General features: G+C 70.8%; 56 protein-coding genes and 1 pseudogene (2 of these 57 running past the window's edge). 24 read left to right on the forward strand and 33 right to left on the reverse strand.

Annotated features, from left to right (window positions below; all coding sequences use genetic code 11):
- The 4 genes in view from BLV39_RS28970 to arfA are tightly spaced (at most 33 nt apart) and all read left to right on the forward strand, a layout consistent with a single transcriptional unit that may run on beyond the window.
- Positions 1 to 541 carry the 3' end of an extracellular solute-binding protein gene (locus tag BLV39_RS28970; RefSeq protein WP_090799762.1) on the forward strand. It extends 797 nt beyond the left edge of the window, so the window shows 541 of its 1,338 coding nt (coding positions 798-1,338); the start codon falls outside the window, past its left edge; it ends in the stop codon at positions 539 to 541.
- Between the two features lie 33 nt (positions 542 to 574).
- Entirely contained in the window at positions 575 to 1,525 is a 951-nt protein-coding gene (locus BLV39_RS28975; RefSeq protein WP_090799764.1) for a carbohydrate ABC transporter permease, read from the forward strand.
- A gap of 1 nt (position 1,526) precedes the next feature.
- The gene (locus BLV39_RS28980; RefSeq protein ID WP_090799766.1) at positions 1,527 to 2,390 is read left to right on the forward strand and encodes a carbohydrate ABC transporter permease; all 864 of its coding nucleotides are present in this window, start codon (positions 1,527 to 1,529) and stop codon (positions 2,388 to 2,390) included.
- Between the two features lie 13 nt (positions 2,391 to 2,403).
- Entirely contained in the window at positions 2,404 to 3,906 is a 1,503-nt protein-coding gene (gene arfA, locus BLV39_RS28985) for an arabinosylfuranosidase ArfA (RefSeq protein ID WP_090799775.1), read from the forward strand.
- Here arfA and BLV39_RS28990 read toward each other — a convergent pair.
- From BLV39_RS28990 to BLV39_RS29035, 11 genes are all read right to left on the reverse strand, one after another.
- Positions 3,903 to 4,865: a LysR family transcriptional regulator gene (locus BLV39_RS28990; RefSeq protein ID WP_176985125.1), complete on the reverse strand. Its 963-nt coding sequence runs from the start codon at positions 4,863 to 4,865 to the stop codon at positions 3,903 to 3,905. The genes arfA and BLV39_RS28990 overlap by 4 nt on opposite strands.
- A 138-nt stretch (positions 4,866 to 5,003) precedes the next feature.
- Positions 5,004 to 6,011 (reverse strand): LacI family DNA-binding transcriptional regulator, encoded by a 1,008-nt coding sequence (locus BLV39_RS28995; protein WP_239083421.1) that lies wholly within the window; start codon positions 6,009 to 6,011, stop codon positions 5,004 to 5,006.
- 37 nt (positions 6,012 to 6,048) lie between these two features.
- Entirely contained in the window at positions 6,049 to 6,855 is an 807-nt protein-coding gene (locus BLV39_RS29000) for an SDR family NAD(P)-dependent oxidoreductase (RefSeq protein WP_090799780.1), read from the reverse strand.
- A gap of 19 nt (positions 6,856 to 6,874) precedes the next feature.
- Positions 6,875 to 7,021 (reverse strand): hypothetical protein, encoded by a 147-nt coding sequence (locus BLV39_RS43185; protein ID WP_176985126.1) that lies wholly within the window; start codon positions 7,019 to 7,021, stop codon positions 6,875 to 6,877.
- Between the two features lie 3 nt (positions 7,022 to 7,024).
- The gene (locus BLV39_RS29005) at positions 7,025 to 7,453 is read right to left on the reverse strand and encodes a YbaB/EbfC family nucleoid-associated protein (protein ID WP_090799782.1); all 429 of its coding nucleotides are present in this window, start codon (positions 7,451 to 7,453) and stop codon (positions 7,025 to 7,027) included.
- A gap of 13 nt (positions 7,454 to 7,466) precedes the next feature.
- On the reverse strand, positions 7,467 to 8,141 hold the full coding sequence (locus BLV39_RS43190) for a hypothetical protein (protein WP_090799784.1): 675 nt from the start codon (positions 8,139 to 8,141) through the stop codon (positions 7,467 to 7,469).
- An 18-nt stretch (positions 8,142 to 8,159) separates the two neighbouring features.
- Positions 8,160 to 8,465 carry a hypothetical protein gene (locus tag BLV39_RS29015; protein ID WP_090799785.1) on the reverse strand — a complete coding sequence of 102 codons (306 nt, stop codon included), beginning with the start codon at positions 8,463 to 8,465 and terminating at the stop codon, positions 8,160 to 8,162.
- 96 nt (positions 8,466 to 8,561) lie between these two features.
- Positions 8,562 to 9,050, reverse strand: coding sequence for a hypothetical protein (locus BLV39_RS29020; protein WP_090799787.1), 489 nt, complete (start codon positions 9,048 to 9,050; stop codon positions 8,562 to 8,564).
- A 99-nt stretch (positions 9,051 to 9,149) separates the two neighbouring features.
- Positions 9,150 to 9,632 (reverse strand): hypothetical protein, encoded by a 483-nt coding sequence (locus BLV39_RS29025; RefSeq protein ID WP_090799789.1) that lies wholly within the window; start codon positions 9,630 to 9,632, stop codon positions 9,150 to 9,152.
- Positions 9,633 to 9,635: 3 nt separating this feature from the next.
- The gene (locus BLV39_RS29030) at positions 9,636 to 10,331 is read right to left on the reverse strand and encodes a hypothetical protein (protein WP_090799790.1); all 696 of its coding nucleotides are present in this window, start codon (positions 10,329 to 10,331) and stop codon (positions 9,636 to 9,638) included.
- Between the two features lie 303 nt (positions 10,332 to 10,634).
- Positions 10,635 to 11,525 carry an alcohol dehydrogenase catalytic domain-containing protein gene (locus BLV39_RS29035; RefSeq protein ID WP_090799792.1) on the reverse strand — a complete coding sequence of 297 codons (891 nt, stop codon included), beginning with the start codon at positions 11,523 to 11,525 and terminating at the stop codon, positions 10,635 to 10,637.
- A gap of 137 nt (positions 11,526 to 11,662) precedes the next feature.
- On the opposite strand from BLV39_RS29035, the gene BLV39_RS29040 reads away from it, so the two are divergent.
- Positions 11,663 to 12,184: a TetR/AcrR family transcriptional regulator gene (locus tag BLV39_RS29040; RefSeq protein ID WP_176985127.1), complete on the forward strand. Its 522-nt coding sequence runs from the start codon at positions 11,663 to 11,665 to the stop codon at positions 12,182 to 12,184.
- A gap of 303 nt (positions 12,185 to 12,487) precedes the next feature.
- Positions 12,488 to 13,684, forward strand: a complete 1,197-nt coding sequence (locus BLV39_RS29045) for an MFS transporter (protein WP_090799795.1) — start codon at positions 12,488 to 12,490, stop codon at positions 13,682 to 13,684.
- Between the two features lie 13 nt (positions 13,685 to 13,697).
- Here BLV39_RS29045 and BLV39_RS29050 read toward each other — a convergent pair whose 3' ends face one another.
- On the reverse strand, positions 13,698 to 15,347 hold the full coding sequence (locus BLV39_RS29050; RefSeq protein WP_090799799.1) for a RecQ family ATP-dependent DNA helicase: 1,650 nt from the start codon (positions 15,345 to 15,347) through the stop codon (positions 13,698 to 13,700).
- A 15-nt stretch (positions 15,348 to 15,362) separates the two neighbouring features.
- On the reverse strand, positions 15,363 to 16,751 hold the full coding sequence (locus BLV39_RS29055; RefSeq protein WP_090800774.1) for a short-chain fatty acyl-CoA regulator family protein: 1,389 nt from the start codon (positions 16,749 to 16,751) through the stop codon (positions 15,363 to 15,365).
- A 171-nt stretch (positions 16,752 to 16,922) separates the two neighbouring features.
- On the opposite strand from BLV39_RS29055, the gene aceA reads away from it, so the two are divergent.
- From aceA to BLV39_RS29070, 3 genes are all read left to right on the forward strand, one after another.
- Complete coding sequence (gene aceA, locus BLV39_RS29060) at positions 16,923 to 18,188, forward strand: isocitrate lyase (protein ID WP_090799801.1); 1,266 nt, start codon at positions 16,923 to 16,925, stop codon at positions 18,186 to 18,188.
- The gene (gene aceB / locus BLV39_RS29065; RefSeq protein WP_090799803.1) at positions 18,188 to 19,729 is read left to right on the forward strand and encodes a malate synthase A; all 1,542 of its coding nucleotides are present in this window, start codon (positions 18,188 to 18,190) and stop codon (positions 19,727 to 19,729) included. The genes aceA and aceB overlap by 1 nt, the downstream gene beginning before the upstream one ends.
- Positions 19,730 to 19,812: 83 nt before the next feature.
- Positions 19,813 to 20,373 carry a hypothetical protein gene (locus BLV39_RS29070; protein WP_090799805.1) on the forward strand — a complete coding sequence of 187 codons (561 nt, stop codon included), beginning with the start codon at positions 19,813 to 19,815 and terminating at the stop codon, positions 20,371 to 20,373.
- Here the strand turns inward: BLV39_RS29070 and BLV39_RS44380 are convergent.
- Positions 20,354 to 20,716, reverse strand: coding sequence for a hypothetical protein (locus BLV39_RS44380; protein WP_239083420.1), 363 nt, complete (start codon positions 20,714 to 20,716; stop codon positions 20,354 to 20,356). The genes BLV39_RS29070 and BLV39_RS44380 overlap by 20 nt on opposite strands.
- A gap of 40 nt (positions 20,717 to 20,756) precedes the next feature.
- Here BLV39_RS44380 and BLV39_RS29080 point away from each other — a divergent pair, with 40 nt between their 5' ends.
- Entirely contained in the window at positions 20,757 to 21,335 is a 579-nt protein-coding gene (locus tag BLV39_RS29080; RefSeq protein ID WP_239083419.1) for a cadmium resistance transporter, read from the forward strand.
- An 18-nt stretch (positions 21,336 to 21,353) separates the two neighbouring features.
- Here BLV39_RS29080 and BLV39_RS29085 read toward each other — a convergent pair whose 3' ends face one another.
- From BLV39_RS29085 to BLV39_RS29095, 3 genes are all read right to left on the reverse strand, one after another.
- Positions 21,354 to 22,247, reverse strand: coding sequence for an aldo/keto reductase (locus BLV39_RS29085; protein ID WP_090799811.1), 894 nt, complete (start codon positions 22,245 to 22,247; stop codon positions 21,354 to 21,356).
- 79 nt (positions 22,248 to 22,326) lie between these two features.
- Positions 22,327 to 24,042 carry a hypothetical protein gene (locus BLV39_RS29090; RefSeq protein ID WP_090799813.1) on the reverse strand — a complete coding sequence of 572 codons (1,716 nt, stop codon included), beginning with the start codon at positions 24,040 to 24,042 and terminating at the stop codon, positions 22,327 to 22,329.
- 116 nt (positions 24,043 to 24,158) lie between these two features.
- A complete protein-coding gene (locus BLV39_RS29095; protein ID WP_090799815.1) occupies positions 24,159 to 25,070 on the reverse strand; it encodes a LysR family transcriptional regulator in 912 nt (303 codons plus the stop codon).
- Between the two features lie 61 nt (positions 25,071 to 25,131).
- Between BLV39_RS29095 and BLV39_RS29100 the strand changes: the two genes are divergently transcribed.
- A complete protein-coding gene (locus BLV39_RS29100; protein WP_204082578.1) occupies positions 25,132 to 25,437 on the forward strand; it encodes a DoxX family protein in 306 nt (101 codons plus the stop codon).
- 81 nt (positions 25,438 to 25,518) lie between these two features.
- Here the strand turns inward: BLV39_RS29100 and BLV39_RS29105 are convergent, their stop codons facing one another.
- From BLV39_RS29105 to BLV39_RS29115, 3 genes are read right to left on the reverse strand one after another with little or no spacing between them, the layout of a single operon-like run.
- A complete protein-coding gene (locus BLV39_RS29105) occupies positions 25,519 to 26,037 on the reverse strand; it encodes a 2'-5' RNA ligase family protein (RefSeq protein ID WP_090799817.1) in 519 nt (172 codons plus the stop codon).
- Entirely contained in the window at positions 26,038 to 27,648 is a 1,611-nt protein-coding gene (locus tag BLV39_RS29110) for a SpoIIE family protein phosphatase (RefSeq protein WP_143049920.1), read from the reverse strand.
- Positions 27,649 to 27,707: 59 nt separating this feature from the next.
- Positions 27,708 to 31,616, reverse strand: a complete 3,909-nt coding sequence (locus BLV39_RS29115; RefSeq protein ID WP_090799822.1) for a ThuA domain-containing protein — start codon at positions 31,614 to 31,616, stop codon at positions 27,708 to 27,710.
- A gap of 244 nt (positions 31,617 to 31,860) precedes the next feature.
- Here BLV39_RS29115 and BLV39_RS29120 point away from each other — a divergent pair, with 244 nt between their 5' ends.
- Positions 31,861 to 33,267, forward strand: coding sequence for a PepSY-associated TM helix domain-containing protein (locus tag BLV39_RS29120; protein ID WP_090799824.1), 1,407 nt, complete (start codon positions 31,861 to 31,863; stop codon positions 33,265 to 33,267).
- Positions 33,268 to 33,303: 36 nt separating this feature from the next.
- Here BLV39_RS29120 and BLV39_RS29125 read toward each other — a convergent pair whose 3' ends face one another.
- The gene (locus BLV39_RS29125; protein ID WP_239083418.1) at positions 33,304 to 33,987 is read right to left on the reverse strand and encodes a YcnI family copper-binding membrane protein; all 684 of its coding nucleotides are present in this window, start codon (positions 33,985 to 33,987) and stop codon (positions 33,304 to 33,306) included.
- 199 nt (positions 33,988 to 34,186) lie between these two features.
- On the opposite strand from BLV39_RS29125, the gene BLV39_RS29130 reads away from it, so the two are divergent.
- Both BLV39_RS29130 and BLV39_RS29135 read left to right on the forward strand, forming a co-directional pair.
- Positions 34,187 to 34,885, forward strand: a complete 699-nt coding sequence (locus BLV39_RS29130; RefSeq protein ID WP_090799826.1) for a hypothetical protein — start codon at positions 34,187 to 34,189, stop codon at positions 34,883 to 34,885.
- On the forward strand, positions 34,882 to 35,646 hold the full coding sequence (locus BLV39_RS29135) for a HoxN/HupN/NixA family nickel/cobalt transporter (RefSeq protein WP_090799828.1): 765 nt from the start codon (positions 34,882 to 34,884) through the stop codon (positions 35,644 to 35,646). Before BLV39_RS29130 ends, BLV39_RS29135 begins: the two co-directional genes overlap by 4 nt.
- Here the strand turns inward: BLV39_RS29135 and BLV39_RS29140 are convergent.
- The 3 genes and pseudogenes from BLV39_RS29140 to BLV39_RS45155 all read right to left on the reverse strand — a co-directional run.
- Positions 35,643 to 36,074, reverse strand: a complete 432-nt coding sequence (locus tag BLV39_RS29140; RefSeq protein WP_090799830.1) for a GNAT family N-acetyltransferase — start codon at positions 36,072 to 36,074, stop codon at positions 35,643 to 35,645. The genes BLV39_RS29135 and BLV39_RS29140 overlap by 4 nt on opposite strands.
- A 166-nt stretch (positions 36,075 to 36,240) precedes the next feature.
- Entirely contained in the window at positions 36,241 to 36,945 is a 705-nt protein-coding gene (locus tag BLV39_RS44390) for a hypothetical protein (protein WP_239083417.1), read from the reverse strand.
- A 139-nt stretch (positions 36,946 to 37,084) separates the two neighbouring features.
- Positions 37,085 to 37,843: pseudogene (locus BLV39_RS45155) on the reverse strand (DEAD/DEAH box helicase family protein); the annotation flags it as partial.
- A 107-nt stretch (positions 37,844 to 37,950) separates the two neighbouring features.
- Between BLV39_RS45155 and BLV39_RS29155 the strand changes: the two are divergent.
- Positions 37,951 to 38,415: a DUF4395 domain-containing protein gene (locus tag BLV39_RS29155; RefSeq protein WP_176985128.1), complete on the forward strand. Its 465-nt coding sequence runs from the start codon at positions 37,951 to 37,953 to the stop codon at positions 38,413 to 38,415.
- A 32-nt stretch (positions 38,416 to 38,447) separates the two neighbouring features.
- Here the strand turns inward: BLV39_RS29155 and BLV39_RS29160 are convergent, their stop codons facing one another.
- Positions 38,448 to 38,831, reverse strand: a complete 384-nt coding sequence (locus tag BLV39_RS29160; RefSeq protein ID WP_090799839.1) for a VOC family protein — start codon at positions 38,829 to 38,831, stop codon at positions 38,448 to 38,450.
- A 159-nt stretch (positions 38,832 to 38,990) separates the two neighbouring features.
- Here BLV39_RS29160 and BLV39_RS43740 point away from each other — a divergent pair, with 159 nt between their 5' ends.
- The gene (locus BLV39_RS43740; RefSeq protein ID WP_204082577.1) at positions 38,991 to 40,961 is read left to right on the forward strand and encodes an ATP-binding protein; all 1,971 of its coding nucleotides are present in this window, start codon (positions 38,991 to 38,993) and stop codon (positions 40,959 to 40,961) included.
- A gap of 18 nt (positions 40,962 to 40,979) precedes the next feature.
- Here the strand turns inward: BLV39_RS43740 and BLV39_RS29170 are convergent, their stop codons facing one another.
- Complete coding sequence (locus BLV39_RS29170; protein ID WP_090799840.1) at positions 40,980 to 41,639, reverse strand: response regulator; 660 nt, start codon at positions 41,637 to 41,639, stop codon at positions 40,980 to 40,982.
- Positions 41,636 to 42,751 carry a sensor histidine kinase gene (locus BLV39_RS43195; RefSeq protein WP_176985129.1) on the reverse strand — a complete coding sequence of 372 codons (1,116 nt, stop codon included), beginning with the start codon at positions 42,749 to 42,751 and terminating at the stop codon, positions 41,636 to 41,638. The genes BLV39_RS29170 and BLV39_RS43195 overlap by 4 nt, the downstream gene beginning before the upstream one ends.
- An 87-nt stretch (positions 42,752 to 42,838) precedes the next feature.
- Here BLV39_RS43195 and BLV39_RS43200 point away from each other — a divergent pair, with 87 nt between their 5' ends.
- Both BLV39_RS43200 and BLV39_RS29185 read left to right on the forward strand, forming a co-directional pair.
- Entirely contained in the window at positions 42,839 to 43,891 is a 1,053-nt protein-coding gene (locus BLV39_RS43200) for a hypothetical protein (protein WP_090799844.1), read from the forward strand.
- Between the two features lie 125 nt (positions 43,892 to 44,016).
- Entirely contained in the window at positions 44,017 to 44,550 is a 534-nt protein-coding gene (locus BLV39_RS29185) for a hypothetical protein (RefSeq protein WP_090799845.1), read from the forward strand.
- Positions 44,551 to 44,622: 72 nt separating this feature from the next.
- Here the strand turns inward: BLV39_RS29185 and BLV39_RS29190 are convergent, their stop codons facing one another.
- On the reverse strand, positions 44,623 to 45,252 hold the full coding sequence (locus tag BLV39_RS29190) for a TetR family transcriptional regulator (protein WP_090799848.1): 630 nt from the start codon (positions 45,250 to 45,252) through the stop codon (positions 44,623 to 44,625).
- A gap of 61 nt (positions 45,253 to 45,313) precedes the next feature.
- Here BLV39_RS29190 and BLV39_RS29195 point away from each other — a divergent pair, with 61 nt between their 5' ends.
- Both BLV39_RS29195 and BLV39_RS29200 read left to right on the forward strand, forming a co-directional pair.
- Entirely contained in the window at positions 45,314 to 46,246 is a 933-nt protein-coding gene (locus BLV39_RS29195) for an oxidoreductase (RefSeq protein WP_090799850.1), read from the forward strand.
- Positions 46,247 to 46,310: 64 nt separating this feature from the next.
- On the forward strand, positions 46,311 to 46,667 hold the full coding sequence (locus BLV39_RS29200; RefSeq protein ID WP_090799851.1) for a DoxX family protein: 357 nt from the start codon (positions 46,311 to 46,313) through the stop codon (positions 46,665 to 46,667).
- A 615-nt stretch (positions 46,668 to 47,282) separates the two neighbouring features.
- Here BLV39_RS29200 and budC read toward each other — a convergent pair.
- From budC to BLV39_RS29225, 4 genes are all read right to left on the reverse strand, one after another.
- The gene (budC, locus tag BLV39_RS29210; RefSeq protein ID WP_204082576.1) at positions 47,283 to 48,065 is read right to left on the reverse strand and encodes a meso-2,3-butanediol dehydrogenase; all 783 of its coding nucleotides are present in this window, start codon (positions 48,063 to 48,065) and stop codon (positions 47,283 to 47,285) included.
- A gap of 288 nt (positions 48,066 to 48,353) precedes the next feature.
- Positions 48,354 to 49,733, reverse strand: a complete 1,380-nt coding sequence (locus tag BLV39_RS29215; protein ID WP_204082575.1) for a chloride channel protein — start codon at positions 49,731 to 49,733, stop codon at positions 48,354 to 48,356.
- 184 nt (positions 49,734 to 49,917) lie between these two features.
- Positions 49,918 to 50,415, reverse strand: a complete 498-nt coding sequence (locus BLV39_RS29220; RefSeq protein ID WP_176985130.1) for a hypothetical protein — start codon at positions 50,413 to 50,415, stop codon at positions 49,918 to 49,920.
- Entirely contained in the window at positions 50,408 to 51,700 is a 1,293-nt protein-coding gene (locus BLV39_RS29225; RefSeq protein ID WP_090799861.1) for a molybdopterin-dependent oxidoreductase, read from the reverse strand. The genes BLV39_RS29220 and BLV39_RS29225 overlap by 8 nt, the downstream gene beginning before the upstream one ends.
- Positions 51,701 to 51,874: 174 nt before the next feature.
- On the opposite strand from BLV39_RS29225, the gene BLV39_RS29230 reads away from it, so the two are divergent.
- Positions 51,875 to 52,954, forward strand: coding sequence for an NAD-dependent epimerase/dehydratase family protein (locus BLV39_RS29230; protein WP_090799863.1), 1,080 nt, complete (start codon positions 51,875 to 51,877; stop codon positions 52,952 to 52,954).
- On the opposite strand, the gene BLV39_RS29235 is transcribed toward BLV39_RS29230, so the two are convergent.
- The gene (locus tag BLV39_RS29235; protein ID WP_373315200.1) at positions 52,926 to 54,269 is read right to left on the reverse strand and encodes a hypothetical protein; all 1,344 of its coding nucleotides are present in this window, start codon (positions 54,267 to 54,269) and stop codon (positions 52,926 to 52,928) included. The genes BLV39_RS29230 and BLV39_RS29235 overlap by 29 nt on opposite strands.
- Before the next feature lie 131 nt (positions 54,270 to 54,400).
- On the opposite strand from BLV39_RS29235, the gene BLV39_RS29240 reads away from it, so the two are divergent.
- The 3 genes in view from BLV39_RS29240 to BLV39_RS29250 are tightly spaced (each overlapping or abutting the next) and all read left to right on the forward strand, a layout consistent with a single transcriptional unit that may run on beyond the window.
- Positions 54,401 to 55,105 carry a glycosyltransferase family 2 protein gene (locus BLV39_RS29240; protein ID WP_090799867.1) on the forward strand — a complete coding sequence of 235 codons (705 nt, stop codon included), beginning with the start codon at positions 54,401 to 54,403 and terminating at the stop codon, positions 55,103 to 55,105.
- Positions 55,102 to 55,767, forward strand: coding sequence for a TIGR04282 family arsenosugar biosynthesis glycosyltransferase (locus tag BLV39_RS29245; RefSeq protein WP_090799869.1), 666 nt, complete (start codon positions 55,102 to 55,104; stop codon positions 55,765 to 55,767). The genes BLV39_RS29240 and BLV39_RS29245 overlap by 4 nt, the downstream gene beginning before the upstream one ends.
- Positions 55,764 to 56,093: the 5' portion of a class I SAM-dependent methyltransferase gene (locus BLV39_RS29250; RefSeq protein WP_090799870.1), read on the forward strand. 327 nt of this gene lie beyond the right edge of the window; only the first 330 of its 657 coding nucleotides appear in the window; it begins with the start codon at positions 55,764 to 55,766; its stop codon lies off the right edge, out of view. The genes BLV39_RS29245 and BLV39_RS29250 overlap by 4 nt, the downstream gene beginning before the upstream one ends.

Raw genomic sequence — 56,093 nt, forward strand, 5'->3', positions numbered from 1 at the left:
CCCGAACCCGATCGACTACCAGGGCTCGATCGCGATGATGGCCAACGGCGACATCGGCTTCTTCTTCCAGGGCGAGTGGGAGATCACCACGTTCCAGACGGCGAAGCTGCCGTTCAGCATGACGCTGTTCCCCAACGTCTTCGGCGGCGGCACCTACGCCGTGCAGGGCGACTCGCACACCTTCGTGCTGCCCCGCCAGCCGCACCGCGACCAGGCCCGGCTCGACCGCTCGCTGACTTTCGTGCGGTCCATGTTGGACCAGAGCAAGACGTGGACGGAGGGCGGCCACGTGCCGCTGTGGCGGCCGTTCGCGGACAGCCCCGAGTACGCGCAGATGAGCCCGCAGTCCAACTACGCGTCGGCGGCGGACGGCACCGCCTACGACGCGGAGGGCTGGTACTCGGGTTCCGGTTCCAACTTCGAGATCATCACCGGCTCCGCCATCGGCGACGTCCTGGCCGGCGCCTCGACACCACAGCAGGCCATCGCCCAGATGCGCGGAAGCCTCGAGCAGCTCGCCGGCACCGCGTCACCGTTGTAGACCGCACGGCCCCGTGCGTACCGGGAGGCACCCGTGTCCACGCAGACACCTGTTCAGACCGACAGCGACGCCGGCCGCGGCATCGCACCGACCGCACCACGCCCCAGCGCGGCTCGGGGGCAGGGCCGGCCCGCGGCGGCGTTCCTCACCCCGTTCGTCGTCCTCTATCTGTTGTTCATCATCGGCCCGGCGTTGTACGGCCTGGTGCTCAGCTTCACGGATGCCAGCCTGGTCAAGCCGGGGCTCAACGGCGGGGCCGGATTCGGCAACTACGCCGAGGCGCTGGGCAGCTCCGACTTCTGGTCGTCGTTGTGGCACACGCTGTGGTTCACGATCCTGACCACGCCGCCGCTGGTGATCCTGGGCTTCCTGCTGGCGCTGCTGGCCAACCGGGTGGCGCGGGGCCGTTGGTTCTTCCGGCTGGCCTTCTTCGCCCCGTACATCCTGCCCTCCGCGGTCGTCGCGTTGATCTGGATGTGGCTCTACACCCCGGCGCTCGGCCTGCTGGACACGACGCTGGCCAAGGTGGGCATGACCGCGCCGAGCTGGCTCGGTGACGCCGCCTGGGCGATGCCCTCGCTGGCCATCACCACCGTGTGGTGGACGCTCGGCTTCAACTTCATTCTCTACCTGGCCGGCCTGCAGGAGATCCCGCGCGACCTCTACGAGGCGGCGGCGATGGACGGCGCCGGGCCGTGGCAGCAGATCCGCAGCATCACCATCCCGATGCTGGGCCGCACCACCACGCTGGTCGCGGTGCTGCAGGTGATCGCGTCGCTGAAGGTCTTCGACCAGATGTACCTGATGACCAGCGGTGGTCCGAACTTCGCCACCCGCTCGATCCTCCAACTCGTCTACGACGAGGGCTTCACCAACTATCGCGTCGGGTACGCCGCGGCCGTGTCGATGCTGTTCTTCCTCGTGGTCCTCGCGGTGTCGGCCGTGTGGTTCACGCTGGTGCGCAGGCAGGAGAAGGTGGTCTGACATGGCGAACACCACATTGGACGCCGGCGTCACGATGGAGCGCATCAACCAGCGTGAGAAGCTGTTCAACCGCATCTGCGCCGGCGTGCTGATCGCCTTCGCGTTGCTCTGGCTGATCCCGCTGCTGTGGGCGGTGGACACGGCCATCAAGCCGAACGCGGAGACGACGCGTACGACGTGGCTCATCGACAACCCCACGTTGGACGCGTTCACCCGCACGCTGCGGGACACGGACATGTGGAGCTGGTACGGCGCCTCGTTCATCATCTCGTCCCTGGCGGCGCTCGGCACCGTGCTCGTGGCCAGCATGGCCGCGTTCGCCCTGTCCCGCATGCGGTTCCGCTACAAGAACGTCGTCTTCTGGGCGATCCTGGCCGGCATCATGATCCCCGGCCAGGTGCTGATCGTGCCGTGGTTCCGCGAGTTCGACGCCCTGCGACTGCTCAACACGTACTGGGCGGTGATCCTGCCCCAGCTTCCGGCCGCGATCGCGGTGTTCATCTTCAAGCAGTTCTTCGACGGGCTCCCCCGCGACCTGGAGGAGGCGGCCCGGATGGACGGCGCCAGCTTCTTCCGGGTCTACCGCCGGATCGTGCTGCCGCTGGCCCGGCCCGCGGTGGCCGCCGTGGCCATCTTCACCTTCGTGACGACCTGGAACGACCTGCTCTGGCCACTGCTGGTGTTGAGCAACCCCGACCTGATGACCGTGCCCGTCGGCCTCGCGACGGTGCAGGGCGCCTTCGGCATCCGGTACGCGGACACCATGGCGTCAGCGATCCTCGGCGCGATCCCGCTGGTGGCCGTGTTCCTGCTCTTCCAACGCCAGATCGTCCAGGGCATCGCCGGTTCCGGACTCAAGGGCTAACTTTGGAGGTCTTGTGCACTTCGCCTCGCTCACCGTCGATCCCGCGTTCCGGGTCGGGCCGGTCGATCCCCGCCTGTACGGCAGCTTCGTCGAGCACCTCGGCCGCTGTGTCTACGAGGGAATCCACGAGCCCGGCCATCCGACCGCGGACGAGCACGGTTTCCGGGGTGACGTCGCCTCGTTGACGCGTGAGCTCGGTGTCCCGATCGTGCGCTACCCCGGCGGCAACTTCGTGTCCGGCTACAACTGGGAGGACGGCGTCGGGCCGGTCGCCGAGCGGCCGACGCGGATCGACCTGGCCTGGCGGACCGTCGAGCCCAACCACGTGGGTGTCGACGAGTTCCAGCGGTGGGCCGACTCCGTCGGCGTCGAGACGATGATGGCGGTCAACCTGGGTACGCGCGGGATCGACGCCGCCCGCGACCTCGTCGAGTACTGCAACCATCCGTCGGGCACCTACTGGTCGGACCGGCGACGGGCGCATGGGGCTGCCGACCCGTACAACATCAAGGTCTGGTGTCTGGGCAACGAGATGGACGGGCCGTGGCAGATCGGGCACAAGACGGCTGTGGAATATGGACGGTTGGCGGCGGAGACCGGAAAGGCGATGCGGCTGGTCGACCCGTCGATCGAGCTGGTGGCGTGCGGCAGTTCGTCGCGGGCGATGCCGACGTTCGGCTCGTGGGAGGCGACGGTCCTGCGCGAGACGTACGACGTGGCCGACTACGTCTCGATGCACGCCTACTACCAGGAGAGTGACGGCGACCGGGGCAGCTTCCTCGCCTCGGCGGTCGACATGGACGCGTTCATCGACGCGGTGATCGCCACAGCCGACCACGTGCGGGCGGTGGGCCGGCACCGCAAGCGGATCAACATCTCGTTCGACGAGTGGAACGTCTGGTACCAGAGCCGGTTCGCGGGCGAGAAGAACCTCTCGATCGAGCGCACACCTCGACTGATCGAGGACGTCTACTCGGTGACAGACGCGGTGGTCGTCGGCAACCTGCTGATCAGCCTGCTGCGGCACGCCGACCGGGTCAAGATCGGCTGCCAGGCGCAACTCGTCAACGTGATCGGCCTGATCATGACCGAGCCCGGCGGTCCGGCGTGGCGGCAGAGCAGCTACCACCCCTTCGCGCTGACCTCCCGGTACGGACGCGGCACGGTGCTGAGGGTGGAACCGACGGGGCCGCTGTATTCCACCGCCGTGCACGGTGAGGTCCCGGTGCTGGACGCCGTGGCGGTGCTGGCCGACGAACGGGAGGGTGGCGTGGTGCTGTTCGCGGTCAACCGCGACCAGCACCAGGAGCTGACGCTGGACGTCGACGCGCGCGCGTTGCCGGCACTGACCGTCGCCGAACACGTCACCCTGGCCGACGACGACCCGGACGCGGTCAACGACGCGACCCAGCCGGACCGGGTCGTCCCACGCACACTCGATGCCCCGAAGCTGGACGGCGGCCGCCTCCAGGCGGTCCTTCCACCCCTGTCCTGGAACATGATCCGTCTCAGTTAGCTGGCCAGGTCGACGTCAGGGGCTCGGGGGTCACGCCAGCCCTGGCCCCGGGAGAGCTCGCGGGCGATGGAGACGAAGGCCTTGACCTCGCGGGATGGCCGTTCCGCGCGCCACAGCACCGACCATGGGTAGCGCGGCACGGACGGCGCGAAGGGACGCCAGCGGGTCGGCGCGGCCAGCTCCGCGGTCGAGGCGGGCGTGCACATCAGGCAGCAGCCGCTGGCCACGAGGTCGACGGCGGCGCGCAGGTTCTGCACGGTGTCGCGGTGGGCGGCGGGCACGAAGCCCGCCGTGCGGCAGATCTCGCCGACGAACTCAGCCAACTCGGGGGCGCGGGACTCGTCGGGCAGCAGCAGCGGCTCGCCGGCGAGTGCGGTGACCGGGACGACGGGGAGCCGGGCCAGGCGGTGGTCGTCGGCGACGAGTACGCCGAGCGGGTCGAGCCGGAACAGCTCTGAGGCGATCTGCGCCGGGGCCGCGCAGCTACGGCCGATGCCGACGTCGAGCCGCCCGTCGGCGAGCATCCGGCACTGTTCGGGCACGCCGGCCTGCACCTGGTGGAGCTCCAGGTCGGGGTGGCGGGCTCGCAGCGCGCGCAGTATCGGCCGGGCGGCCTCGTAGCCCTCGTCGAGCAGGCCGACCCGCAGCGCGGGCGGTGTCGAGGTCAGACCCTGTGCGAGGCCGGCGGCGCGGTCGACGTGTTCGAGGATCTGCCGGGCCTCCAGCAGGAAACGCGCGCCTGCCGGGGTGAGCTCGATGTGCCGGGTGGTGCGGTGCACGAGCAGGACGCCGAGGGTGCGCTCGAGCCGTTGGACCTGCTGGCTGAGCGCCGACTGCACGATGTGCTCGCGGGCGGCGGCGCGCCCGAAGTGGAGTTCCTCGGCGAGTGAGACGAAGTAGCGCAGCTGACGCAGCTCGATGCGGGCCGCGGCGACGGCGTCCGGGAGCGGTGGGGTCACGAGTCGACGTTGCAAGGCAGGGGATGCGCCCAACTCGGCCATGTCGGCGCGCCTCTCTTCAATATGAACGTGAATGTTAACGCTAACATTGCGTACGCGAGAGATGTCAAGCGTGTGACGTGCCGAATATGAAACGGTTCAGCGGGTCGAGCTCTGCCGGACCACCAGTTCGACCGGCACGACCGCCCGCCGTTCGAGGGGCCGACCGGCCGCGACCTGCTCGACCAGCAACTCGATGCTGCGCCGACCCACCGCCGTGAAGTCCTGTCGGACGGTGGTCAGCGGCGGTGTGAAGTAGGCGGCCTCCGGCACGTCGTCGAACCCGGCGACCAGGACGTCGCCGGGCACCCGCACGCCGGCCTCGTGGAACGCCCGCAGCAGCCCCAACGCCATCTGGTCGTTGGCGACGAACACGGCCTCCACGTCACCGCGGTCGGCGAGCCGCCGCCCCGCCTGGTAGCCCGACGACGGGCTCCACGTGCCCCGCAGCGGCCGGTGCACGGCCGCTCCGGCCTCGCGCAGGACGCGGCGCCAGCCGAGGACCCGGCCTTCCGCCTCGACCCAGTCCCCCGGGCCGGCGACGTGCCAGACCGTGGCGGCGCCCTGGTCGAGCAGATGGCGGGTGACCCGCCGTGCGCCCGCCTCCTGGTCGACGCTGACCGCCCCGAGGCCCGGCACCGCGCCGCCCTCCACGACCACCGCCGGCAACTGACCGGCCAGCGCGCTGAGCACCTCCGCCGTGCCGGACAGCGGCGCGATCACGATGATGCCCTCCACCGCCTGCTTGGCCAGCCGGTCGAGGGCGGCCCGCACCGAGGTGGCGGTCAGCGCGGTCAGGCTGTCGATGCTGACCACGAACCCGGCGTCGCGGGCCGCCTGCTCGATGCCGAACAGGGTGCTCGCCGGGCCGTACAACGTGCTGTTGAAGGTGATCACGCCGAGCGTCTGTGAACGCCGGGTGACCAGCGCACGCGCTGCGGAGTTGGGCCGGTAGCCGAGGTCCTCGATCGCCTTGCGCACGCGCTCACGGGTCTCCGGGCGCACGAGCGGGTGGTCGTTGAGCACGCGGGAGACGGTCTGGTGGGACAGGCCGACCTCGCGGGCCACATCAGCCATCGTGGCGGGTCGGCGACGTCCTTCTGGCACTCATCCGATGGTACGCGGGCGGCCACATAGGACGGAATCACCTGTGCCGGGGGTCGACGCCGATCGGTGCCAGCAGTTCCGCGGTGCGGTCGAGCAGGCCGTCCTGGACGGCCGGGTCCTCGGCCTCGGGGTTGGGGCGTGAGGGCGTGCGTTCCTCGAAGTAGCGGCCGTTGATCTCGCTCGGCAGGGTGGCGACGTGCAGGAGGTTGTCCGCACCGCGTTCGGGTGGCTGGCCCTCGATCGCGAACATGCTGGCCAGCAGGCTGGAGGCGATGACGCCGGGGTGCATGGCGGCCGCCTCTGTCGGGGGGTCCAGACGGGCGGCGAGCCAACAGGTGTACGTGACGATGGCCAGTTTCGACCGGGCGTACGCGGTGACGGCGGCATAGCCACCGTGGGCCAGTTCGAGATCGTTGAGGTCGAGGTGCTCCGTCGCGTGGGTCGCGGAGGCCATGTTGATGATCCGGCCGACCCGATCGCGCAGGCTCGTGCTCAGCACCACCGTGGACAGGTAGTTGATCTGCAGCGTCGCCTCGATGCCGTCGACGCTGAGCTCGCGCCGCGGGGCGCCGGGCCGGGCGGCGTTGTTGACCAGCAGGTCGACCCGCTCGGTGGCCTCGCGGATGTCGGCGGCGAGCTGGGCGATCTGGCCGAGGTGCCCGAAGTCCGCGGGCAGGTAGGTGACGTGGCCGGGCAGGGACTCGACGAAGCCGGCCAGCTCGGCACGCGGTTGCGGACCGTGCAGGACGAGGTGGCCGACCCGGCCCGCGAGGCGCACCGCCGTGGCGCGGCCGATGCCGTCGGTGGCCCCGGTCAGCACCACCGTGCGATCGGACAGGTCCATCAACGATCAAGCTAGCGGGTCAGGGCCGCCAGGGTCGGCGTTTGGACGGGGGCTTCTCGTCGAACTTCTTGCGGCGGTAGCTGAAGAACGTGGCGATTGCCAGCCAGAGGCAGACGAGGATCACCAGCACGAGGACGGGATAGAGGTAGAAGGCCCAGGAGTCCATCGGCTAGCCCCGGGACTGCAGGCGGCTCACCGCGACGATCGCGTCGTTCATGGAGCGGGTCAGCTCGCTGAGCGTGTCGGTCATCGTGTGCTCGAGGGCGGCGGCGTCCTTGAGGACGTCCTCGGGGGACTCGGTGCCGAGCACGCCGGCCATCGCCTGGTTGAGGGCCTCGGCGAGCTCCGCCTGCGCGCCGGCGAAGGCCGCCACGATCTCGCCGGCGAGATCCTCGGGCGCGAGCCGCATGCCCGCGGGGTGGATCTCGATGCCGTGCACCCTTTGGTCTGCGCCGAGCACCAGGGTGACCAGGCCGGAGTCGGTGACATAGGTTGCCCGCGTCTGCTCCAGCGTGCGTTGCAGGTCGCCGAGGCCCGCCATGCGCTGCTCGGTCTCACGGATCGAACGGTCGAGATCTTCCAGTCGCTGGTTGTCCACGTGGCTCCTCCGCTCAGACGCTCTTCGCCTCGAACACGGCCGGCTTCTTGTAGTCGATGCGCAACTGCTCCAGCCGCGCCGGCTCGGGCAGCGTGTCGCCGGCCGAGTCGGTCTCCAGCCAGCCGACCAGGGTCGCGGCGAGCGCGGCGGCGCCCGCGGTGGCCAACCCGACGAACATGATCGCCGCCTTGCTGATGAAGAAATTGATCATCACGCCGAGGTGCATCGTGAGCGCCGTGGCGGGCGCGGCGGTGAACGGGTTGAGCCGCATCACCGCCAGGGCGATCAGCGAGATCAGGATCGCGCCGACGAAGGTCGCGATCGCGATGTACGTGGTGACGAACGCGGTGCCGGTGAGGGCCAGCATGGAACCGGCGTCGTCGGCCGCCTTCTTCAGCGCCTCGACCTCGGTCTTGAAGTTGACGATCGAGGTCTCGAACGCGTCCTTGTCGTCAGCGATCCAGTCGTCGCCGCGCGCCATCGCCTGGTCGATCTGGGCGAGCATGCCGCCGAGCCGCTTGGAGACCTGGTCCCAGCCCTCGCTCTTGGCGTCGTACATGCCGAGCGGGTTCGAGGCCAGCAACGCGGCCAGCCCGACACCTAACGCGGCGGTCGGCGCCAGGCCCGCGCTGATCCGGAGCTTGGTCATGATCACGGTGTACAGCAGTGCGCCCTCGACACCCGGCACGGCCTCGTGTCCTCTCGGTCAGTCCCGCACCACGACGGTGCTGGCGTTCTCAGCCTCGATCCACGCGTCACGCGCCCGCCCAAGCTCGGCGATGTAGTCGTCGACCGACTCTTTGACCGCGTCGAGCGAGGCGGCGAACCGGTCACGAAATCCGGAGTAGGCGACGTCCAGCGCGGTGCCGACGACGCTGAAGCCGGGGAAGCCGACCTCGGTTTCCGGCAGCCGGGCCGTGATGTCGGGCAGCCCGTTAGGGCCGGCGGCGACCTGTTGACGCAGGTGGTCGGCGATGGCATTGATCGCGTCCGACGAGATGTGCTTCGTCATCGACGGGACGCCCCTCCCCTTGGCGGCGATGTCGCCACTCACCGTACCGGTGTCCCGCGCTACAGGGGGTACCCGCGAGAGTGCTGACGTCACGGCTCAGTACGGCGGCAGGTCGTCGACTGTCGCCCGGGCGGCCTGGATCGCCGCGAGGAGCTCGGACAATGGCTGGACGACCTTCGCGCCGGGGATGGGATCGAAATCGGCGATACGCCGGTCGGCACGGACGAGGTCTTGGGGAGTCAGGGAGTACTGGCCGACCAGGCTCCACCCTGCCTCCAACTCCACCAGCCCCTCGCCAGCCAGTGTGACCCGGAGCCACGCCGTGCACTGGTCGCAGAAATCGAGGGGCAGCAGCACCGGGCCGTCGCCCTGGGACAGACGGTCGAGTTCGGAGATCCAGCAGTCGAGGATGAAGTGCGGCCCGAGGAACCCGCCGCCGATGGCGTCATCGGGATAGTCGAGTGCGAGGTTGCATTCGAGACGACTGGTGCCGAGCTTCAGAATGAGACCCCGCCAGTGTTGGTGGTCAGGCTCGATGGACAGCCCGACCGGCCGCCGCGACTCAGGTGCCTTCTCCTCCGTCACGGGGCTCAGTGTGCCTCGCGTCGGCAGGTCGACGCTCCGCTATTTCTCGACCGTCGCCGTACCGGGCCGGTCGCGATCGCGGCGTCCTGCGTGGAGCGTCTACAGGTCGTACCGGCGGCTCAGCCTGGCGCTCTTGAACTGGCCCGGGGTCACGCACGCCGGACACGGGCAGGGGCGCCGGCCGTGCGCGCCGGGCAGGTAGCGCCACCCCACGCCCTGCGGCACGTCACGGATCCGGCGCACCTCGGCGACGGTGATAGAGCGGGGGACGAACACCTCCCAGCCGCGCGGATCGTCAAGCCCGCGTATGGCGGCCACCGCCTGGGCCGCGGTGAGCTGGCGTGGCTCGGCGTTGTAGTGCCCGACGGTCACGGGCTCGTCGTCCGGCAACCGCAGATGCACGGCGACGAGCACACCCGGATGCCACCGCCTTAGTTCGCGCACCCACTGGTAGGTGAAGGTGAACGACGGCAGCACCGGCATGCAATAGACGCCGCGCCGCGCGTGGCCGCGGGCCGCGATGCCCGAGCGCCGCACCCGCCGCGCCACGGCCGCGGTGGTGACGTGCACGAACTCGGCCATGACTCAGGTCTTCGGCCGAGTAGGTGCGGGCACGTCGTCGAAGTCGCTGAACGCCACGACCATCGGGTGCTCCGGGACGTCGAAGACGATCCCGGTGATCCGGCCGGCCGCGTCGAGGCTCACGGTGAGCGGGACCGTCTTGGCCCGCTCACCGAGCTTGCCGGTGAGCCGGGGATCCATCAGGCCGACGCCCGGGAACCCGGTGATGTCGATGATCCCCGTGTAAGTGCCGGGCGCGGTCTCCCGCACGTCCCGTACGCCGGCGAAGAGCTTCTCGCCGACGAGGAAGGCGCCGCCGGACACGTTACGCAGCAACGGTTCGGCCAGGGTGGCCGCAGGCAATTCGTTCCACGGCGGTACAGGCATCTCCATGTTGTCGAACTCCGTGTACACCCGTCCCCAGCCCGCGACGCCGATCCGGACGTGGTCGGTGACCGAGGTGCCGGCGTCCTCCACGGTGAGCGACATCTTCATCGTCGTGCCCTGCGACGGCCGGTGCACCACGCCCTCAATGAACGACCGGTCGTCGCTGCCGAAGGTCTCCCGGTACGCGAAGCTGGTCCGCATCATCGTGGCGGCCGCACCGCGCACCTTGTCGAGCGCTTCCACCGAAGACTCGGCACCGGATCCAGCCTCCTGCCGCGGTGTCGGGCCGGGACCGTCCGCGCAGCCGCCCACGAATGCCACGGCGGCCGCCATAGTCACGATGAAACGCGCACGATGCCGCACGAGACCCCCGTCGATCCAGGAAATTTGAAGATCACCTTAGCGGGAGCGTCCGTTGGCGGGACATCGAAAACCAGGTGGGAGGCGAGTCGCGCCGCGGCGTGGCGATCTCCAATGGAGGCAGGGCAGCACCGCTGTCCGGCTGCGTGCGGAGCCACAACTCGCGCTCCTCGACGCGTACACGGTCGCGACACGCGATCGGACTGGCAGGTCGACGAGCGCTGCACCTACCTGGCGCGGTTGCGAAAGGATCTGCGGCGGCGCGCCTGAAACACGTCAGGGGGTCAGGACCCACCGGCCGCGTTGACCACCGTCGCGTAGGGACTGGAAGGCCGGCGCGGCGTTCTCGAGCGACGTGGTGCCGGCTCGGCGGGCTTCCAGCGTTCCGTTCGCGGTGAGGGCGAGCAGGTCGCGCAGCCGGCGTCCGTCCGGGGCCACCACCCCTGACATGACCGTGATGCCGCGTTCGGGCTGCGGCTCCAGCCCGGGGACGACCCCTTCGTAATGGCCGTGGTGCCGGACCGTCCGCATGGCCGCGGCGCCCAGGAGTGCGGCGTCCAGCACCGCGTCGAAGTCGGCGGCGTCCGCCAGGCTCGTGATTGTCTCGGCGGCTCCGGCCCGGGTCAGGAAGGCGGCGTCCGAGGCGCGCGCCAGGCCCGTGACCTTCCAGCCGGCGAGGGCCGCGAGGGCCACCGCGTATCCGCCCAGTCCCCCGGCCGCGCCCGTGACCAGCAGGCTCCGGCCGCGCGGCGGTCCCAGGTGCGCGAGGAGTTGGTCGGCGGTCAGCGAGTTGAGCGGCACGGTGGCCGCGTCCAGCAGATCGATCCCCTCCGGTACGGGCGCCGCGTCAGCGGCGGGCACGATCACGTACTCGGCGGCTGTCCCGGCTACGGCGTGCGCGGCGAACGGGAAGGTCAGTGCCGCCACCGGCGTGCCCACGACGAGGTCGCCCACGTCCGGGGCCGCCAGGTCGACGATGCCGGCCACGTCCAGGCCCAGGCCGAGCGGTCCCTGGCCCGGGTCGTCGATGATGCGCAGGTCGGCCGCGTTGACCGCCGCTCCCACCATCCTGATGCGGATCTGCCCCGCGGCCGGTGAAGGGTCGGGCAGGTGCCCGATTCTGGTCTCGTTGCCGTCTTCGCGTCGGGTGACGGTTATCGCGCGCATGGTCCTCGCCTTGCTTTCACTGGGGGTGGCTGGCGGAGCGGTGCTCCGGTAGTGTTCCAACGTACGGAGCAGTGCTCCGGACGACAACGGAGCAGTGCTCCGCATCTCTGTATCCGTCGCCACATGAAGGACCGAACGTGCCTGACGCCGCCGCGACCCGCGGCCTGCTGCTGGACGCCGCGCGCGAGCTCGTCGCCGAACACGGCACGGCGACCTCGTTGCGCGAGATCGCTCGCCGGGCCGGCGTCGGGATCGGCACGCTGTACCGCCACTTCCCGAACCGTGAGGCGCTGCTCGACGCTCTGCTCCACGCCAACTTCGAGCGCCTGCAAGGGCGAGCAGCCACCCTGCTCGGCTCCCCCGACCCGGCCGACGCGCTGCTGACCTGGCTGGCGGAGCTGGCCAGTGGAGCGGCCACCTACGACGGCCTGCCAGAGTCGATCATGAGCGCCCTGGCGGACGAGAGCTCGCCGCTGTACGCGTCGTGCTCCCAGATGAAGACGGCGGCCGGCCTGCTCCTGCGACGCGCGCAGGAAGTCGGCCTCGTCCGGGCCGACGTGACCGTCGGCGACGCCGTCGCACTCGTGCTCGGGCTGGCCTGGTCGGGCGGACGAGCGGGCGAAGCTTCGGACCTGGCCGCCCGGCTACTGACCCGCTGAGCGGGCAGCCCGCACGGAGACGACCTCCCCCCGCAGGGGGTCAGCACGACCGTCGGCTCGGCGGGCCCGCGGCGACCGCGACGTCCAGCGGTTCCAGGTAGTCGAGGTGAACCGCGCGGGCGGCGCGAAATCGGCTCGCGCGCAGGTTCGGGGGCTCGGTATGGTCCGACCGCTGCGGCCGTGATGGCGGGGAGGTCGCAGCCGCAAGGCCCACAGTGGCTGGAGACCTAGGCAGTGGACCCGGTCAAGACGGCTAGTTCCAGCAACGGACCGGGAACGGGAAAGCAACGCGGTGCCGGCCCGTTGAGTTACCCGCAGTTCAGGTGGGTGTGGGCCGGGGAATCGGTCGCGATCCTTGGTGACGTCAGCTTTCTGGTCGCGTTCTCGTGGCTGATCCTGGGCATCTCGGATGCCGCGACGCTCGGCGCTGTGCTGCTGACAGTGGGGATTCCGCGGGGCGTCCTCATGCTCGTCGGCGGTGTCTTCACCGACCGGTTCTCGCCTCGCACGGTGATGTTGGTTTCGCACCTCGCCCGCGGCCTGGCGGTGGCAGCCCTCACCGGGTTGTTCCTCACCGGAACCCTCGCCATCTGGCACCTGTTCGCGATCGGGCTGGTCTTCGGCGTCGCGGACGCGTTCTTCTGGCCAGCCAGCGTGAGCATCATTCCCACCCTGGTGCCGCGCGAGCAGCTAGCCAGGGCCAACGCACTTGCCGCTTCTGCGGAGCAGGCCGCCCGGCTCGTCGGGCCGTTGCTCGGCGGCGCGCTGGTCTCGCTCGGCGGCTTGGGGTGGGTGTTCGGGCTCAACGTCTTCGCGATGTTCTTCGCCGCGGCGTCGCTGCTGGGCGTACGCGGGGCCAAGGCGCAAGACCAGGAGCAGCTGTCGGTGCGGGGCGTGCTGCGACAGATGCGGTCCGGCCTCGGTTTCGCCGCGCGCAGTGTGGAGACCCGGATCGTGGTCGCTCTGATCGCCGCCGCGACGCTTTCCTACAGTGGGCTGTTCGCCGTCGGTCTGCCCGCGCTGGCAAAGAGTTTCGACTCCGGCGGCGCGTTCGTGCTCGGCATGATGTTGTCCGCATGGGGCCTGGGCCAGCTCGCGGGGACGCTTTCCGCGTCGTTCACCGGACTGCCGCGGCGATGGGGTGTGCTCATCATCGCCATGGCGTTCCTCGAGGGTGTCTCCTTCGCGGCGCTGGGCGTCGTGCCGAACTATCTGCTGGCGGACGCGCTGCTGGCACTGTTGGGCTTCGGCGTGGCCTACTCGACCGACGTCGCTCTTCCGACGTTCGTGCAGAGCACGACGCCACCGGAGATGCTGGGTCGGGTCAGCAGTATTCTCGAATTGCCCCGGGTGCTGCTGGAACCGGTGTCGGTGGCGATGATGGGCATCCTCGCAACGGGTGATGTCCGCTGGGCCTTCGTGGCCGCGGCGGTGCCGATGCTGTTGGTGTCGCTGACGTTGGCGTCCAGCCGGCGGGCTCGCGCCCTGCGCACCACCTGACCGGGTTTCGGCCCTACTTTTCGACCGTCAGGATGCCGTTCTCCAGGACCGCCGGGGTCAGATGCCGATAGCCGACCGTGTCGAAGGCGACCGTCAGCTCATGCTCGTCGCGCGACAGCAGCGTCCCCTCGCCCCACAGCTTGTGCCGGACCCGGGGCGCCGCCGGGTCGGGCTGGTGGCGGCGGCCGACCTGTGCCTTGGAGGGTTGAGGCTTGACCGCCGCGGCCGCCTCGTCGTTGTCGCACGTACCGCACGGCGGGTCGTAGTGCTCGCCGAAGTAGCCCAGCAGCTCCGCGCGGCGGCAGCGGACCGTTTCCGCGAACTCGCGGGCCGCCTCGATCCGGGAGCGCAGGATCGACTGTTGGCGACCGCCCTCCTTGGACACCAGCGCGAACGTATCCGGTGGCAGGCGGTCCGGACGGACGACGCCGTCGCTGCCGTCCGGTTCCAGGAAGCCGAGGTCCTCGAGCTCCTGGATCACCCGCAGCACCTGCTGACGGCTCACACCGCTGGCGTCGACCACCGCTTTGACCGCCACCCGGCCCGGTGCCGCCTCGATCGCGTCGATGACCGCGTGCACGGTGTCCGGCGAGATCCGGGACCGGGCCGCCAGCAGCCGCGGGATGCGGATGGTGCGCGGGTCGTAGACGACCACCGCGCGGGCCGGTTGGCCGTCGCGACCGGCCCGGCCGATCTCCTGGTAGTACTCGTCCAGGCTGCCGGGCACACCGGCGTGCACGACCGTGCGTACATCCGGCTTGTCGATGCCCATTCCGAACGCGCTCGTCGCCACCACGACGTCGAGCCGGCCGGCCAGGAAGTCGTCCTGCACCTGCGAGCGCCGGGCCGCCGGCAGACCGGCGTGGTACGGCGCGGCCCTATACGCGTCCAGATTCAGGCGGTCGGCGAGCGACTCGCAGCGCGCGTGGGTCAACGCGTACACCAGCGCCGGCGCGTCGTGGGCCAGCACCACCTCGACGGTGCGGTCGTCGATCGCGCGGTCCTCGGGCAGGTCGTGTCGCGTACGCCGGACCGCGAGGTGAATGTTGGGGCGGTCGAAGTCGGTGACCACGATCCGCGGCTCGCGCATGTTCAGCTCACGGGTGATGTCGGCCTGCACCGGCGGCGCCGCGGTCGCGGTCAGTGCCAGCATCGGTGGGCTGCCGAGCGACTCGCACACCGACGGGAGCCGCAGGTACTCGGGCCGGAAGTCGCGTCCCCATTGGCTGATCAGGTGCGCCTCGTCCAGCGCGAACAGGGTGACCCCCGACAGCGCGGCGATCGCCTCCTCGTTGGCCAGTTGCTCGGGGCCGAGCATCACGAAGTCGATCTGCCCGGCGTGCAGACCCTCCAGGGCAGCGGTGCGGTCGGCCTTGTGAAGCGAGGAGTTCAGCACCACGGCCCGCACCGGCTCGCCGGAGGGCTTCTTGCGACGCGAGAGCGAGGCGACCTGGTCACGTTGCAGGGCGATCAGGGGCGACACCACCACCGTGAGCCCGCCGAGCACCAAACCGCCCACCTGGTAGATGGCGCTCTTGCCGCTGCCCGTCGGCAGCACAGCCAGCGTGTCGCGCCCCGAGGTGATCGACTCGGCGGCCGCGCGCTGGCCGGGCCGCAGGTCGAAGCCGAACACCGCGCGGGTGACTTGGTCGACTGCCTCCATCAAACCGAGGCTAACTCAGCCCATCAGGGGGTACGGGATGAACGTGCTGCGATTCTCGTCGAGATCGAGGCGCCGGCCGATCGGGGCCGCGGCCCGCTGCGGGCAGGTGAGCCGCTCGCAGGTCTTGCAGCCGGGGCCGATCGGGGTGGCGCCGTCGACGGCGTCGAGGTCCATGCCCGCGGAGTAGACCAGCCGGCCCGCGTGCCGGATCTCGCAGCCGAGCCCGATCGCGAACGCCTTGCCCGGCTGCCCGTAGCCGGAGTGCTGGTGGATCACCGTGCGGGCGATCCACAGATAGCGCTGGCCGTCGGGCATCGCGGCGATCTGGGTGATCACGCGGCCGGGCGCGTTGAACGCCTCGTAGACGTTCCAGAGTGGACAGGTGCCGCCGGAGCGGGAGAACGGGAAGCCGGTCGCCGACTGGCGCTTGGACATGTTGCCGGCCCGGTCGACGCGGACGAACGAGAACGGCACCCCGCGCGCCTTGGGGCGCTGGAGCGTGGAGAGCCGGTGGCAGACGGTCTCCCAGCCCATCCCGAAGTGCTCGGTCAGCAGGCCGATGTCGTAGCGCATCCGCTCGGCCGTCGCGAGGAACACCTGATAGGGCAGGATCAGCGCGGCCGCGAAATAGTTGGCCAAACCGACCCGGGTCAGAATCTGCGTCTGTACGTCGTCGAACTTCTCTTCCTCGATGATTTCGTCGATGATATCGGCGCATTCCAGCATGCCGATCTGGGCGCCCATCCGAATCGCCTGTTGACCTGGTCGCAATGACAGTGACAAATGCAACGTGCGGGTCTGGGGATGATAGCGGTGCAGGTCGCCACCGAGCCGGTCGTGGTCGTCGCGGACGATCCGCACCCCGTGGCGGGTGGAGAGCCGGTCGCGCAACGCCTCGATGACCTCGCCGCGCCGGGCGCCGAGCCGGCCGGCCAGCTCTTCGGCCGCCTCGTCCAGCGCGGGCACGTAGTTCTGGCGGCGGTAGAAGAAGTCGCTGACCTGGTCGTGCGGGCTGCGCCCGGCGACCAGGTCGCGGTCGCCGACCACCTCGGCGAGCTGTTCGTCGGTCTGTCGGTAGCGGCGGTAGAGGTCGATCACCGCCTCGGCCACGTCGGGCAGCTTGGTCGCTAGCTCGGTCAGGTCGTGCAGGCTGGCCCGGGTCGGCAGCGCCTCGCGCAGGTCGGCGACCAGCCGCGGCGTGTCGTGCGGCGCGAAGAAGGCCGGGTCGACGCCGAACACCTCGGTGATCCGCATCAGCACCGGCACGGTCAACGGCCGGGTGTCGTGCTCGATCTGGTTGAGGTAGCTCGGCGAGATGCCGAGCTGGCGGGCGAGATCGATCTGTGAGACGCCACGATCTTCCCGCAGCCGGCGCAGCCGTGCGCCCGCAAAAGTCTTAGCCACGCGCCCCACCTCCACCATCTGTCGCGATGTTAGCACGCTGCTAAGTAGTCATTCGCAACTTAGCAAAAAGGCCCTGAGGACTTTTCAACAATTGGCTCGTTGCGTATGTCGCGCGCTCATTTCACTCGTGCGACCGTGACCGCAGAGCCTTTTCGACTTAAGGAGTCGGCGATGACCATTTCGGCGGAGCAGTTGCGGCAGGAGTGGGCGACCGCGCCGCGGTGGCGTGGCGTGGAGCGCACCTACAGCGCGGACGACGTGGTCCGGCTGCGCGGGGCGATCCAGGAAGAGCACACGCTGGCCCGCCGGGGCGCCGAACGACTCTGGAGCCTGCTGCACGACGAGGACTACGTGCACGCGCTCGGCGCGCTGACCGGCAACCAGGCGGTGCAGATGGTGCGGGCGGGACTCAAGGCCATCTACCTGTCCGGTTGGCAGGTCGCGGCCGACGCCAACCTGGCCGGCCAGACGTACCCGGACCAGAGCCTGTACCCCGCCAACTCGGTGCCCGCCGTGGTCCGCCGGATCAACAACGCGCTGCTGCGGGCCGCGCAGATCACGACGGCGGAAGGTAACACGGACGTCGAGTGGCTGGCGCCGATCGTGGCTGATGCCGAGGCCGGCTTCGGCGGCGTGCTGAACGCCTATGAGCTGATGTCCGCGATGATCACCGCGGGCGCGGCCGGCGTGCACTGGGAGGACCAGCTCGCGTCCGAGAAGAAGTGCGGCCACCTCGGCGGCAAGGTGCTCATCCCGACCGGCCACCACATCCGCACGCTGGAGGCGGCCCGACTCGCGGCCGACGTGGCCGGGGTGCCGAGCCTGATCGTGGCGCGCACCGACGCGCACGCCGCGAACCTGCTCACCACCGACATCGACGAGCGCGACCAGCGGTTCCTGACCGGTGAGCGCACCGCCGAGGGCTTCTACCGGGTGCACGCGGGCATCGAGCCGTGCATCGCGCGCGGCCTGGCGTACGCGCCGCACAGCGATCTGATCTGGATGGAGACCAGCACACCGGACCTCGAGGAGGCGCGCTCGTTCGCGGAGGCGATCAAGCAGCGCTATCCCGACCAGTTGCTGGCCTACAACTGCTCGCCGTCGTTCAACTGGCGCAAGCACCTCGACGACGCCACGATCGCCAAGTTCCAGCGGGAGCTGGGCCACATGGGGTACGCGTTCCAGTTCATCACCCTGGCCGGCTTCCACGCGCTCAACTACTCGATGTTCGACCTGGCCCGCGGCTACGCGGCCGACGGCATGCCGGCCTATGTGGAGCTTCAGGAGAAGGAGTTCGCCGCCGAGGAGCACGGCTACACCGCCGTCAAGCACCAGCGTGAGGTCGGCACCGGCTACTTCGACCTGATCAGCACGGTGCTCAACCCGACCGGCGAGACCACCGCCCTGCGCGGTTCGACCGAAGAGGAGCAGTTCTGATGAGGATCGAGGTCCTGGGCAACGGGTACGACGAGATCCTTGACCCGAAGGTGCTCGATTTCCTGGTCGCGCTGGACAGCGAGTTCGCCGGCCGCCGGGTGGCGCTCCTGGACACCCGGCGGGCCAGGCGGGCCCGATACGCGGCCGGCCAGCTACCGAGCTTCCTGCCCGAGACGGCCCACATCCGCGACGACCCGACCTGGGCGGTGGCACCGCCGGCGCCGGGCCTGGTCGACCGGCGGGTGGAGATCACCGGGCCGCCCGACATGAAGATGACCGTCAACGCGCTCAACTCCGGCGCGCGGGTCTGGCTGGCCGACTTCGAGGACGCGCTGGCACCGACCTGGGACAACCTGATGGGCGGCCAGGCCAACCTGATCGCGGCCCTGGACGGTGAGCTCGACTTCACCGATGAGGCGTCCGGCAAGCGATACGCGGTCGGGCCTGACCCCGCCACCATCGTGGTCCGGCCGCGTGGCTGGCACCTGGCGGAGAAGCACATCGTGGTCGACGGCCGGCCGATCTCGGCGAGCCTGGTCGACTTCGGGCTGCACTTCTTCCACTGCGCGCAGCGGCAGATCGACGCGGGCAAGGGCCCGTACTTCTACCTGCCGAAGCTGGAGAGCCACCGCGAGGCCCGGCTGTGGAACGACGTGTTCGTCTTCGCGCAGAACTATCTCGGCATCCCGCGGGGCACCATCCGGGCCACCGTGCTGATCGAGACGATCACCGCGGCGTTCGAGATGGACGAGATCCTCTGGGAGCTGCGCGAGCACGCCGCCGGGCTCAACGCGGGCCGCTGGGACTACATCTTCAGCATCATCAAGCAGTTCGGGCACCGCGCCGACTTCGTGCTGCCGGACCGCGCGGACGTGACGATGACCGTGCCGTTCCTGCGGTCGTACACGGAGCTGCTGGTGAAGACCTGTCACAAGCGCGGCGCGCACGCGATCGGCGGCATGGCGGCGTTCATCCCGAGCCGCGACCCGGCGGTCAACGAGGTGGCGTTCGGCAAGGTCCGCGCCGACAAGGAGCGCGAGGCCGGCGACGGCTTCGACGGCTCGTGGGTCGCGCACCCGGGCCTGGTCGACACGTGTGAGACGGCGTTCACCGCGGTGCTCGGCAGCCGGCCGCACCAGCTCGACCGGCGGCGCGGCGAGGTCGCGGTCAGCGCGGACGACCTGCTCGCGGTCGACCTGACCCCGGGCGCGGTCACGGCCGAGGGGCTGCGGTCCAATGTGGCCGTCGCGCTGCGCTACTTCGACAGTTGGCTGCGCGGCACAGGTGCGGCGGCCATCTTCGACCTCATGGAGGACGCCGCCACTGCGGAGATCGCGCGGTGCCAGGTGTGGCAGTGGGTGCACCACCGGACCCCGCTGGCCGGCGGCGACGTGGTCACCGAGGATCTGGTGCGCTCCATCGTGGACGATGAGGAGGCCGGGCTGCGGCCGGCGGCCGCACGGATCTTCCTGGAGACCGCGCTGGCCGAGGAGCTACCGGCGTTCTTCACACCGGAGGCGTACGCCCGCTATCTCGTCTAGAAGCCGGCAACACCGGCGACAGCGCCCTCTGCGGAACACGGCAGCCGCAGGGGGCGCTGTCGCGGGTTGATAGCGTGCCGGCCATGGAGCCGATGCTGGATCTCGACGTGCCGCCTGACGCGGAGAGCGGTCTCGTCGACCGGTTTCGGCGGCGGCGGTTCGGCGTGTTGCCCATGGCGGTGGCGGTGCTCCTCGCCATGGCCTCGGCAGCCGCGGCGACGCATGTCGTAGAGGATCGTCAGCGCCGGGCGAGCGAGCAGGCCGAGGTCTCGTTGACCACCTTGGTGGGGCGATCCGGGTCCGTCAGCGGCGACAGTCGCACGATGACGATCGAGGGCAGCCTCGCGGTCGCCAACAGTGGTCCGCTGCCCGTCGTCGTCGAAGAGGTGCGCGGCAGCGCCGGAGGGCTGACCTTCCTGTCGACTGCCTCGGCGACCATTCGGCCAGGAGTCGACTGGATCCTCGTGACGGTCACGGCCTCGTGCGCCGAAGGCATCTCGGGCCAGCCGTTGCCGGCCGTCCTCAAGGTACGGACCGCCGACGGCCAGGCCCGCGTCACGTCGTCCTTGATGATCGTCCAAGGAACCCCTTGGGCGACCACCCACGAGCAGATCTGCCGCCCCGTCACCCAGGCAGGGCGGTGAGGACCGCCTCGTCGAGCTCGGTCGGGTCCAACCAGCGCTGGTAGCTCGCGACCGCGGCGCCGTGGTCGGCCACCCGCACGTACACGGTGGTGGTCGCGCCCTTGCCTGCCGACCAGACGACCGCGATCTCGTGCTGCTCGTGCCGGCCGTCGACGACCGCGATCGGCAGCGCGACCGCCGGCAGCCAGCCGATGTCGGCCGCGGACGGACGAAGTTGCCAGCCGGCGCCGTCGGCCCAGGCGCGCAGCAGGTGCCAGCGCCGGGCGGCGGCGCCCTTGCGCCAGGCCGCCACCGCGACACTCACCGCGACGGCCGCCACCAGCGCGAGCAGGGCAAAGGCCACCCGTCTGAGAGTACGCGCCGCGTGGCGTAGGGTCCGTCGGGTGACGGATCTAGCGGGGACCGTGGCGGCGGCCGCCGGCGTGTTCGCGGGCACGAACATCGACGACCTGATCGTGCTCACCGTGCTGTTCCTCGCGGCCAGCACCGCCGGAAAGCCGCGACCGTGGCAGATCTGGGTCGGCCAGTACGCCGGCATCGGAGCGCTAGTCGCGATCGCCGGCGCGGCGGCCCTCGGGCTGACCCTGCTGCCGGACCGTTGGGTGGGGCTGCTCGGGCTGATCCCGCTGGCGCTGGGCGTACGCGGGCTGATCGCCGCCGTCCGCTCCCCCGGCGATGCCGCACCGCCGGTCGCCAGCGGCCTGGTGTCGGTGGCCGCGGTGACGATGGCCAACGGCGCAGACAACATCGCCGTCTATACGCCGGTGTTCCGCACCATCGGGGTGGTCGACACCCTGATCACGATCGCGGTGTTCGCCGTGCTGGTCGCGGTGTGGTGCCTGGCGGCCTCGTGGCTGGGCGGTCACCGGCGCGTGATCGTGTTGCTCGGCCGGTTCGGGCACTGGTTGGTGCCGCTGGTCTTCGTGGCGATCGGCCTCGTGATCTTGTCGGGGCTGTTCTAGGCGTGTTCTAGTCGTGTTCTAGGACCAGGGCAGTGCGGCCCGGTGCCGCCAGTACTCGTCAGGTGTCTCGGCGGCTGGCAGCGGTCCGGGGTCGGTGATCTCCAACGCCCGCAGGTTGCTGGCGAGTTGCCCGGTGGTGGCGGCGCCGGAGAGGACCACGTCGATCCACGGCTGGGCGAGCGCGTGGGCGAGCACGTCGGCGTCGCGGTCGGCGAGCCGGCCGTTGGCCACCGCTTCCTTGATGATCACGTGCCGCCCGGCGTCGTGGGCGTCCTTCAGGGCCGGGCCGGCAGATGGGTCGAGCGGGTTCCAGGTCGCCTGGAAGCTGTGGAACAAGGGCACGCCGTCGACCTCGAGCGCCAGAGCGGTGCGGATCGCGTCGGCCTGCCGCGGGCCGCTGGTGGACACGCCGATGGTCACGCCGCGGGCGCCCAGGTCGGCGAGGTGACGGTGCAGCACGGGGTCGGTCAGCGCGGTGCTCTCCGGCGTGAGCGAGTGGATCTGGTAGAGGTCGAGCCGCGTGCCGAGCAGCGCGAGCGTCTCGGCCACCTGACGGTCGAAGGTCTTGACGCTGTGGTCCTTGGTCTCGTGCACCTTGGCGTCCACGCGCCAGCCGGCCACATAGGTGTAGCCCCACTTCGACCCGACCACGACGTCGTCGCGGTCATCGAGCCAACTCGCCAGGAACTCCTCGGCCCGGCCGTACGAGCGCGCGGCGTCGAAGTAGCGGATCCCGGCGGCGTACGCGGCGTCGAGCACCTCGTGTGTCCGCCGCCGCATCGCGTCGACGGTGCGCTCCGCGGGTAGGTCCCGGTCACGCCCGAGGTTGATGTAGCCGGGACGGCCAAGGGCCGCGAGCCCAAGCCCGAGCCGGTGCACCGGCACCGTCAGATCCAGTCGGTCAAAACCCACCCAGACAGCATGCACCCTGACCAGCCGGCATCGGCCGAAAGCGACCCGCCACACACCGCGTAAGGCATCCTAGGATGAGTCAGGTGAGCCCGGCGTGGAAGCGCAGCACGCCAGCGGTCCGGAGGGTGGGTGAGGCGCGGTCGAGCAGGACGGTGAGCTCGGCGCGCTGCTGGCCGGTCGGCATCCGGTAGAGCGTTGCCGCCCTGGACAACCATCCGTCGATGTCGACCCGGGCGACGTGGCTCAGCTGCTCGTCGCTGTCGTCGAGCAGGCGGAGGTCCACGATCAGCCGCGCCCACGGGCCGCGCGCGACGGCGAGCCGATAGCCGGCGAACCGCGTGTGCCGAGGCTGACCCGGCTCCAGCAGCCGGTCCGGCAAATCGGCGTCGAGTGTCGCCGCGTCCGGGCGCAAGGCCGCGACCGCGTTCTTGACGACGGCGCTCGACGGGTCCGTCAACAGTGCGACGGCGTCTTCCGTCGTCAGGCAACCAAGACGACGAAGGCCGCGCAGGGCCGCCACACGGCCACGTGCGCTCGGGTGGGACAGGTGTACGCGCAGCGCGGGCGCGTCGGCGCGATCGCCGGTCTCACCGAGACCGGCCAGCACACCGGCCGGCGGCGCCGTGGCCATCTCCGCGGACCCGCCGGCCGCACCAAACCCGGCCACCACGCCCGCCGGCCGCTCCGTGTCCATCTGCGCGGACCCGCCCGCCACACCGAACCCGGCCACCACGCCCGCCGTATCCATCTCCGTGGAGCCACCGGCCACCCCCAGTCCGGCCACCGCGCTGGACGGTCGCGCCGTATCCATCTGGGCGGACCCGCCGGCCGCACCGAACCCGGCCACCGGTGGCGCTGTACCCACCTCCACGAACCCGCCGGCCTCGCTGCTGCCGGCCTGCGCGGTCACCGGCGGCGCCGTGCTGGTTACCAGGCGCCGGTAGTGCTCGGCGGGATCGCCGCCTACGGCGCGGACCGCGGCCTGGGCGACCTCCCGGACCACCGGGTGCCGGTCGGCCAGCGCGCCGACGATGGCTGCGCTCTCGCCCCAGGCCGCGAGCGCGGTCAGTGCTTCCGCCCGGACCAGGGCCGTGCGGCTGCCCGCCAGCCGGTGCAGCGTGGCGAGGCTTCGGGCGCCGGCTACGGCGGCTCGGGCCGCCATGACGCGGATCCGCTGGTCCTGGTCCTTGGTGGCGGCCACGACGAGGTGGTCGGCGTCGAGCCGGTGGCGCTCGATCGCGGTGCGGTAGGCGATCCGTCGGGTGCGGGAGTCGCCGATGCGCAGCAACGGCTCGAGCCGCTCGGCGGTCAGACCCATGACGTGTTCGTCGATCCGCTCGGCCAGCCAGCTACCGTTGACTCGCTTGCGGGTCGCGATCGCGGCGGCCGCCAGCGGCGACAGTGCCGGCTCCCCGGCCTTCGACAGCAGCGCGTCGACCTCGCGTCGGGCCCGGATGCGCACCTGCGGAACCCAGTCGCCGGTGCGGATCGCCAGCACGGTCATGGCGGCCGGACCGCCCAGCGCGGCCAACCGCGCCAGCACCGCCTCCCGGATTCGCCCGTCCGCGTGGCATCCGGCCAGCAGCACGTCCAGTGCGTCAACGTCACCACCCCGAGCGACCCGCGCGACGACCGGCCAGTGCGAGTACAACGCCCAGGACCAGTGCGACCGCAGCGACTCGTCGAACCCCAACCACCAACGCGCGTCGGCCTCGTTCAGAGTGCGCAGGGCCTCGGCCCGTTCCGCTTCGTGATGTGACGGCAGGAGCAGCAGGCGCTGCGCCAGCTCATCCATCTCCGTCGTCCTGCCCGGACCCGACATACGCCCTCCCCCGTCTCGGACCGCCCGCCATTCTGCGCCGCGGCATGCGACGGCAGCGAACGAGATATGCGCCGGGGACGGTGGCGGGCCTAGGACGGCCACGAGCGCGATACAGCCGTCGCTTCGTGGCAGCAGCGCACGAAGTCGCGGACGACCGGGTCGTGGTCGGCGGCGCGTGGCCAGGCGATGGCGATGCTGCTGGGTGCTACGCCGGTCACCGGGCGGTAGGTGACGCCCGGCCGGGCGTAGAAGCGGGCCGCCGAGGCGGGCGCCAGGGCGACTCCGTACCCGCTGGCGATCGCCTGCAGCCACGCGTCCGGCTGGTCGGTGACGGCGCCGATCCGTGGTGGCCGGCCCGCGCGGGCGTCCGTCGCGAGCCAGTAGTCGCGGAACTGACCCGTCGACGCCGGGCCGGCCACGAAGGGCTCGTCCCACAGCTCCTCGAAGGCGATCGAAGCGCGCCGGGCCAGCGGGTGGTTCGCGGCGAGCGCGGCCCAGCGTGGTTCGGTGAGCAGCACCTCGACCTCGTACGCGTCCTGGTCGGGGAACGGCAGCCGAAGCAGGGCGACGTCGACGTCCCCGTCGGCCAGGCCGGCTGACGGGTTCGACCAGCTCGCCTGTCGCAGTTCCACCCGCCATCCGGGGCGCAGCCGGCCGAAGCCGGCGATGATCGCGGTGGTCGCCTCGTTGGCGGCGCTGGCGATGAAGCCGACCCGCAGCACCCGTACCGCCCGGCTGGCCGCGGCCTTGGTCTGTCGCACCATCGCGTCGTGGGCCGCGAGCACATCGGGCGCCAGAGCGGCCAACGCCTGGCCCGCCGCGGTGAGCGCCATCCCTGAGCGCGACCGGACGAACAACGGCACGCCCAGCCGGTCCTCCAACTGCCGGACCTGCTTGGTCAGCGCCGGTTGGGAGACAAAGAGCCCGGCGGCGGCGCGGGTGAGGTTGCCTTCCTCGGCCACTGCCACGAAATAGCGGAGCAGCCGGGTGTCGACATCCATGCCGAAAGGTTATCGACGCGGGTATTGGACGGGTCAGACCGCCCGCGGCGAGGGTGACTCGGTGAACAACGCCTACATCTCCGTGGCCGGCGTGACAGCCGCCCTCAACCTCGCCGCCGCGGTCGCCGACTTCCGCCGCACCGGCTGGATCATGACCAACATGACGCGGTACGGAATTCCGCCGCGCTGGATCGTCCCTTTGGGCGTGGCCAAAGCGGCGGGTGCGGCCGGCCTCCTGCTCGGCATCGCGGTGCCGTCGATCGGCGTGCTTGCCGCGGCGGGCCTGGCCCTCTACTTCGTCGGCGCCGTGGTGGCCGTGGCCCGCGCGAAATGGTGGTCCCACCTGCCGGCCCGCTGGTGTTGCTGATCCTTGCCGCCGTGTCGCTGGCCCTACGGTGACGCCCTGGAGATCAACCGGCCCGCGTGTCCACCATGGATGTGAGTCCGCCTAGCCTGGCAAGGGGTGGGCGATGTCGTTGGCGTGGTCGGTGACCGACGCGCCGGTGACGGTGGCTCGCAGGGGAAGGATCTCCAGGCAGCGCCGCACCGCCGCACCCATCAACGGGTTCGGCACTCGCAGCGAGACCGTGCAGTGCGGCACCCAGAGACCTGGCCGGTAGTGGTCCCAGACGGAAACCCCGCCGGCCGCCAGCCGGTCGTGCACGGCCCGGTGCCGCTCCAACAGAGCCTCCGTCGGTGTCACGCCCAGCCACAGCACCCGGCCGACGAACTGCCCGACGAAGTCGAGGTCCAGCACCAGATCCCGCCCGACCGGCGCATCGCCGAGGGCCGAAGCCACCGCGGACGGGGAAAGCTGTGACGCCGCCGCGAGCGACACGTGCGGGCGGTGCTTGGAGTCCTGCAACGACGCCAGCGTCGGGATGCCCTCGGCCTCCAGCGCCTTCCACAGCGCGCGCAGGCGCCGCGTCGCGTCGGTGTCCAGGTAGAGCTCGAGCGCGGCGACCATTCAGCCGGCCGTGGTGATCCGCACCAGGGTGCCCGTCGGGCCGCTCTCGATGTGCATCCGGCTCGTCTGCTGGGCGATCCAGAGGCCCATGCCGCCGGTCGACGACGGGGTCGGCCGTTCCTGGCGGCTCAGGAAGGTGGCTGCTGGGAAGCCGGCGCCGCGGTCGCGGATCTCGCTGACCAGGCCGGGGCCTTCGGCGAGCAGGCGCAGCGTGCCCGCGCCGCCGCCGTGCCGGATCGCGTTGGTCATGACCTCGTTGACGGCGGCCACGAAGTCGTCGGCCGCGTCGTCGGGCATGCCGTGCCGCGAAGCCTCGTCGGCGACCCGCCGGCGCAGGGCCGCCACGCCGGCGCGGTCGAACGGCTCGTCGAGCAGGACCCGAGGCTCCGGCCGGGCCGGCGGGCCGGATCGGCGGATCGCGAGCAACGCGGTGTCGTCGGTGGGGCGCTCCTCGCCCACGACGAGCATCAGCGCGGTGCACACCTCGTCGGGCTCGCCGGGCCAGACGGTCGCGCACAGCCGGTCCAGGCCCACGTCGATCGACTCGCGGCGCCGCTCGACCAGGCCGTCGGTGTAGCAGACCAGCAGCGCGCCCGGCGGGAAGTCGACGACCGTGGTGCGCCGGCCGGTGGCCGGGTGGCCCATGCCGAGCGGGACGTCGGTGGGTGCGGCCGTCAGCAGCCCGACGTGGTCGTCCGCGTCGACCAGCACCGGCGGTGGGTGGCCGGCAAGCGAGATGTGGATGCTGTCCCGCGAAGGCGGGATCATCGCGTAGAGCACGGTGGCCAGGTTGCCGGTCTCGAAGTGGTGGACCTTCGCGTCGAGGAGCGTCAGGGCGTCGGCCGGGTCGGAGCAGATCAGCGCGTACGCCCGCAGTGCGCTGCGCAGCCGGCCCATCACCACGGCGGCCGCGAGGCCGTGGCCGGACACATCGCCGACCACCACGCCGAGCCAGCCTGACGGGAGGGTGAACACGTCGTACCAGTCGCCGCCGACGCCGGAGTCGTGGCCGGGCAGGTAGCGCGCGGCCATCTCGACGCCGGGCACCTCCGCCAGGGCCGTCGGCAGTAGGCTGCGTTGCAGGGCGAGGGCGGTGTCGCGGTCGACGGAGCCGGCGCGGGTGTGGGTCGCGACGCTGGCCCGGTCGGCGACCATCTCCAGCAGGCGGACCTCGGTGACGGAGAACGCGCGGGGCCGCACGCTGCCGACGTGCAGCACTCCGGCCAGTTGGCCGCCGCCGAAGATCGGCACGCCGAGCAGCGATCGGACTCCCCCGCCGCGTACCAGGGCGCTGGTGTCGGATTCCTCGGCGATGTCGTCGACGATCAGCGGTCGCCGGTCGCGGGCGATCCGCCCGGCGAAGCCCCGGCCGACCGGGACCCGTACCCCTGGCCGGAACTCCTGGTCGAGGCCCTTGGCGGCGGTGGCGACGAGCTGGCGGGCGTGCGGGTCGAGCAGCAGGAACACCGCGGTGTCGACCTGGAGCAGTTCGAAGACCCGGTCGAGCAGTTCGGTGAGGAGCTCGTCGACGCCCAGGCGGGAAAGGGCGGCGTCGGTGACGGCTTCGAGGCCCCGCAGGCGCTCGTCGCTGTCAGTGGCCCCTTCGATCACGCGCACAGCCTAACTCCGACCGTGGTGGGGGGCGCGTTACCGCACCCCCCACCGACTGGTCAGCTTCCGAACACCTCCAGGTTGAAGAGGGAGTAGCCGTACGCCGTACCCCGGGCGGTGCCGTAGATCCGCAGGTACCGGCCACTGGCCGACAGGCCGGTGTTGTCGTCCTCGCCGCCGTTACCGCCCGTCACCGTCCGTGCGACGGTCCAGGTGGTGCCGTTGGTCGAGGTCTCTATCCGGTATGCGGAGCCGTACGCGGCCTCCCAGAGCAACCGCACCCGGCTGATCGAGTACGTCGCGCCGAGGTCGACCTGGATCCACTGCGGGTCGGCGAACGCGCTCGACCACCGGGTGGTGGTGGACGCGTCGACGGCCAGCGAGGCCGGGAAGGCAGCGTTCTCGACGCTGGAGGCCGTCGCCGGCTTGTTGAGCGCCACGTTGGTCGCCGTCGGTGGCTGGCCGCCACCGCCGTAGACCTCGAACGAGAACAGCGAGTAGCCCCACGCCGTGCCGCGGGCCGTGCCGTAGATCCGGACGTAGCGGCCGCTGGCGCCCAGAGCGGTGTTGTCGTCCTCGCCGCCGTTACCGCCCGTCACCGTCCGTGCGACGGTCCAGGTGGTGCCGTTGGTCGAGGTCTCTATCCGGTACGCGGAGCCGTACGCGGCCTCCCAGAGCAACCGCACCCGGTCGATCGAGTACGTCGCGCCGAGGTCGACCTGGATCCACTGCGGGTCGGCGAACGCGCTGGCCCACCGGGTGGTGGCCGAGGCGTCCACCGCGGCCGACGCCGGGTACACGTCCGCTTCGACGCTGGAGGCCGTTGCCGGCTTGTTCAGCGCCAGGTTGGTGCCTGTCGGTGGGGTGCCGCCGCTCGTGAACGCGAACGAGTCGACGTTGAACAGCGCCGCGCCCGTGCCGCCGGTGAACACCAGGAACAGCGGTCCGGAGGTGGTCGGTGCGGTGATCGTGCCGGTCACGTCCGCGAACGTGTCGAACGACCCGGTTGCGGCAACGGTGGCCGTGCCGACGACCGTGCCCGTCGCGGAGCCCGACCTGATCGTGATCGTGCCGCCGCCACCGGCCGGTGCCGACACCCGGGCGGTGAACCCGGTGGCCAGTCCGGACAGGTAGTACGGGTTGAACGAGATCCAGTCGCCGTTGCTGACGTTGCCGACCGCGCTGCCACCCTGCGCCGCGGTCGAGGTCACGATCGCGACGCCCTGCTGGTTGCCGAAGTGCTCGGCCTGCCGCGCTCGCGGCTGCAGGACCACCGGGGTCGCGTTGATCGCGGTGGTCGAGCCCGGCGGGGTGTACGCGGCGTTGATGATGCCGAAGATGTTGGCCGAGACGTCGTGCTCGCCGTCCACCGTCGTCTGGATGTTGCCCGAGCACCCGGCCACGTTGGTGATCGGGTGGCCGTGCGAGTCGTGCCCGAGCACGTAGGTCACGTTGACCCGGGAACAGTCGATGGTCGGGTTGGCGGGGTCGGTGACGTTGACCGTGAACGGCACCTGGTCACCGAAGTTGAACAACCGGCCGGGTTGCGGCAACGACACACTGATCGTCGGACCGCCGACCCCGATCACCACGCTGGCCGTCGCGGAGGCGCCGGACGGGTCGCGGACCGTCAACGTGGCCGTGTACTGCCCGTTGGCGGTGTAGGTGAAGGACGGGTTCGCCGCCGTCGAGTCGACGGAGCCGTTCGTCTGGAAGTCCCAGGCGTACGTCAGCGGGTTGCCGTCCGGATCGGTGGAGCCGGCCGAGGAGAACTGCACGGTCAAGGGTGCCGTGCCGCCGGTCGGGTTGCCCGACGCGACCGCGACCGGTGGCCGGTTGCCGCCGGTCACCTGGTACTCGATGCGGTAGACGGCCGAGTTGGCGTCGCCGCCGAACCAGCCGGTGCCGTAGTCGAGCACGTAGAGCGCGCCGTCGGGGCCGAACTCGTAGTCCATCACCTGGGTGCCGGTCCACGGGAAGTTCGTGATCGTACCCGGCGTGCCGTTGGCGTTGATGTTGATCGTCTTGATGAACCGGCGGCCGAACTCGGTGGCGAAGAACTTCCCGTCGTACGACGGCGGGAACTTCACGCTCGAGTTGAGCCCGGCGTTGTAGCGGTAGACCGCGCCGCCCATCGGCGAGAGGCTGCCGCAGCAGATCCCCGGCGGGTCCTGGCCGCCGCCGTAGGGCAGCCACGCCGCCCGGGACGCCGGCAGGGTGGTCAGACCGGTGTTGTTGCGGGAGTTGTTGGTCGGACCGCCCGCGCAGTTGTATTGGCCCAGCGACGGTCCACTGGGGAACGTGTACTCGTGGTACGGGGTGTTGTAGTTGGAGCAGTACGGCCAGCCGTAGTTGCCGGGCTGGGTGATCCGCTCGTAGGAGACCGTGCCGGCCGGGCCACGGCTCGGGTCCGCGGTGCCCGCGTCCGGCCCGTAGTCGCCGAGGTAGACGATGCCGGTCGCCTTGTCGACGCTCATCCGGAACGGGTTGCGGAAGCCCATGGCGTACACCTCGGGCTTGGTGTTGGCCGTGCCCGGCGCAAACATGTTGCCGGACGGCACGGTGTAGCCACCGCCCGCCGACGGCTTGATCCGCAGGACCTTGCCGCGCAGGTCGTTGGTGTTGCCGGAGGAACGCTGCGCGTCGAAGGCCGGGTTGCGGTCGGTCCGCTCGTCCAGCGGCGCGTAGCCGCCGGAGTCGAACGGGTTGGTGTCGTCACCGGTCGACAGATAGAGGTTGCCGGCCGCGTCGAAGTCGATGTCGCCACCGACGTGGCAGCACTGGCCGCGGCTGGCGGGCACGTCGATGACGGTCACCGCCGACGCCGGGTCGATCGTGTTGTCGGCCCGCACCGTGAACCGGGACAACCGGTTGACGCCGTCGAACGGCGCGAACTGGGCCGCCGTGCCGGTCGTCGGCGAGTCACCGCCCGGTGTGGACAATGGTGGCGCGTAATAGAGGTAGACCCAGCGGTTGGTGGCGAAGCCCGGGTCGGCCTTGATGCTCTGCAGGCCCTCCTCGTCGTGTGAGTAGACCGGCAGGGTCAGCGCTACCTTGGTGTTGCCGGCGGCGTCGGTGTACCGCACGGTGCCGTCGCGCGAGGTGTGCAGCACACCACGGTCGGGCAGCACGGTCAGGCCCATCGGCTCGCCGGTCTCGGCGACGCCCTTGGCCAGTGTCACCTGGGCGAAGGCGCCGGGTGGGTCGACCGGTCCGGAGCCTACCGAGCAGTTGCCGGTGCCCTGCGCGGCGTACCGGATGCCGCCCAGCAGGTGGTTGCGGAAGTTGGTGTCCGCGTAGCTCTCCTGGGTGTGGCCCATGCCCGTGTACCAGGAACGGCCGCCGTCGTAGGCGCGACACCAGGCGATCGGGTGGTCACCCATGCCACCGCCGGTGTACGTCGACTCGTCCAAATTGGCCAGTACCCGCACGTTGGCCCGAGGGTTGGTGCGGTAGCTGTACCACTCGTCGGTGCGGACCCAGTTGGCCGGCAGCCCCGCGGTCGACGGGTGGCTGCCGTCCTCGACACGCACGGTCGCCTGTTGGATCGCCGGGTGCTGGAGGAAGTAGGCACCGACCAGGCTGCCGTACCACGACCAGTCGTACTCGGTGTCGGCCGCGGCGTGGACGCCCGCGTAGCCGCCGCCGGCGCGGACGTAACCCTCGAACGTGGTCTGCTGGGCGGCGTTGAGCACGTCGCCGGTGGTGGACAGGAAGATGACGGCCTGGAAGCGGGCCAGGTTGGCGGCCGTGAAGGCGTTGGCGTCTTCGGTGGCCTCGACAGTGAAGTTGTTCTGCGCGCCCAGCGACTGGATCGCGGTGATGCCCACCGGGATCGAGTCATGCCGGAACCCCGCCGTTTTGCTGAAAACCAGCACGGTGAAGTCGGCCGCGAGAGCGGGTGTCGCCGGAATTCCGACGAGTGCCGCTGCCACGAGGGCGACGCAGAGCAGGGCTCTGCGCACCATGATCGGACCTTTCTCATGGGGACGGTCATGAAGCGTGCGCCGACCACGCCGTGCCCAAAACGATGGCCGATAGAGCGCTCTCCGTCAATCCCTCGAACAGTCCGCTACACGGCCGCGCCACGGGGTACGAGGCGTTTCGCTGTCGACATCGGCACAGGCTCGGCCATTCGCCGGGAACTGGCGGCCGTGCGGCGCCGACCAACACGGTGACGTGCCAGCGGCGCACGCCGAGCATGGAGGCCCCGTGTCGACTTCCACGAACCTGTCCAGAGCCAGCGCCACGACGGCGACCGTCCCGCCCGAGCGGCAACACAGTCTGGCGCCGCTCGTACTCCGGCTGCATTTCTATGCCGGCGTATTGGTCGCGCCGTTTCTCGTGGTGGCCGCGCTGACCGGGCTGGCGTTCGTGTTCAGCCCGCAGTTGGACCAGCTCGTCTACGCGCACGAGCTTCGCGTCTCGCCGGGTGGCGCGGCGCGACCGTTGGCCGAGCAGGTGACCGCGGCCGTGGCGGCCCACCCGGACGGAACCGTCGCAACGGTGATCCCGCCAGTGGCGGCCACCGACCCGACGAAGGTCGTCTTCACCGTGCCCGAGCTCGGCGAGAAGCAGCACACCGTCTACGTCGACCCCTACACCAACGAGGTACGCGGAACGCTGACCACCTGGTTCGGCTCGACGCCGTTGCAGACGTGGCTCGACGACCTGCACCGGAACCTGCACCTCGGAGTGGTCGGCCGGCATTACTCGGAGCTCGCGGCGAGCTGGTTGTGGGTGGTCGCGCTTGGCGGGTTGTTCCTATGGCTGCGGCGCCAGTGGACCGGTCGCGGCAAGCTGCGCCGCACGGTGCTGCCGGACCTGTCCGCGAAGGTCGGCGTCCGGCGTACCCGTGGCTGGCACGCCGCTCTCGGGGTGTGGTTGGTCGTCGGTCTGCTGGCGCTGTCCGCGACCGGCCTGACCTGGTCCCGCTACGCCGGCGCCAACTTCGACGTCCTGCAGACCGGCTTGAACGCGGACCGCCCGGTGCTGGACACCGCCCTGTCCGGCACGCCGGCGGGCGGCGGCGGGCATCACGGCGTTGCCGCACCGTCCGGCGGGGAGGTCGACCTCGCCGCCGTGGACGGCGTAACGATCATCGCCCGCGACGCCGGGCTGTCCGGGCTGATCGAGGTGCGTCCGCCGGCCGAACCCGGCGCGGCATGGGTGGTGGCCGAGAACAACCTGCGCTGGCCGACCAGCCAGGACAGCGTTGCCGTCGACCCGGCCGCCGGCACCGTCACCGCACGAACCGACTTCGCCGACTGGCCGCTGGTCGCGAAGCTGTCGAGCTGGGGCGTGGCCCTCCACATGGGATATCTGTTCGGGCTCGTCAACCAGCTCCTGCTGGCCGCGCTCGCGCTCGGCCTGCTGTGCGTGATCGTCTGGGGCTACCGGATGTGGTGGCAGCGCCGGCCCACCCGGGATGACCGGTCGCGTCCGCTCGGCGCGCCGCCCGCACGAGGAGCGTGGCGACAGGCGCATCCGGTCGCGGTCGTCGTGATCCTGGCGCTGGCCGTCGCGGTGGGCTGGGCGCTGCCGATGCTCGGCATCAGCCTCGCGGCGTTTGTCGTCCTGGACCTGCTGATCGGCAGGGTCCGGCGGTCGAACCCCTGAGGTGCCGGCCGCCCGTTGCGGCGGCCGGCACCCGGTTCAGCTCGACCGGCGCCAGGCCACCACCGCGAGCACGACGGCGACCAGACCGACGGCCAGAGCGGCAATGCCCACGGGGTTGCCAGAGTCATTGTCGTCTGTGGACGACGCGAGGTTCAGGTTGGCGTTGGCCACGGACGCGTCCGCGGCGCCGGTCTTGGCCAGCTTCAAGACCGGCGCCGGGTGCTCCGCTTCCGCGCCGCTCGTGGCCGGCTCGTCGATCCAGCGCACGACCTCGTTGTTCGAGTACGTCTGAAGCGCCTTGAACACGATCTGGTCGACCTCGGGCAGTGGCCCGGCGGAGACCTCGAACTCCTGGAACTCCCCCGGCTTGACCGCGCTGCCCGCGGCGGCGGTCCAGGTGATCTTCGTGATCGCCTCGGTCACATCCGACCCGTGCACCCGCAGCGGTGTCGTGAGCTTCGACCGCTCCGCCGTCGCCGTCCAGCCGGGCGTCGGGCGCACCGACACGGACGCGATCGCGGTCTCGACCGGAATGTTCACCTCGACCTTGGTGGTCGATGCGTTGTCGCGTTCGTTCGGCACCCGGAACGCGAGCTTGGCGTAGCCGCCCTGCGTCGCGCCCGGCGCGTTCACCGTCACGTGCGCCGACGCCGGCCCGATCCCGATCCCGACGCCACCGGCGAGCCCGACCACCGCCGCCACGCCAAGCCCTGCTGCCATCCGCCCAGCTCGCATCGCCACTCCCGTCGAAAGCGCCACCATCTCGATGAGGTAGTCGGACGAACTCCGCGGCCAGTTCCCACCGCGGCAGTGTTCACGCGGCCGACCCCTGAAGATCACCTTCGAGGTCCTGCGGGGGTCACGGACGGTGGAGAGACTGGGCCGTTCGTAAGGTCCGCGCTAGCCGGAGCGTGTTTCCGTGATCTCCCTCAGTACCCGTGCGCTGATGACGTTGAGCGTCCTGTCAGCCGCCGCCGTCGGTGCGACGCTGGCCCCGGGCCGCGCGTCGGCGCACCCGTTCGGCGACCCGCAGACGGTGGCCATCAGCCTTGACGCTGACCGCGGCGACCTCGTCCATGTGACGTGGCGGGTCGGCGGACCGGATGACCTCACGGTGCTCGGCGTCTCCCTAGGCGTGCTGCCCGAGGACCGCATCCTGACCGACGGTGCGGTGGACTACCGCTACACCGATCCGGGCGTTCTCGGCAAGTCCGAGCAGTTCCGGCGCTACCTGCTGGACCGGATCACCATCACCAACGACGGCCAGCCGTGCGTCGGCAGCGTGGAACCGATCCTCGCCCTCGGGCTCAAGGGCGCCACCGCCGATTACATCTGCGCCCAACCCGTCACCACGGCCACCGTCGCGGTCCGGATGCTGACCGACCTCAACCCCGCTTACCGCACCCTTGCCACCGGACCCAGCGGACAGAAGTCGGTGTACGACGGGTCCGCCGACACCCACGACTGGACCCTGGTCGGCGCACCACCGCTGGCCGAAGCCGACCGAGGCCGCAGCGCCGTCCTGCAGCTCGCCGCCGTGATCGGTCTGATCCTGGTCGTCGCGGCCGGCTACCTGTTGACGGTGCGCCGGCTGCGTCGCCGGAAGGTGGCGGCATGAGCACGGCCACCTCCGTCTCGGACCGCCTTCAGGACCTGATCCAGACTCCCGGCGTACCGGCGGTGGCGTTCCTGTTCGCCTTCCTCGCCGGCGCCTGGCACGCCGTGACCCCTGGGCACGGCAAGACGCTGGCCGCCGCCTACCTCGCCGGATCCAAGGGGCGCATCCGCGACGCCGCCTGGCTCGGCGGCTCCGTCGCGGTCATGCACACCCTCTCCGTCCTGGTCATCGGCGTCGCCTGGACCTTCCTGTCGCTGTCGGACGTGGTGCGGATGGAGCAGCTCACCACCGGGCTGCAGATCGCCGCCGGGGTGCTGGTGGCGACCACCGGCATCTGGATGCTGCGCCGGCATCTGCGCGGCCACAGTCACGGGCACTCGCACGACCATGGCCATGGGCACACCCACGAGCATCACCATCATGAGCCGTCCAAGCGCCCCGGCCTGTTGCTGCTGGGCATCTCCGGTGGCTTGACGCCGTCGCCGGCCGCGTTCCTGGTGCTGGCGACCGGTCTGTTCCTCGGCCGAGGCGCCTTCGCTCTGCTGCTGGTCATCGTCTTCGGCATCGGCATGGCGGTCGTGCTGTTCGCCGTCGGCGTTCTCGCCGTTGCCGGCAGCACCGTCGTCAGCCGCAGCGCCCGGTCCGTCAAGGCCCTGCGGCTCGCCAGCCGGATCACCCCGGTCCTGGCCGCCGGCGGTGTCACCCTCTTCGGTGCCGGCCTGGTCACGGTCGCCGCGGTCCACCTCGCGACCGTCAGCTAGCGCGACCGGTCGTCGAGGCTCAGGATCAGGCTGTAGTCGCGGAATCCCAACGCGCGCCAGAACGCGAGGCCGCGCTCGTTGTGGACCAGGGCGTCGAGCTTGACCGGCTTGTCGCCCCAGCGTTCGCGCAGGACGGCGAAGCCGGCGCGGCCGAGGCCTTCGCGCCGATGGTCGCGGCTGACGAAGAACTGCCGCACGTAGATGCCGTCCTCGTCGTCGCGCCAGACCGCGTAAGCGACCGGCAGCCCGCCACGCTCGATGAACGCGACGGCGTACTGGCCACCGGAGATCCACCGCCGCATCCGCGCTTCGAGGTCGGCGTCGGTGGCCGTGCTGTGGTGGTGCTGATCCTCGATGAGGTGCCGGTTGAGCACCGCGAGCAGTGGTGCGTCGACCAGGGCGGCCGAGCGGGCGACAAGCTCCGTCATGGCGTGGAACGACCCAACCTTTCGCAGGTCCCCTGAGGAGGTGATCGGTGTGAGCGGCACGCCGGCCGATCGGGTCGTTCCACGCGTTCACTATGCCGTTGTTGCCAAGACTTTGCAACAACCAAGAGAATGCAGAAGCACCGCTGTCCGACCCGTACAGCCTCGGCTAGGGCTCGACGTTGAGGGCGTATCCGAGGGTGTGCTCGACCGTCACCAGCCGGCACCACGCGAAGAGCCTCTCCAGGACCGCAGCAGGTCTGAGCGACTCATCCGTGACGTTCCCGTGGCGTTGGACGAACCGCACCCGGCCGAGATGCGCCGCCCACTGCTCGTCCATCACGAGCAGCGATGTCTGGCGCAGGAGCTCGTTCATCTGGTCGTCGCCCATACCCGCCGCCCGCGCGGCCAGCGCGTCCATCAGGAAACGTTCCGCGTCGTTCGGATCTGCGGCCCGGTACGCCTCCGCCCCGAGCACGTCATGCAGGCCGCGCTCGACCTCCCCGGCCCCCCACGCCGACCAGGCAGCGACCGCCGCCGCCGGAATTGACCGCAGCGCCAGCCGGCCGTCGAAGCGGTCCCTGACCTCGTGGCGGTCGCGATAGAAGACGGACCGCTGCTCGTCGATGATCCTCTCGAACGCGAGATCGACCCGGGCGGGTACGGCCCCGCGCGACCGCGACAACCAGGGACGTCGGCCGCGAGGGGCATAATGCCCCAGCCCGAAGATCGCGCCCACCGCGTCGGCGCATCCCGACCGTCGGTCCACAACGCCCGCGAGCGTGCGGTAACCGCGAAGCAGGCCCTGCGTCGTGATATCCGCAAGGACCACGTGCACATCCTCGTCGGCAAGGCCTTCCCGCTGGAGGAGCAACCTTTCCACCTCCCGGGCCACGTCGAGGGCCCGCGCCAGATCCTCCGGTCCGCACGACACAGGCCGCAGTCGACCCACCGCCCCATCGCCGAAACGGATTCCGGCGTCGGGCCCCCCACACCTCGTAGTCCTCGCCCCGCCGAAGCTGCTCCGCCTTCGCCGCCACCCACTCCGCCCGGCCCGACGGCGAGTGCGATCCACGTCCCGAGAGATAGGTGATGACCGGTGCCGCGTCAACGAGGACGGCGCAGCCGTCGGCGACGACCGCCGCCGCGAGGCCCCGCTGCACCGCCTCCGCGGCCGAGTCCCGCAGGTTGTCGCGGAGATAGTCGGCGGCGAGTTGCTTGTACGCGCCGACGGTAACCGTCGCCGCGTACGCGCGCCGCCGCCGCGGCGCGTCCGTCTCGGCGAGCACGAGCCCGGCGTCACCGGGCAGCAGGTCCATCACCGACGCCAGCAACGCGTGCACCTCGCGGCTGCGCCAGTCGTCGGCAGTCACGACGTGGACGCCGTCGCCGGCCAGCCCGAACCAGTAGGCCGCGAGCGTGGTGGCCGCGGCGATGTCGCCCGTGGACCGCAGCTCCGCCACCGCACCCTGAGTCATGGCCGCCGCCGCCGCGACGGCACGGTTCGACACGCCGGCGCCGCTCGCGCGCGACAAGGCTTCCCGGCCGAGAGCCATGGCCCGCGCCGTCAACTCCCTCGAGATGCCCACGTCCGCCCGCTCGGCGGCGAGGCCTCGCGAGGCTCCCCGGAGCTCATCGGCGGACGAGCCGCGGACCGTCGACCCCAACGCGTTGGTCCGCCCGACGAGCCACGAGACGTCCTCGGTACCGACGGGCGTCACGACGACCTCCAGGTTCTGCTCGCCGACTTCGTCGTACGCGCTACTGACCACGGCGGCGGCGCCCGTGGTTCAAACATTGGTCCTAACAGATGAAGGTGTGGGCCGACTACCCTGACCTGAATCGGACCAGCGCTGGCATCTCACTCTCTGGAGACCATATGCGCGGCACCAGTATTGGCGCGTGCCCGCTCCGCGCCCATCTCGATCCGCGCCTCCTACGGTTCAGCGCCGGGGCCACGGCGGGCGTGCTTGCCGTCGTGCTGCTCATCGTTGACGTCGCTCGACCATTGGGTCTCGGCCTGCTCGCCTCCCAGGTCGCCATGTTCGCGTTCACCGCGTTCGTGAGTTTTCAGTGGTCGTTGTGGGCGCAGATCTTCGCCCGTGTCATCTGGCCGCGGATCGGAGCGCCAGCCGAGTTGGAGGATGCTCGGCCACCGAGATTCGCGCAGTTCATCGGCTTCGTGTTCACCGCCTTGGCGCTGACCACCTTTGCACTCGGCGCCGATGTCGCCGGCTACAGCCTCACCGCCCTCGCCTTCGGCATGGCAGCCCTCAACGCGTCCACTGGGCTGTGTTTGGGGTGCAGGGCCTACCACCTGATCCGCCGACTGAAACCGGCCTGAGTCTGGTCGACCGCGAAGCCCACAAATCCAGTTCAGCCCCCGCTGCCGTACGGGCGGGTAATGATCTCGAGGAAGTGCCCGCTGGGTTCTTCCCAGTAGACGCCGCGCCCGCCGTCATTGGTGTTGATCTCGCTGGGGCGACGTCGCCCCGGGTCGGCCCAGTAGGCCAGACCCCGAGCGCGGATCCGGCCGAAGATCTCGTCGAACTCCGCCTCGCTCACCAGGAACGCGTAATGCTGCGGGTGGACCGGCCCATTGTCGTCGGCGAAGTCGAGTGAGACCTCGTTGTCGACCTGTACGACCAGGAACGGGCCGAACGGCTCGGGCGCAGCCAACCCCAGGATCTCGGCGACGAACGTGGCCGACTGTCGCTTGTCGCGGACCCGCACGATGGTGTGATTCAACTGGACAACCATCCATCAAGTCTGCCGCGTGTGATCGCGGGAAGACCGCCCTTCCGGCGGGCGCCCACAGTGCTAGGTACTTGGGCTCATGTCTGCCGTCATCAGTGCCGGGATCCTGGGCGCATGTCTCGGGCGCCGCGCGGAGCGGATGGATCGGTGAGGATCGACGTCATGGCGGACAGGTCGTGGCGATGGTGGGGGTTTCTGGCTGGTCTTGGCGGGTGCCTGTTTCTCGTCGTGGCGACCTCGCCCGGGTACGCCCCGGTGCCGCCGTTCATCGCCACCCCAGGTCTGCCGGGCTATCACGGCCAGGGTTGGTTGCTCGCGCTCGCCCCCATCGTGGTGACGGTGGCCGGTCTGTGTCTGCTGCGCTGGTGGCCGTACCTGCTGCTGGTTGCCGGCCTGGTGGGGTTGCCGTATGTCCTTGGCCAGCTGACGACGATGACGCACCCGACGTTGCTGTCTCTCGGGCACACCTGCGCGTACCCGCTTGCCGTGGTCGGCGTTCTTGCCTGTGCGCAGGGTCTGCTGAGCAACGCTTCGCCGGGTCTCGGCGCGGCCCTGGTCGGGTTGGCGTTCGGGTCGCGGCTGTTCGGTTCCGCGATGGTCGGATCGGGCTGGTTGCAGGGGGATCTGACCCGGCCGGCCTGGCACGCGGGCATGATCGGGACCGGTTTCGCGTTGATCGCACCGGCGGTCTGGCTGGTCCGCCGTGGCGATCGCGCGGCGGTCGGGCCACCGGACGTCGGCCCGTGGCATTGGCGCCGGCTGCGGCTGGTCATCGCCGCAGGCCTGGCACTGTGCCTGGTGCTGTCGCTGTCGGGGTTGACCACGGAGCGGATGGCGTCGCTGCTGGACGTCAGTTTCTCGGCCGTGTACCGGCATCCGATGGTGGCGGTGGCGGTGGCCGGCGCGATCACACTGGTGATCGGGGTCTGCCTTGCGGCGGTCACGGGGCTGTGGTCGTTGTCGGCGGCGATCGCGGTCGCGACCGCTCAGGTGGCGGTCGCGGCGCCGCTGCTCCTCGCGTACACGGCGCTCGCCTGGGTGGGACCGCTGCGATGGCTGGGCGCGCTGGCCGGGGCATTGATCGGCGCGGCGGCCGCGAGCAGCCGCTGGCGGATCCCGGCTGCGGCGACGCTGGCGGCCGGCGGGGCGACGGCGCTGTTCATCGCGTACGCGGCGACCACCGGTCACCCGGAGAAGCTGGCCGACCAACATCGCGTCGTGCCGGGCGTGCTGCTGCTCGTGCTGGTCACGGCGGCGGGGACCGCCGTCGCCGGCGCGACCGCCCCGGTGCTCGCGCCGCGTGGGGCCATCCCGGCCGTGCTCGGTCCACTGGTCGGCGTGCTGGCGGCCGGCGGGCTGCAGACGGTCCAGGTGACCTACGTGCAGGAGGACGGCCTGCCGGAGTCGTCGTACCTCAACCCGGTGTCTCACCTCACCACCTCGGCCATCCTGCTGCTGGCGGCGGGCGCGGCGATCGGTGGAATCGGTGTCGCGCACCATATCGCCGAGCGTTGGGCGGAACGAAAGCGCGCCGAGCTGATCCGGCAGGAGGCCGCCGCCGCCGAACGGGACCGGTTGGCCCGCCCGATCCACGACGGCGTCCTCCAGGTGTTGGCTTTGGTGCAGAGGCAGGGCCCGGAGCTGGGCGCGACCGGCACCCAGTTGGCGACGTTGGCCGGTGAGCAGGAGATCGCCCTGCGCACCCTGCTCACCGGAGGTGACGCCGTGGCCCGGCCCGGGATCGAGGCGGACCTGCGGACGGCGCTGTCCGCCCTGGCGTCCACCGTGGTCGAGGTCTCCGCGCCGGCTCAACCGATCGTGCTGCCCGCGCGCGTGGTCACCGAGCTCACCGCGGCCGTGCAGGCCGCTCTCGACAACGTCCGCCGGCACGCCGGCGGGACCGCCCGGGCCTGGCTGCTGGTGGAGAACGAACCAGATGGCGTACGCGTGACCGTCCGCGACGACGGCGTCGGCTTCGAGCCGGAGCGGCTCTCCGACGCGGCCCGAGCCGGCCGGCTCGGAGTGGCACAGTCGATGCGCGGCCGGATCGCGGACCTGGGCGGCACCACCACCATCCACAGTAGTCCGACGGAAGGCACCGAGGTCGAGTTCTGGGTACCGCTACCCAAGTAGAACCGCGCCGCAGCGGCGTCAGCGGCCTAGGCGGGACTGCCACGACCAGGCGGCGATCCCGACTCGATTTCGGACACGGAGTTTGCGCTGGATGCTGGTCAGGTGGGTCTTGACCGTGCCGGCCGTGATGTAGAGGCGAGCGCCGATCTCTCGGTTGGTCAGGCCGTCCGCGACGAGGGCCACGATGTCGAGCTCCCGGTCGCTCAGCGGGGGTTCGGCAGGTTGCGGGCCGTGCCGGCCGGCGGATAGCTCACGCAGGAGTCGCACGGTCACGGCCGGGCTGATCAAGGCGTCGCCGGCCATCGCCGCGCGGACGGCCTCGGTGAGCAGTGCCGGGCCCGAGTGCTTGAGCAGGAAGCCGCTGGCCCCGTGGTGCAGCGCTGTGTGGACGTATGCGTCGAGGTCGTACGTGGTGACCACGACAACCCGCGCGGTGACGGGCGCGTCCGGCGCGCACAACCGTCGGGTCAGCTCCAGCCCGTCCATGCGAGGCATTCGGATGTCGGCGATCACCACGTCGGGGCGCAGCCGAGAGGCCAGTTCCAGGGCTTGCTCGCCGTCCGCCGCCTCACCGACCACGTCGATGTCTCCCGCGACACGCAGGATCGTGCGGTATCCGAACCGGACTGGCTCCTGATCGTCGGCGATCAGCACTCGTACGCCTGCATCGGTGCTCATGCGGGTCCCCGCAGGGCCGCCGCGGGCAGTTCGGCTCGCAGGCTCCAGCCCGCCGGGCCTGTCTGTCCGAAGGAGAGTGTGCCGCCGAACAGGCCGAGGTGCTCGGCGAGCCCGGCGAGCCCCGTGCCACCGCGGCGGTCGGGCTGCGGTGGCACGGGCCGGGCGGGTGCGTCGGCGCCCTGCTCGTCGCTGACGCTCAACTCCACGCCGCCGTGATGCCGGCGTAGACGCACCTGGACGGTCGCACCGCGGCCGGCATGGCGGCGCACGTTCGTCAGCGCCTCGAGGACCACCCGGTAGACGGCGGCCCCAGCCGGCGCCGACAGCTCCGACGCGAGGCCGGACTCGGTGTCCAAGCTCACCGGACCGTCCCACGCCAGCGCGAACCGGCGTACGAGCTCCGGTAGCTCGGTGGCGCCCGGAGTGTCCAGGTGAAGGCGGCCGACCGGATCCTGCGGGCCGCGCTCCTCCAGCTCGCGTAACAGCCGCATGGTCCGGTCCATCGCGGACAGGGCCCGCACACCATCGGCCTCGACGCGCTCGAGCACCACGGCCACGTCTTCGTGGCCGACGGGCAGCAGGATGCGGGCCGCCTGGACCTGCACCACCATCGCGCTCACGTCGTGGGCGACGAAGTCATGCAGGTCGGTCGCCAGTTGCACCCGCTGTGCCCGGCGGGCCTGCCGCACAGCCCGCACGCGTGCGGCGTCGAGCTGGCGCAGGTAGAGGCCGAAGCAGACGCCCGCGATCCCGGCGAGCGACCAGAACAGGCACGCCGCCACCCCGGCCTTCCAGTTCGTCACCGCGGGCCCGGTGATCGGCAGGGCCAGCAGGCTTTCGGCGAGGATCGTCACGGACGACGCGGCTGCCGCGGTCCGTGGTGTCGCCCACCGGCACACCAGCACGACGTTCGCGGCGAGAGCGGCGGTGCCGAGCAGGGGCCAGACGCCGACGACACTCGGTGCGCCCTGGCTGTGCCACAGCACCGAGGCCAGCAGTGTGCCGGACGCGGCCGTGCCCGCGCCCGCCGCGACAAACGGCCGCGCCCGTGCGGTGGCCTGCCCGGCCAGCGCTGCGAGCGCGGGCCCGGCGAACAGCAGCTCGATCACCACGGCCACAACGTAGCCCGCGTCCGCATGCCGCTGGTATCTGCCGATCGGGAGATACCGGTGCGGCGGCCGGCCCGAGACGCTGGATCCATGATCGACCGACTGATCTACCCGGCCGCGCTGGCCGGCTCGCTGCTCATGACCGCTGTCGGGGTGCTGTGGTGGCTGGCCCCGGGCAGTTACCCGTTCGGCCCGGACGACCGCTACGCCGACCTGGCCCTGATGACGTACGTACCAAGGGGCGCGGCGATCGCGGTCGCTGTGATCCTGGGTATCGCCGGGATGGTGCTGGCGGCCGGCCGCCGCGACGGTCCGGTGGCGATCGCTTTCGCGGCCGTCGCCGCCACCGTCCTGGGCCTGCTGGTGCCCGACATCCAAGTGCTGATCCTCGCCGCGTACGCGATGGCCCTGGCGGTGCCGTCGGCACTGGTCGCGGTCCTGGCGAACCGGCTCCTGCCCCGGCTGCCCGTGGCCGCCGTCTTCGCCGTGGCGTTCGCGGCGGTGCTGGGATGGTTGTCGTACGTCGCCCGCGACGCTGACCCGATCGGTGCGCGTCCGCTTTTCGTGTTCGGCTCTTTCGCCGCCGGCGCCGTCTGGGCCGCCGTCCTCATCCGCCTGCTGCGCGCGGCCGGCGGCGACCGACCCGCCTGGACCCAACCGGAGGCCGCTGCCCGGTGGGGTCGGACGCTGACCTGGGCGGCCGCGTTGTGCCCGCTGCCGTATGTCCTGACCCGCCTGAGCTGGCTGACGCCATGGCCCATCGGCGAGAGCGCGGAGACCCTGGCGGCCCATCCTGGCCTGCGCATCTTCGGCCTGGCCCTGGCGTTGGCGGGTGAGGGCGGAACCTGGCTGACCCTGGGGCTGATTCGGCCGCGCGGCGAGACGTTCCCGGCCTGGCTGCCGGTCGTGGGCCGCCGCCCGGTCCCGGTCCTGGCCGCGGTGATCCCGGGGCTGCTGGCCGCCGCGGCGATCACGATCGCTGGGCACTCGATTCTGCAGCAGGCCGTCATTACCGGCGACTACCTGCTGGTGCTGCTGATGCCCTTTCCGCTGTGGGGACCACTGCTGGCGGCGGCGACCTTCGGCTACTGGCTGCGCCGCCGTCCGTCCCCGATCCCGAGCAGACCTCAGGTCAGCGTCTGACCGGGCTGCGGCAACGCCAAAGCCGCCTGCTCGCGACGTAAGTTCGTCCTGACGGCGCTGACTGCCGCGCGCCGCGCTCACCGCTTCAGGACTGGACGGTTCACCGACAGAGGAGAGGTAAGCCAATGAGCAGCCGTGTCGACACGACCATCGCGTCATGGCGCGCCGCCGGCGAGTCGCGCGATGCCGAGCTCGCGGCCACCTGCTTGGCCCAGGAGGTGCAGGTCATCTCACCGTTGACGGCACGGTTTCGGTTCCAGGGCCGGGCCCAGGCCAGTGAGATGCTGAGTGCCGCCTTTGAGGTCATCGATACGATCCGCTTTCACACCGAACTCGGCGACGAATCGGCCCGGGCCCTCTTCTACTACGGACGCTGTCGCAAGGAGGAGTTCGAGGAGGCGCAGTTGCTTCGATTCAACGCAGATGGCCTGATCGAAGAGCTGACCTTGTTCGGTCGACCATTGCCCGGAGTCACCGCCGTCATGGCGGCGATCGGGCCGGTCATGCTCAGGCGGCGACAACAACCGATCCTGGCACGCATGATCCAGGCCGCCACCGCCCCGCTTGCTCTGCTGACCCGCACCGGCGAGAAACGCCTCGTACCCCTCGCCGACCCGAACCGGCCCGCCCCGAAGGGCAACCCGGGATCAGCGTCGTAGCCCTTTCCTGGTTCGGAGGGTGTGCGGTGGCCGACGCGTCCATGGACGGCCGGGTCGGTGTCGGCCAGGGCGTTAGCGACTCTCGATCGTGTCCAGCGCCGGGGCGGCAACAGCGAACGCCTGGTCGGTGAGCTCGGCCAGGCGTCGCTCGTCGTCGCCGGGCTGCCACTGCTCGAGCACCACGTCAAAGGCCAGCAGGGCCATGCCCGCCGCCATCCGCGGATAAGGATCGCTGTCCAGACGAAGGTGGTGGCGTCGGGCCAGCTCGGCGGCCAGCCCCGCCCGTACTTCGGTCTGGCGTTCCAGCCATCGCGCGTACAGGGCGGGTGTGTCCAGGATCAGGCGGACCACGACGCGGGAGCGTTCGATGTGATCGGAATGCTCGCCGTCGCACGCTTCAGCCAGGGGCGCCCAAATCGCCTCACGCAGCGCGACGGACGGCGGCTCGGCGCGCGGGCGGTCGCCCAGCGATGCGACGACCATCTCACCCATGTCGGCCAGGAACCGCACGACCACGTCCTCCTTGGACGCGTAGTAGCGGAAGAACGTCCGTCGGGACATGCCGGCGGCCGCCACGATCTCGTCCACGGTCACCGTGTCGAATCCTTGGACCGCGAGCAGCATCAGCGCCGCGTCCCGTAGCTCGTCGGCGACCAGCCGCCTTTTCCGCTCGGCCATGGTGCCGCGTGGGATTTCCGCCATCCCGCGATGCTACTCCATGCCCATCTTGACACTCAGTGCCATTGGGGGCACGGTGGAGCACATGACCGCTGATACTCATTGGACACCCGACCGGATCCCCGACCTGACCGGCCGCACCTTCGTGGTGACCGGAGCGACCAGCGGCCTGGGTCTGTCCACCGGCCGGGAACTTGCCGCGCGTGGCGCCCGGCTGGTGCTCGCCGTCCGTGACGAGTCGAAGGCCCGCCGGATCTTCGGCGCCGCCGTAGAGATTCGCCGACTCGACCTGGCCGACCTCGGCTCGGTCCGCGAGTTCGCCGCCGGGCTTCACGAAGACCACCACCACCTCGACGTCCTGATCAACAACGCCGGCACGATGGCCACGCCGCACACGCTCAGCCCACAGGGCCACGAACTGCAATTCGCCACCAACCATCTGGGCCATTTCGCCCTTACCGGCCTGCTGCTCGACCTGCTGCTCGCCGGCACCGACCCGCGTGTCGTCACGGTCACCTCGGTCAACCATCGCCGGGCCCGACTACCGTTCCCCGCGCCGGCGCGCTATTCGCCGATGCGTGCCTACAACACCTCTAAGCTGGCCAACGCGCTGTTCGGCTACGAGCTGCACCGTCGCCTGACAGCGGCGGGCAGCCAGTTGAGGAGCATCCTCGCCCACCCCGGATACACGGCCACGAACCTGAAGACCAGCGCCACCACGCCGATATGGCGTTTCCTGCTGGGCGGCATCGGCAATCGCCTGCTCGCGCAGCCGGTCGAGCAGGGTGCCTGGCCCCAGCTCTTCGCCGCCACCGCCACGGAAGCCCACTCGGGCCACCTGATCGCCCCGCACGGTCCTGGCGAACTCCGCGGCTACCCGACCTTGCGCAAGCTCTCCCCCGCCGCCACGCGCGTCGACAATGGACACGAGCTGTGGACCCTGTCCGAGCGGACCACCGGAGTGCGCTTCGGTCAACTCATCGCCCAAGCGGAAGCGACCGCGCAGGAAACAGAGTGACGCTCCGCCTCAGACGTGGTGTCTCGCGGCGAACGATCGGGCCAGCACAGAAGAAGAGGTTCTCATGTTCGCCGCATATGCCGCCGTCACCATCGTCGCCGCGGTCTTCACCGGCGCCGCCGCAGTCACCTACCTAATCGATCACGACTATCCCAAGGCTCAGTTGGACATGAAGCGGCTGCCACGCTCGTGGGGACCGGTGTTGGGCGTGTTGCTGGCGGCGGGTTCGTTGGGGTTGCTGGCCGGGTTCGCCGTTCCGCTGCTGGGCACGCTCGCCGCTGCCGGCCTCGTGGCGTACTTCGTCGGCGCTTTCGGCGCCCACCTGCGGGTGGGCTCCCGCGACCTCGTCGGACCAGCCGTGTTCTTAGCCCTCTCCGTGGCGGCCCTGACCCTGAACATCGCCCACCACCGCCTGTCCTGACCTGCCGGCCGTGGCAGCCGCGACCGGGGAGCATCGCTGGGGACAGCGGATTCCGCATTGGGTGCCCCACCTCAGGGACCGTCCCATTCCGGCGCGTCCAGTCGTGCTCGTCGCGGTCGCCGGCGGGTCGTTGCTCGTCGCCGTCTGCGTGTATCTGATCCTGAACCAAAGGTTCCAATTCGTGGAACGCGGTTGGGTCGGAATCGGCCGCGACGAGCCGGCACATCCGGCTCCTGGCTGGGAAGTGTTCCGATATTACGTCCCTCTCGCGGCATGGGGCCCGCTCGTGATAGCCACGGCCGTCGACTACGGTCGGCGCGCCACCGCCCTCGAACACCGCAACAGTGGGGACCGATGACCTGGTGCGGTGCCGCCGATCGTCAACCGTGACCGGGAGCGTCCGCCGTCCATCGTGGAGTCTTCAGCCGTCATCACGCGCGCTTGAGGGCAATGGCTGCCGCCTATGACGCGCACGGCCCAGCCGGCCCAGTCCTACTGGCAGGTGCTGCGCAACGGGCGGCGCGCAACGCTTCTTCTCGGGGACGCCATCTCGAAGATCGGCCCGCGCCGCCGCAGGCGCCTACGTTTTGTGGCCTTGTCGAGACCCACCGGGTACTAGTCCACGAACATGTTGGGCTGGCCGTTGGATGCCGAAAGGCCGCCGTCGACCACGAGGTGGGACCCGCTGACAAAGCTGGCGTCGTCACTGGCGAGGAAGGCGATGACGCTTGCGATCTCGCTCGGTTGGGCGTGACGGCGCATCGAGATTCGTTCGTAGAACTTCGCGAGCATCTGCGGGTTCTGCAGGTTCCCCTGTGTGAGGGGCGTATCCGTGAGGCTCGGGTGGACGGCGTTGACGCGGATCCCGTCCCCGCTGTGGTCCAACGCCATCGCATTGGTCAGGTTGACCACGCCGCCCTTGGCGGCGTTGTAGGCGGCGAGGTTCCAGTCGGCGCCGAGCCCGGACACCGACCCGACGTTGACGATGTTGCCTCGCACCTTCCGCAGGTGTGGGATGGCGGCCCGACACGTGAAGAAGACGCCGTCCAGGTCGACGCCGAGGGTCTGCCGCCAGTTCGCGGTCGTCGTCGTCTCGACGGTGCCGGGCGCTCCCGCCCCCGCGGCGTTGACGAGCACGTCCAGCCGTCCGTGTCGCGTCACGACCGTGTCGACGAGCACGCCGACGGCTTCCTCGTCCGACACATCGGTCGGGTGGGGCTCGATCGCGGGATGCGCCGCCGCCGTCTCACGGAGCTTCTGCACTGTTCGTCCGACCGCGATGACCGTTGCGCCTTCCTCTGCGAACCGCACTGCGGTGGCGGCGCCGATGCCCGAGCCAGCGCCGGTGATGATGACAACCTTGTTGTCGAAACGCGAGGTTGGAGGAACGTTCGACATGATTGACTCCTGCATTTTGCCGAGCGGGAAACAACGTCGTCGTTGAGCGATTAACGGTTTTCGACGCTAGACCCGAGACGACATTTAAGTGATGTGAGTAGGCGCACCTCGATGGCCCGAGCTATCTAAGATCCTTCGGGTGGCCGTTGCCGGTGCGCTCGTGAACAACGCCGCCGCGATGTGGCCGGGCGGCCATTGATGTCTCTGTGGATCGCGCGGTCTTCGGTGGTGGACGCTGGCCATCGCAGCCAGGACGGCGGCGGGAGCTTCCGAACAGACGCCGCCAGGTCAGGGATTATGCCGATCAGCTGTGCTGGGATCCGCAGCACGTCCGCCGTGGGTGGCAGCCGGGGGACGCGGTCGCGACCAGGGCGAGAGTCTGGCCGCGGTGACCCAGGCGACCACGACAGCGACGATCACCACCGAGATCAGGTTGACGGCTTCGGCCTGTAGGAAGAGCAGCGTCAGGAGTACGGCCGTGAGTGGCAGGCCGCCGAGCATGACTACCGTCATCGCCCCGACGCCCATTCCGACGCCGGCGGTCAACGGCAGGCCGGCCAGATGTGACAGGGCCAGACCACCGGCGGCGCCGATGAACATGCCGGGGAAGGTCGGGCCGCCGCGGAAGCTGCTCAACGACACGCTGTACGCCAGGCTCTTGCACGCGACGAGCAGCAGCAGTTCGCCGACCGACCAGGCGCCGGCCTGTTGGATGAGGGGTGGGAGTGCGGTCTGGCCCGAGAACAGGACCTGCTCGGGGCCTTTGTCGGTGACCGCGGCGAACAGGGCCGCGAGCCCACCGACGACCAGACCCGCCACGGGTGTGGCCAGCAGCGTGCGCCGCGACACGTACGGCTGGATCTGGAAGGCGAGGCGGCGGATCGCGGTGCCGAGCACGCCCGCGGCCAGCCCAATGGCGATGGCCCAACCGAACTCGCCCACCGTCGGCGTGCCGAGCACGGGGATGTTCGGCACCGCCAGCGAGAACGTGCCGAATCCGGTGATGTGGTTCAGTCCGACGAAGATGAGCGCGCCGATGCCCGCGGCCAGCAGCCCGGGGGCCAGCACCACGCTGACCATGCTCCCGCCGACGCCGACGGCCTCCAGTAGCAGGAACGCACCCGCGAGTGGGGAGATCAGCAGGGTCGAGATGGCGGCGAAGCTGCCGGCCGCACCGACGATCACCAGCGCCTTCGCCGGCGCGTCGCGCTTGACCAACCGGGCGATCAGCACCGCCAGGCCCGAGCCGATAAGTACCAGCGGCGCCTCCGGACCGAGTACGGCTCCGAAAGCGAGGGTGGCCAGCGACGCGGCGGCGACTCCGGGCATGTCGCGTGCGCTGACGGTCGGGCCTGCGACGAAGCCTTCCGCCGGGTTGTGGCCGCCGGTGCCCGGCAGGTAGCGGAGGCTGAGGCCGACCAGCAGGCCGCCCACCGCCACCATCGGGATCGGCCACCACACCGGAGTGCCGGCGAATCCCAGGTCGTGCGGCAGGTCGGTGAGGAAGAAACGCTGGGCTTTGCTGACAGCTTCCAGGTAGAAGTACGCGACGATCGCCACTGGTACGCCGACCGCCGCGCCCAAGATCAGCAGCGCGATGTAGCCGCGGCTCCTGAGCAGTTCCATCGGGGTGGGCGAGCCGGCCGCGGTCGAGGATGGACTAGCCACGACCGTCCTTGGCGTCGGCGTGCCCACCCATCCGCGACTCCTTCCGAGCCGCGCCTCGTCAGGCCCGGCTGACAGTTCGTAAGCCGATCTTCCGTAGATTCCGTCGCCCGCGGGCTGACATCGCGAAATTCGCCGAGGCCGGGTCTCGAACGGCTGACACGGTCGTGCCCGTCGAGCACCGCGGCTACCGAGGCGGCGTAGCCGTCGTTGGCGGTGCCCCGTGTCGTGGAGATCGGCCGAGCGCCCAGCGGATCGCCAGCACCGCCCCGCTGAGCGTGAACAGCGCACCGGAGACGGCGAGCCAGCGGATGAAGTAGGACACCCGTGGCTGACCGGTTGCCGCCTGGTACGTGTCCTTGCCGAGGTCGAGGATCCCGGGCAGGAAGACCAGGAAGAGCAGGCCCGCGGCGAGCGCGGGAAAGCGGATGTGGTTGAGCAGCGCGCGCCGGGCGGCCGAGTCGGTCCCGGTCGTGCGGCGCAGGAGCCGGTCGAGTGCCGCGTAGGTCGGGAACAGGACCAGGTCGTGCGCCACTGCCGCGCCGACGAACCAGAGCAGCATTCGCCAAAGGGTCGCCTCGCCGGAAACGAGGAACACCACCCACCCGGCGATCGTGAAGCAGGCCAGGAGCAACAGCGCGTGCGGCAGTCCTGCGCCGTAGTCGGCGCGCAATCGCTCACGCATCGTGGAACTCGATGTCGGCCACCCATTTGGTGCAGTGCACTCCGGGCAGCGCCGGCACGATGATCCGGGCTGGGAAGCCGTGATCGGCCGAGAGGTCGACGCCGTTGACCCGCAGCGCGAGCAGCGCGTCCCGATCGGTGACCTGGTTGGACTGCAGCGTCGCCTGGCGGAACAGGCCACCTTGTTCCAGCGAGCGCACGTGGGCCGACGCCGGGTCAGGGACGCCAGCGAGCACGGCCAGGTCGGCCAGGCGTACGCCGGTCCAGGTCTGCATGGTCGACCATCCCTCGACGCACGCGATCGGCAGACGGGCGGTGTGCTGGGTCATCGCCAGCAGCGTGGCCCGGTCGAGTTGGACGGTACGACCGCCACCGGTCAACGTCAGTCGCCACGCCTGACCGGTTTCGGCTGGCTGGATGCCCGCCGCGGTCGCGCTGCGGTTGACCTGGAAGCCGTTCGGGCCCGAACCCGGGTTGCGACCTCTGGGCAGCAGTAGAGCAGTGCGGCGAAGTGGTCCATCCAGGCTCTGCCCGATCGTGAGCAGCGCCAGCAGCAGCGAGCCACCGCCGACGACGGCCAGGAGCCCGCGCCGACTCAGTGTCGGTGGTCCTGGTCGCTCGGCGACGAGGCGATCCGGGTCGGGTTGTTCCGGCACGGCCGGCCGGCGCTTGCGCAGCGTGGTGACCAGGCGTGGCAGCTTCAGCGCGACGTGGGCGACGAACGCGCCGATGAACACCCACGCGCCGAAGTAGTGGGCGGTGTAGAAGTCGAACCCGAAGAGGTACGCGTACTGGATGTTGAGCACTCCGGTCGCGGTCTCGAAGAGGATTCCGCCGACGAGCAGCAGCAGCGAGATGCGCTCCAGCACCTGCGCCACCGAGCGAGCGGGTGGCCACTCGAACAGCTTGGGGATCACCGACCAGAGCTTGGCCAGCACCACCGGGATGAGCACGATCCCGAGCCCGACGTGCAGTCCTTGGGTGAGCCGGAACAGCCAGGACGGGCGGGTCGGCCAGTCGAACGTCGGCAGCCGGAGCCAGCTCACGTGGGTGGGGAAGGCCTGACCGAACTGCGGCCCGTACGCGGCGTAGTCGAGCAGTCCGGTGATGATCACCAGCGGCAGGGTGACGAGCAGGACGAGCCCGAGGACCGAGGTCAGCCATGGGCCGCGCAGCGGGCTGCGCCAGCCTCGCCGGACGGCGTCGGCGCCGGGCGGCGGGTGCCGATCCAGCTCGCGCCACAGCCCACGCGGCGCGCCATACCCGTGATCGTCCCTTGCAGACACCGGACGTCCCCCTCCGGGCTCGGATGCGAGCCCTGCCGGCAGGTTATGCGCGGGCGACCGGCGACGGCCGGATTTGCGGCATTACCGAACCCTTACCAGCGGGGGTGTTGTGAACTCCTTACGGCTTGGCCGAACTGGCCCGCGACGGGTCCTGACGTTCGTACTCTGAGTCGAATGCGGGTACTGGTCACCGGCGCCGCCGGATTCGTCGGATCGCAGGTCGCGGACGCACTCGTCGTGCACGGGCACGAGGTGGTCGCGCTGGACGCGCTGCTGCCACAGGCACACGGCGGCGCGTTGCCCGAATGGTCCCGCCGGCACGCGGTGGTGCACGGCGACGTGCGCGACCCGGCCCTGCTCGACCGCCTGCTGACCGGGGTGGACGCGGTGTGCCATCAGGCGGCGATGGTCGGCCACGGCCTGGATCCATCGGACGCGCCGGAGTACGTCAGCCACAACGACTACGGGACGGCCGTGCTGCTGGCCGCGATGCATCGATCCGGCGTTCGTCGGCTGGTCCTGGCGAGCTCGATGGTCGTTTATGGCGAGGGCCGTTACCGGTGCGCCACCCACGAGGTGATCCGGCCCGCACCGCGCGCCGCGGCCGACCTCGTCGCCGGTCGCTTCGACCCGAGCTGCCCGCGGTGTGGCCGCACCCTCGCGCCGCTGCTGGTCCCGGAGGACGCGCCGCTGGAGCCGCGCAGCACCTACGCGGCCACCAAGCTGGCACAGGAACACCTCGCCGCGGCGTGGGCTCGCCAGACCGGCGGGGACGTGTGGGCCCTGCGCTACCACAACGTCTATGGTCCGCGGATGCCGCGCGACACGCCGTACGCCGGCGTGGCCGCCATCTTCCGCTCCGCACTGGCCGCCGGATCGGCACCGCGCGTGCTCGAGGACGGTCGGCAGCGCCGGGACTTCGTGCACGTCACCGACGTGGCCCGGGCGAACCTGCTGGCCCTGACGACGCCGGCACCGGGCGCGCTGGTCCCCGTCAACGTCTGCTCCGGCGAGCCGCACACGGTCGGTGAGCTCGCGACGACGCTCGCGGCGGCCATGGCGGGACCCGCTCCGCTGGTCGTCGGTGGGGCGCGGGCGGCGGACGTACGCCACGTGGTCGCCGACCCCCGGCGGGCAACCGAGTTGCTCGGCTTCACCGCACGCGTCAGGTTCGCCGAGGGAGTCGCCGCCTTCGCCGTCGATCCGCTTCGTGCGCCTGCCGCGGTCAGGACACCGTCCAGAGCAGATGGTTGACCGCCAGCGCGGTCAGTGCCTGGCCCATCAGCCACCACCGACGCGTGTGGGGTGGGAGCAGGGCGACGGCGGGGAGCAGCCAGACGGCGAACGGCAACCAGATCCGTTCGACCTCGGCCTTGCTCATGCCGGACAAATCCGCGACGGCGATCGCGAGGGCGGCCGCCACCGGGAAGAGCACGGTCGGCGGCGGCAGCCGGCGAAGCCGCAGCGCCGCCAACGCCCGACACAACGCCGGACCCGCCACCGGGCCAGCTGACAAGACCAGGGCGGCGATGTTCGCCCAGACCCAGTACGCGTACGGCCGCTCGGCAGCCCAGCCCTGGTAGTAACGCTGCACGACGAGCTGGTACCCCTCCCACCACGCGAAGCCGGCCAGCGTGAAGACCGCCACGACCACACTGACGCCCCCGAACGCCGCGAGCAGCACGGCCCCGCGGCGTGCTGCGCGCGAGGCGACGGCGGCCAGCGCGAGGAGCCCGACCAACACGAACCCGTACGAGAGATAGAGCGCGAGCCCGAGCAGCAGGCCGCCCGCAGCCGCGACAGCCAGCCTCCGGGAAACCAGCAGCGCCACACCGGCGGCGACCACCGCGGCGAAGATGCCGTCGGCGGAGGCGCCGATCCAGACCGCGCCCGGCAGCAGCACCAGGAACGGCACCGCGGTGCGGGCGGCATCCGGTGAGCCGAGTGCGCGCAGCGTCACCGGCACTGAGACCGCCACTGTCGCTCCGATCAGCACGCAGGCCAGCCCGGCCGCGGTGCCCCCGCCCAGCCCGACCCGATCCAGGAGGACGAACAGCAGCAGCGCGCCCGGCGGATGCCCAGCGGTGTGCGTCGACCACGAACCGGGCTGGAAGTCGAGAATCCGGTCGGCGAAGCCGGCGAGCAGCGCGCCCACGTCGGTCACCCGCGGCACCTCGGTCAGGTACTCCGCCTGCGCGGTGAGCCGTTCGGCCAGCCCGGCCGACCAGCCATCCACCATCGACAGCGACAGGGTCCAGCACACCGCGGCGACCCAGCCGACGGCCAGCACGGCGCTCCACGGCGCTCTGCGGGCCCACGGCACACCCCAGCCGATCACCACGGCCGCGACCAGCACGGCGGCCGGCGTACCCCAGCCAACGTGCGGTCCCCAGGTCGCGAACAGTGGGGCGGCGTCGGCATGCAAACCGACCCCGCGGTGGTTGCGCAGTGCGCCGACGACGATCGCGAGGCCGACCAGCGCACCCTCGAGCCCGAGCACGACGACGTCCGCGCTCAACCGGGCCCGCACTCGAGGGGCGATCACGACAGCCATGACGATCGAACATATCCGCCCGGACCAGCGCGCAGGAGCGGAACCGGCCCGTCGTCACCGGATGGTAAGAACCGCTGGCAGCGGTAAGGGATCGGTAATCCGTGTTCGCCTACGGGAGCCGCTTGGTCCGCCATAGCGTCGATGACATGCCAGAACTGTCCAACAGCGACGGTGCCCGTTCCGCACCCGTCGATGTGGTACTGCCATGCCTCGACGAGGCCGCCGCGCTGCCCGGCGTGCTCGCCGCGCTCCCGCCCGGATACCGGGCCATCGTGGTCGACAACGGATCCCGGGACGGCTCCCCGCAGGTCGCGACCCGGCTCGGCGCCCGCGTGGTCCACGAACCTCGGCGCGGCTACGGCGCCGCCGTGCACACCGGCCTGTCGGCGGCGACAACTGAACTGGTCTGCGTGCTGGACGCCGACGGCTCGTTCGACCCTCGCGAGCTGCCGGCATTGATCGCGCCTGTAGCGGCTGGCCGCGCGGACCTGGCCGTCGGGCGGCGACGGCCGGTGGCCGCCGGGGTATGGCCCTGGCACGCGCGGGCCGGCACGGCGCTGGTGGCCGCCCTGCTGCGCCGCCACGGCGTCCCGCTGCACGACCTGAGCCCGATCCGGGCCGGCCGCCGGGAGGCACTGCTCGCCCTCGGCATCCGGGACCGCGCCTTCGGGTATCCGCTGGAACTGCTGCTGCGTGCGGCGGCCTCGGGCTGGCGGATCCAAGAGATCGACGTGGTATACGCACCGCGGGCGGCCGGAACCAGATCCAAGGTGTCCGGCTCGGTACGCGGGACCCTGCGAGCCACCCGCGACTTCGCCGCCGTGCTTCGTACCGTCGGCATGCCCCGATGACAGTCCTGCTGGTGATGGCGAAGGCACCGGTGGCCGGCACGGTCAAAACCCGGCTCTGCCCGCCGGCCACCCCTGCGCAGGCCGCCCGGATCGCCGCCGCCGCGCTGCTCGACACCCTCGACGCGGTGCGGGCAACCGGACTCACGCCGGTCCTGGCCCTCGCGGGACGGCCGGCTGACGGACTGCCCGCTGCTGCTCTGACCGGGTGGACGGTGCTGCAGCAGCACGGCACGGGACTCGGTGACCGGCTCGCCCACGCCCACGCCGACACGGCCGCGCTGTTTCCCGGCAGCCCGGTGCTGCAGATCGGCATGGACACGCCACACGCCGGACCGGCCATGCTCGTGGCCGCGGCGAGGCGGCTCGACGCCGCCGACGCGGTCCTCGGCGCCGCGGCCGACGGCGGGTGGTGGTCGCTCGGTCTGCGCGACCCCCGGCACAGCGTCGTGCTGCGAGACGTTCCGATGTCCACACCCGACACCGGACGGCACACACTGGACGCTCTGGCGAGCCGCGACCTCCAGGTCGCGGCGTTGCCCGTGCTGCGCGACGTGGACGAGTGGCCGGACGCGCTCGCGGTGGCCGCCGAGGTCCCAGCGAGCCGGTTCGCCCGGGAGGTCGCCACCGTGCGGCGCACGCTCGTGCCCAGCGCGACCTCATGAGGCCCGGATCGCTCGCGACGGATCTCAATCCGACCGGGTTCGGGGCAGCTATGCGCGGCGAGGCGACCTGGCTCGTGCACGATGACGGGAAGCGGGTCAGGCTGCCGGTCCACCGCTGGCACGGCCCGGCCGAGCCGGAGACGGCCGAGGTGGTGAACCGCTGCACAGGCCCGACGCTCGACCTCGGCTGCGGGCCAGGGCGGATCACGCTGGCGCTCGGGCGCGCCGGCGTCACCGCGGTCGGGATCGACGTCAGCGAGGATGCGATCGCGGCCGCCCGGTCCCGCGGCGCGGTAGCGATCCAGCGGGACCTGTTCGACCCGCTG

Origin of the sequence: Asanoa ishikariensis (assembly GCF_900107455.1) — a bacterium.
Taxonomy (GTDB): Bacteria; Actinomycetota; Actinomycetes; order Mycobacteriales; family Micromonosporaceae; genus Asanoa; species Asanoa ishikariensis.

Bases quoted from the DNA above. Each gene is read 5' to 3' on its own strand.
- BLV39_RS28980 (WP_090799766.1), top strand. From the start codon at position 1,527: ATGGCGAACACCACATTGGACGCCGGCGTCACGATGGAGCGCATCAAC.
- BLV39_RS29000 (WP_090799780.1), bottom strand. From the start codon at position 6,855: ATGGACCTGTCCGATCGCACGGTGGTGCTGACCGGGGCCACCGACGGC.
- BLV39_RS43185 (WP_176985126.1), bottom strand. From the start codon at position 7,021: ATGGACTCCTGGGCCTTCTACCTCTATCCCGTCCTCGTGCTGGTGATC.
- BLV39_RS29015 (WP_090799785.1), bottom strand. From the start codon at position 8,465: ATGACGAAGCACATCTCGTCGGACGCGATCAATGCCATCGCCGACCAC.
- BLV39_RS29025 (WP_090799789.1), bottom strand. From the start codon at position 9,632: ATGGCCGAGTTCGTGCACGTCACCACCGCGGCCGTGGCGCGGCGGGTG.
- BLV39_RS29030 (WP_090799790.1), bottom strand. From the start codon at position 10,331: ATGGCGGCCGCCGTGGCATTCGTGGGCGGCTGCGCGGACGGTCCCGGC.
- BLV39_RS29035 (WP_090799792.1), bottom strand. From the start codon at position 11,525: ATGCGCGCGATAACCGTCACCCGACGCGAAGACGGCAACGAGACCAGA.
- BLV39_RS29050 (WP_090799799.1), bottom strand. From the start codon at position 15,347: ATGGAGGCAGTCGACCAAGTCACCCGCGCGGTGTTCGGCTTCGACCTG.
- aceA (WP_090799801.1), top strand. From the start codon at position 16,923: ATGACCATTTCGGCGGAGCAGTTGCGGCAGGAGTGGGCGACCGCGCCG.
- aceB (WP_090799803.1), top strand. From the start codon at position 18,188: ATGAGGATCGAGGTCCTGGGCAACGGGTACGACGAGATCCTTGACCCG.
- BLV39_RS29070 (WP_090799805.1), top strand. From the start codon at position 19,813: ATGGAGCCGATGCTGGATCTCGACGTGCCGCCTGACGCGGAGAGCGGT.
- BLV39_RS29090 (WP_090799813.1), bottom strand. From the start codon at position 24,042: ATGGATGAGCTGGCGCAGCGCCTGCTGCTCCTGCCGTCACATCACGAA.
- BLV39_RS29095 (WP_090799815.1), bottom strand. From the start codon at position 25,070: ATGGATGTCGACACCCGGCTGCTCCGCTATTTCGTGGCAGTGGCCGAG.
- BLV39_RS29105 (WP_090799817.1), bottom strand. From the start codon at position 26,037: ATGGTCGCCGCGCTCGAGCTCTACCTGGACACCGACGCGACGCGGCGC.
- BLV39_RS29115 (WP_090799822.1), bottom strand. From the start codon at position 31,616: ATGGTGCGCAGAGCCCTGCTCTGCGTCGCCCTCGTGGCAGCGGCACTC.
- BLV39_RS29125 (WP_239083418.1), bottom strand. From the start codon at position 33,987: ATGGCAGCAGGGCTTGGCGTGGCGGCGGTGGTCGGGCTCGCCGGTGGC.
- BLV39_RS29135 (WP_090799828.1), top strand. From the start codon at position 34,882: ATGAGCACGGCCACCTCCGTCTCGGACCGCCTTCAGGACCTGATCCAG.
- BLV39_RS29140 (WP_090799830.1), bottom strand. From the start codon at position 36,074: ATGACGGAGCTTGTCGCCCGCTCGGCCGCCCTGGTCGACGCACCACTG.
- BLV39_RS29155 (WP_176985128.1), top strand. From the start codon at position 37,951: ATGCGCGGCACCAGTATTGGCGCGTGCCCGCTCCGCGCCCATCTCGAT.
- BLV39_RS29160 (WP_090799839.1), bottom strand. From the start codon at position 38,831: ATGGTTGTCCAGTTGAATCACACCATCGTGCGGGTCCGCGACAAGCGA.
- BLV39_RS43740 (WP_204082577.1), top strand. From the start codon at position 38,991: ATGGCGGACAGGTCGTGGCGATGGTGGGGGTTTCTGGCTGGTCTTGGC.
- BLV39_RS29170 (WP_090799840.1), bottom strand. From the start codon at position 41,639: ATGAGCACCGATGCAGGCGTACGAGTGCTGATCGCCGACGATCAGGAG.
- BLV39_RS43200 (WP_090799844.1), top strand. From the start codon at position 42,839: ATGATCGACCGACTGATCTACCCGGCCGCGCTGGCCGGCTCGCTGCTC.
- BLV39_RS29185 (WP_090799845.1), top strand. From the start codon at position 44,017: ATGAGCAGCCGTGTCGACACGACCATCGCGTCATGGCGCGCCGCCGGC.
- BLV39_RS29190 (WP_090799848.1), bottom strand. From the start codon at position 45,252: ATGGCGGAAATCCCACGCGGCACCATGGCCGAGCGGAAAAGGCGGCTG.
- BLV39_RS29195 (WP_090799850.1), top strand. From the start codon at position 45,314: ATGACCGCTGATACTCATTGGACACCCGACCGGATCCCCGACCTGACC.
- BLV39_RS29200 (WP_090799851.1), top strand. From the start codon at position 46,311: ATGTTCGCCGCATATGCCGCCGTCACCATCGTCGCCGCGGTCTTCACC.
- budC (WP_204082576.1), bottom strand. From the start codon at position 48,065: ATGTCGAACGTTCCTCCAACCTCGCGTTTCGACAACAAGGTTGTCATC.
- BLV39_RS29220 (WP_176985130.1), bottom strand. From the start codon at position 50,415: ATGCGTGAGCGATTGCGCGCCGACTACGGCGCAGGACTGCCGCACGCG.
- BLV39_RS29230 (WP_090799863.1), top strand. From the start codon at position 51,875: ATGCGGGTACTGGTCACCGGCGCCGCCGGATTCGTCGGATCGCAGGTC.
- BLV39_RS29240 (WP_090799867.1), top strand. From the start codon at position 54,401: ATGCCAGAACTGTCCAACAGCGACGGTGCCCGTTCCGCACCCGTCGAT.
- BLV39_RS29245 (WP_090799869.1), top strand. From the start codon at position 55,102: ATGACAGTCCTGCTGGTGATGGCGAAGGCACCGGTGGCCGGCACGGTC.